Origin of the sequence: Bradyrhizobium sp. Mp19 (genome assembly GCF_029952935.1) — a bacterium.
In the GTDB taxonomy this organism is placed as follows: Bacteria; Pseudomonadota; Alphaproteobacteria; order Rhizobiales; family Xanthobacteraceae; genus Bradyrhizobium; species Bradyrhizobium elkanii.
In genome coordinates this window covers 56,365-113,436 of sequence record NZ_JASAUT010000010.1, presented here as the reverse complement: position 1 = coordinate 113,436, position 57,072 = coordinate 56,365, and the positions used below count along the sequence as shown (strand labels likewise).

General features: G+C 65.3%; 51 protein-coding genes and 1 pseudogene (1 of these 52 only partly in view). 27 read left to right on the top strand and 25 right to left on the bottom strand.

Features of this window, described 5'->3' with window-relative positions:
- Positions 1–64: 64 nt before the first annotated feature.
- The gene (locus QJT82_RS15100) at positions 65–358 is read right to left on the bottom strand and encodes a DUF1330 domain-containing protein (RefSeq protein ID WP_028340846.1); all 294 of its coding nucleotides are present in this window, start codon (positions 356–358) and stop codon (positions 65–67) included.
- Positions 359–515: 157 nt separating this feature from the next.
- On the opposite strand from QJT82_RS15100, the gene QJT82_RS15095 reads away from it, so the two are divergent.
- On the top strand, positions 516–1,073 hold the full coding sequence (locus QJT82_RS15095) for a hypothetical protein (protein ID WP_035631601.1): 558 nt from the start codon (positions 516–518) through the stop codon (positions 1,071–1,073).
- A 125-nt stretch (positions 1,074–1,198) separates the two neighbouring features.
- Here QJT82_RS15095 and QJT82_RS15090 read toward each other — a convergent pair whose 3' ends face one another.
- From QJT82_RS15090 to QJT82_RS15065, 6 genes are all read right to left on the bottom strand, one after another.
- Positions 1,199–1,408, bottom strand: a complete 210-nt coding sequence (locus QJT82_RS15090) for a hypothetical protein (RefSeq protein ID WP_016847629.1) — start codon at positions 1,406–1,408, stop codon at positions 1,199–1,201.
- 110 nt (positions 1,409–1,518) lie between these two features.
- The gene (leuC, locus tag QJT82_RS15085; RefSeq protein WP_028340844.1) at positions 1,519–2,925 is read right to left on the bottom strand and encodes a 3-isopropylmalate dehydratase large subunit; all 1,407 of its coding nucleotides are present in this window, start codon (positions 2,923–2,925) and stop codon (positions 1,519–1,521) included.
- Between the two features lie 418 nt (positions 2,926–3,343).
- Positions 3,344–3,724 carry a 50S ribosomal protein L19 gene (gene rplS / locus QJT82_RS15080; RefSeq protein WP_021078824.1) on the bottom strand — a complete coding sequence of 127 codons (381 nt, stop codon included), beginning with the start codon at positions 3,722–3,724 and terminating at the stop codon, positions 3,344–3,346.
- A 109-nt stretch (positions 3,725–3,833) separates the two neighbouring features.
- Positions 3,834–4,595, bottom strand: a complete 762-nt coding sequence (gene trmD, locus QJT82_RS15075; RefSeq protein WP_051447869.1) for a tRNA (guanosine(37)-N1)-methyltransferase TrmD — start codon at positions 4,593–4,595, stop codon at positions 3,834–3,836.
- A gap of 9 nt (positions 4,596–4,604) precedes the next feature.
- A complete protein-coding gene (locus tag QJT82_RS15070) occupies positions 4,605–5,687 on the bottom strand; it encodes a zinc-binding alcohol dehydrogenase family protein (protein WP_028340842.1) in 1,083 nt (360 codons plus the stop codon).
- A gap of 311 nt (positions 5,688–5,998) precedes the next feature.
- Positions 5,999–7,198 carry an MFS transporter gene (locus QJT82_RS15065; RefSeq protein ID WP_028340841.1) on the bottom strand — a complete coding sequence of 400 codons (1,200 nt, stop codon included), beginning with the start codon at positions 7,196–7,198 and terminating at the stop codon, positions 5,999–6,001.
- A gap of 172 nt (positions 7,199–7,370) precedes the next feature.
- Between QJT82_RS15065 and gcvA the strand changes: the two genes are divergently transcribed.
- A complete protein-coding gene (gene gcvA / locus QJT82_RS15060) occupies positions 7,371–8,282 on the top strand; it encodes a transcriptional regulator GcvA (RefSeq protein ID WP_028340840.1) in 912 nt (303 codons plus the stop codon).
- A 13-nt stretch (positions 8,283–8,295) separates the two neighbouring features.
- Here the strand turns inward: gcvA and rimM are convergent, their stop codons facing one another.
- The 3 genes from rimM to ffh form a co-directional block, all read right to left on the bottom strand.
- Positions 8,296–8,817, bottom strand: a complete 522-nt coding sequence (gene rimM / locus QJT82_RS15055) for a ribosome maturation factor RimM (RefSeq protein WP_028340839.1) — start codon at positions 8,815–8,817, stop codon at positions 8,296–8,298.
- 131 nt (positions 8,818–8,948) lie between these two features.
- The gene (rpsP, locus tag QJT82_RS15050; protein WP_028340838.1) at positions 8,949–9,281 is read right to left on the bottom strand and encodes a 30S ribosomal protein S16; all 333 of its coding nucleotides are present in this window, start codon (positions 9,279–9,281) and stop codon (positions 8,949–8,951) included.
- Positions 9,282–9,422: 141 nt separating this feature from the next.
- Positions 9,423–10,970: a signal recognition particle protein gene (ffh, locus tag QJT82_RS15045; RefSeq protein ID WP_028340837.1), complete on the bottom strand. Its 1,548-nt coding sequence runs from the start codon at positions 10,968–10,970 to the stop codon at positions 9,423–9,425.
- Between the two features lie 450 nt (positions 10,971–11,420).
- Between ffh and QJT82_RS15040 the strand changes: the two genes are divergently transcribed.
- Complete coding sequence (locus QJT82_RS15040; protein ID WP_028340836.1) at positions 11,421–12,485, top strand: MBL fold metallo-hydrolase; 1,065 nt, start codon at positions 11,421–11,423, stop codon at positions 12,483–12,485.
- A 145-nt stretch (positions 12,486–12,630) separates the two neighbouring features.
- Here QJT82_RS15040 and QJT82_RS15035 read toward each other — a convergent pair whose 3' ends face one another.
- Positions 12,631–13,386: an SIMPL domain-containing protein gene (locus QJT82_RS15035; protein ID WP_028340835.1), complete on the bottom strand. Its 756-nt coding sequence runs from the start codon at positions 13,384–13,386 to the stop codon at positions 12,631–12,633.
- A gap of 5 nt (positions 13,387–13,391) precedes the next feature.
- On the bottom strand, positions 13,392–14,102 hold the full coding sequence (locus tag QJT82_RS15030; RefSeq protein WP_028340834.1) for a GyrI-like domain-containing protein: 711 nt from the start codon (positions 14,100–14,102) through the stop codon (positions 13,392–13,394).
- Between the two features lie 183 nt (positions 14,103–14,285).
- On the opposite strand from QJT82_RS15030, the gene dapF reads away from it, so the two are divergent.
- Together dapF and mtaB are read left to right on the top strand one after the other, a co-directional pair.
- Positions 14,286–15,185: a diaminopimelate epimerase gene (gene dapF / locus QJT82_RS15025; RefSeq protein WP_028340833.1), complete on the top strand. Its 900-nt coding sequence runs from the start codon at positions 14,286–14,288 to the stop codon at positions 15,183–15,185.
- Between the two features lie 18 nt (positions 15,186–15,203).
- Positions 15,204–16,478 (top strand): tRNA (N(6)-L-threonylcarbamoyladenosine(37)-C(2))-methylthiotransferase MtaB, encoded by a 1,275-nt coding sequence (gene mtaB / locus QJT82_RS15020; RefSeq protein WP_028340832.1) that lies wholly within the window; start codon positions 15,204–15,206, stop codon positions 16,476–16,478.
- A 316-nt stretch (positions 16,479–16,794) separates the two neighbouring features.
- Here the strand turns inward: mtaB and QJT82_RS15015 are convergent, their stop codons facing one another.
- Positions 16,795–17,934: a DUF2336 domain-containing protein gene (locus QJT82_RS15015; protein ID WP_028340831.1), complete on the bottom strand. Its 1,140-nt coding sequence runs from the start codon at positions 17,932–17,934 to the stop codon at positions 16,795–16,797.
- A gap of 105 nt (positions 17,935–18,039) precedes the next feature.
- Complete coding sequence (locus QJT82_RS15010) at positions 18,040–18,741, bottom strand: RNA pseudouridine synthase (protein WP_026192094.1); 702 nt, start codon at positions 18,739–18,741, stop codon at positions 18,040–18,042.
- A gap of 49 nt (positions 18,742–18,790) precedes the next feature.
- On the opposite strand from QJT82_RS15010, the gene ftsY reads away from it, so the two are divergent.
- Both ftsY and QJT82_RS15000 read left to right on the top strand, forming a co-directional pair.
- Complete coding sequence (ftsY, locus tag QJT82_RS15005; RefSeq protein ID WP_028340830.1) at positions 18,791–19,738, top strand: signal recognition particle-docking protein FtsY; 948 nt, start codon at positions 18,791–18,793, stop codon at positions 19,736–19,738.
- A 61-nt stretch (positions 19,739–19,799) separates the two neighbouring features.
- On the top strand, positions 19,800–20,402 hold the full coding sequence (locus tag QJT82_RS15000; RefSeq protein WP_028340829.1) for a septation protein A: 603 nt from the start codon (positions 19,800–19,802) through the stop codon (positions 20,400–20,402).
- A 187-nt stretch (positions 20,403–20,589) separates the two neighbouring features.
- Here the strand turns inward: QJT82_RS15000 and QJT82_RS14995 are convergent, their stop codons facing one another.
- From QJT82_RS14995 to ccmA, 5 genes are all read right to left on the bottom strand, one after another.
- On the bottom strand, positions 20,590–21,183 hold the full coding sequence (locus tag QJT82_RS14995) for a DsbE family thiol:disulfide interchange protein (protein WP_028340828.1): 594 nt from the start codon (positions 21,181–21,183) through the stop codon (positions 20,590–20,592).
- Positions 21,180–21,359: a heme exporter protein CcmD gene (gene ccmD, locus QJT82_RS14990; protein ID WP_028340827.1), complete on the bottom strand. Its 180-nt coding sequence runs from the start codon at positions 21,357–21,359 to the stop codon at positions 21,180–21,182. The genes QJT82_RS14995 and ccmD overlap by 4 nt, the downstream gene beginning before the upstream one ends.
- Positions 21,360–21,363: 4 nt before the next feature.
- Positions 21,364–22,155: a heme ABC transporter permease gene (locus QJT82_RS14985; RefSeq protein WP_028340826.1), complete on the bottom strand. Its 792-nt coding sequence runs from the start codon at positions 22,153–22,155 to the stop codon at positions 21,364–21,366.
- A 75-nt stretch (positions 22,156–22,230) separates the two neighbouring features.
- Positions 22,231–22,899, bottom strand: a complete 669-nt coding sequence (gene ccmB, locus QJT82_RS14980; protein WP_018269392.1) for a heme exporter protein CcmB — start codon at positions 22,897–22,899, stop codon at positions 22,231–22,233.
- Positions 22,896–23,498, bottom strand: a complete 603-nt coding sequence (gene ccmA, locus QJT82_RS14975; RefSeq protein ID WP_028340825.1) for a heme ABC exporter ATP-binding protein CcmA — start codon at positions 23,496–23,498, stop codon at positions 22,896–22,898. Before ccmA ends, ccmB begins: the two co-directional genes overlap by 4 nt.
- A gap of 240 nt (positions 23,499–23,738) precedes the next feature.
- Here ccmA and acnA point away from each other — a divergent pair, with 240 nt between their 5' ends.
- From acnA to QJT82_RS14960, 3 genes are all read left to right on the top strand, one after another.
- The gene (gene acnA / locus QJT82_RS14970) at positions 23,739–26,459 is read left to right on the top strand and encodes an aconitate hydratase AcnA (RefSeq protein ID WP_028340824.1); all 2,721 of its coding nucleotides are present in this window, start codon (positions 23,739–23,741) and stop codon (positions 26,457–26,459) included.
- 161 nt (positions 26,460–26,620) lie between these two features.
- Positions 26,621–27,382, top strand: coding sequence for a DUF1223 domain-containing protein (locus QJT82_RS14965; RefSeq protein ID WP_028340823.1), 762 nt, complete (start codon positions 26,621–26,623; stop codon positions 27,380–27,382).
- Between the two features lie 543 nt (positions 27,383–27,925).
- Entirely contained in the window at positions 27,926–28,297 is a 372-nt protein-coding gene (locus QJT82_RS14960; protein ID WP_028340822.1) for a DUF2794 domain-containing protein, read from the top strand.
- 392 nt (positions 28,298–28,689) lie between these two features.
- Here QJT82_RS14960 and QJT82_RS14955 read toward each other — a convergent pair whose 3' ends face one another.
- The 3 genes from QJT82_RS14955 to QJT82_RS14945 all read right to left on the bottom strand — a co-directional run bounded on the left by QJT82_RS14955 (position 28,690) and on the right by QJT82_RS14945 (position 33,019).
- Positions 28,690–29,481 carry a Bax inhibitor-1/YccA family protein gene (locus QJT82_RS14955; RefSeq protein WP_021078796.1) on the bottom strand — a complete coding sequence of 264 codons (792 nt, stop codon included), beginning with the start codon at positions 29,479–29,481 and terminating at the stop codon, positions 28,690–28,692.
- 234 nt (positions 29,482–29,715) lie between these two features.
- Positions 29,716–32,286, bottom strand: coding sequence for an ABC transporter permease (locus QJT82_RS14950; RefSeq protein WP_028340821.1), 2,571 nt, complete (start codon positions 32,284–32,286; stop codon positions 29,716–29,718).
- A gap of 13 nt (positions 32,287–32,299) precedes the next feature.
- A complete protein-coding gene (locus tag QJT82_RS14945) occupies positions 32,300–33,019 on the bottom strand; it encodes an ABC transporter ATP-binding protein (protein ID WP_028340820.1) in 720 nt (239 codons plus the stop codon).
- Between the two features lie 85 nt (positions 33,020–33,104).
- Between QJT82_RS14945 and QJT82_RS14940 the strand changes: the two genes are divergently transcribed.
- The 12 genes and pseudogenes from QJT82_RS14940 to QJT82_RS14885 all read left to right on the top strand — a co-directional run bounded on the left by QJT82_RS14940 (position 33,105) and on the right by QJT82_RS14885 (position 47,306).
- Positions 33,105–33,734 (top strand): arylesterase, encoded by a 630-nt coding sequence (locus tag QJT82_RS14940; RefSeq protein ID WP_245288721.1) that lies wholly within the window; start codon positions 33,105–33,107, stop codon positions 33,732–33,734.
- Between the two features lie 166 nt (positions 33,735–33,900).
- Positions 33,901–34,437 carry an RNA 2',3'-cyclic phosphodiesterase gene (gene thpR / locus QJT82_RS14935; protein ID WP_028340818.1) on the top strand — a complete coding sequence of 179 codons (537 nt, stop codon included), beginning with the start codon at positions 33,901–33,903 and terminating at the stop codon, positions 34,435–34,437.
- A 221-nt stretch (positions 34,438–34,658) separates the two neighbouring features.
- Positions 34,659–35,846, top strand: a complete 1,188-nt coding sequence (zapE, locus tag QJT82_RS14930) for a cell division protein ZapE (protein WP_028340817.1) — start codon at positions 34,659–34,661, stop codon at positions 35,844–35,846.
- A gap of 223 nt (positions 35,847–36,069) precedes the next feature.
- Positions 36,070–37,038 carry a malate dehydrogenase gene (gene mdh / locus QJT82_RS14925; protein ID WP_028336306.1) on the top strand — a complete coding sequence of 323 codons (969 nt, stop codon included), beginning with the start codon at positions 36,070–36,072 and terminating at the stop codon, positions 37,036–37,038.
- Between the two features lie 161 nt (positions 37,039–37,199).
- Positions 37,200–38,397, top strand: a pseudogene (gene sucC, locus QJT82_RS14920) (ADP-forming succinate--CoA ligase subunit beta).
- A gap of 2 nt (positions 38,398–38,399) precedes the next feature.
- Positions 38,400–38,876, top strand: a complete 477-nt coding sequence (locus QJT82_RS14915; protein WP_028340815.1) for a DUF1579 family protein — start codon at positions 38,400–38,402, stop codon at positions 38,874–38,876.
- 38 nt (positions 38,877–38,914) lie between these two features.
- The gene (gene sucD / locus QJT82_RS14910; RefSeq protein ID WP_028340814.1) at positions 38,915–39,796 is read left to right on the top strand and encodes a succinate--CoA ligase subunit alpha; all 882 of its coding nucleotides are present in this window, start codon (positions 38,915–38,917) and stop codon (positions 39,794–39,796) included.
- A 254-nt stretch (positions 39,797–40,050) separates the two neighbouring features.
- Positions 40,051–43,011 carry a 2-oxoglutarate dehydrogenase E1 component gene (locus QJT82_RS14905; RefSeq protein ID WP_028340813.1) on the top strand — a complete coding sequence of 987 codons (2,961 nt, stop codon included), beginning with the start codon at positions 40,051–40,053 and terminating at the stop codon, positions 43,009–43,011.
- Positions 43,012–43,176: 165 nt separating this feature from the next.
- Positions 43,177–44,424, top strand: a complete 1,248-nt coding sequence (gene odhB / locus QJT82_RS14900; RefSeq protein ID WP_028340812.1) for a 2-oxoglutarate dehydrogenase complex dihydrolipoyllysine-residue succinyltransferase — start codon at positions 43,177–43,179, stop codon at positions 44,422–44,424.
- A gap of 67 nt (positions 44,425–44,491) precedes the next feature.
- Positions 44,492–45,241 (top strand): SDR family oxidoreductase, encoded by a 750-nt coding sequence (locus QJT82_RS14895; protein WP_028340811.1) that lies wholly within the window; start codon positions 44,492–44,494, stop codon positions 45,239–45,241.
- An 84-nt stretch (positions 45,242–45,325) separates the two neighbouring features.
- The gene (lpdA, locus tag QJT82_RS14890) at positions 45,326–46,726 is read left to right on the top strand and encodes a dihydrolipoyl dehydrogenase (RefSeq protein ID WP_028340810.1); all 1,401 of its coding nucleotides are present in this window, start codon (positions 45,326–45,328) and stop codon (positions 46,724–46,726) included.
- A gap of 40 nt (positions 46,727–46,766) precedes the next feature.
- Positions 46,767–47,306: a hypothetical protein gene (locus QJT82_RS14885; RefSeq protein WP_028340809.1), complete on the top strand. Its 540-nt coding sequence runs from the start codon at positions 46,767–46,769 to the stop codon at positions 47,304–47,306.
- Positions 47,307–47,451: 145 nt separating this feature from the next.
- Here the strand turns inward: QJT82_RS14885 and QJT82_RS14880 are convergent, their stop codons facing one another.
- Both QJT82_RS14880 and QJT82_RS14875 read right to left on the bottom strand, forming a co-directional pair.
- Positions 47,452–48,042, bottom strand: coding sequence for a DUF4337 domain-containing protein (locus QJT82_RS14880; protein WP_026192099.1), 591 nt, complete (start codon positions 48,040–48,042; stop codon positions 47,452–47,454).
- A gap of 147 nt (positions 48,043–48,189) precedes the next feature.
- A complete protein-coding gene (locus QJT82_RS14875; RefSeq protein WP_028340808.1) occupies positions 48,190–49,161 on the bottom strand; it encodes a tyrosine recombinase XerC in 972 nt (323 codons plus the stop codon).
- Between the two features lie 123 nt (positions 49,162–49,284).
- Between QJT82_RS14875 and QJT82_RS14870 the strand changes: the two genes are divergently transcribed.
- Entirely contained in the window at positions 49,285–51,495 is a 2,211-nt protein-coding gene (locus QJT82_RS14870) for a primosomal protein N' (protein WP_028340807.1), read from the top strand.
- Between the two features lie 216 nt (positions 51,496–51,711).
- Here QJT82_RS14870 and QJT82_RS14865 read toward each other — a convergent pair whose 3' ends face one another.
- Entirely contained in the window at positions 51,712–52,203 is a 492-nt protein-coding gene (locus tag QJT82_RS14865) for a septal ring lytic transglycosylase RlpA family protein (protein WP_028340806.1), read from the bottom strand.
- 630 nt (positions 52,204–52,833) lie between these two features.
- On the opposite strand from QJT82_RS14865, the gene QJT82_RS14860 reads away from it, so the two are divergent.
- The 4 genes from QJT82_RS14860 to atpD form a co-directional block, all read left to right on the top strand.
- Positions 52,834–53,394: a F0F1 ATP synthase subunit delta gene (locus QJT82_RS14860; protein ID WP_028340805.1), complete on the top strand. Its 561-nt coding sequence runs from the start codon at positions 52,834–52,836 to the stop codon at positions 53,392–53,394.
- Positions 53,394–54,923: a F0F1 ATP synthase subunit alpha gene (atpA, locus tag QJT82_RS14855; protein ID WP_028340804.1), complete on the top strand. Its 1,530-nt coding sequence runs from the start codon at positions 53,394–53,396 to the stop codon at positions 54,921–54,923. Before QJT82_RS14860 ends, atpA begins: the two co-directional genes overlap by 1 nt.
- Positions 54,924–55,014: 91 nt before the next feature.
- Entirely contained in the window at positions 55,015–55,893 is an 879-nt protein-coding gene (locus QJT82_RS14850) for a F0F1 ATP synthase subunit gamma (RefSeq protein ID WP_028340803.1), read from the top strand.
- A 25-nt stretch (positions 55,894–55,918) separates the two neighbouring features.
- Positions 55,919–57,072: the 5' portion of a F0F1 ATP synthase subunit beta gene (gene atpD, locus QJT82_RS14845; protein ID WP_016843821.1), read on the top strand. Its footprint extends 289 nt past the window's final position; the window shows 1,154 of its 1,443 coding nt (coding positions 1–1,154); the start codon lies at positions 55,919–55,921; the stop codon falls past the right edge of the window.

Below are 57,072 nucleotides of genomic sequence, written 5' to 3'. Positions count from 1 at the left end.
TCGCGCTGGGCGCGATCAGCGCTGCAACGAGAGAGCAGCTCCGATCGGAGCTGCTCCGCCCGCCTCAGGGCGCGAAGCCCCTCGCCAGCAGCACAATGCCCTGCGCACCCGCCTTGCGATCCTTCGAGATCTCGACATATTCGGGCGACTCCGACCAGGCGCGGAATGCGGCTTCGTCAGGGAACGACATCAGCACCAGCTTGTCGCGATCCCAGCTGCCCTCGAGCACCGCGGGCTGTTCGTCGGCCGACAGCAGGCGTCCGTTGAACTTCCTGAACACGTCGAAGAAGCGCGCCTGATACCGATCATAGGCGGCGCGATCGGTCATCTTGAGTTGCACGATCACATAGACAGTCACTGACGTTCTCCCGGACGTTTCGTCGCAGCGTTTTGCGCGTTCATGGCGCATTCAGTCAGCGGTTTCTAGCGTCATGCCGGGAGCGACTGCAATGAACGCAATGAAGCCGGCTGCCATGCAGCGTGGTGCTCGTTGCCGTTGTCAGGGAGGTTCAGAGATGAGGGAGAGCTATTTGCGGCGCGGATTGGTGCGTCGTCTCGGCGTTGCGGCGGCCGCGGTCCTCGCATTGTCGGTAGCCTCGCAGCAGCGCGCCGAAGCGCTATCGCTGGTGAGCCCGGGCGCCGCGCCCGCAGCAAAGTCTGTGGCCGATGCCATGACGACCCAGGTCCGGCACGGCGGTGGCCACGGCGGCGGAGGTTTTCATGGTGGTGGCTTCCGCGGCGGCGGGTTTCACGGCGGTGGGTTCCGCGGCTTCCATGGTGGCGGCTTCCGCGCCGCACCGGCGTTCCATGGCGGCTATCGCCATGCCGGCTTCCATCGCCATTATGGCGGTTATCACCGCTTCTATGGCGGCGGTTACCGCTACGGCTATCGGCCCTATTATCGCCGGCACTTCCATCACCGGCGCTTCTTCTACGGATCGTCCTACTATTACCCGGCCTACTATCATCACCGCCGTTGCCGGGTGGTCTGGACCTATTACGGGCCGCGCCGGATCTGCCGGCCGTATTGGCACCACCGCCACCACTGGCGGCCGTACCGGGTCTATTGGTAAAGCCTGAAACGACAGCGGGCGCCTCACGGCGCCCGTCTTGTCGGGTCACTCTCTTTGCGCGCCAGAGCGTGTTCGAGCGAAGTGGACGCCGGTTGGCGTGAAGAAACCGCGTCAAGCAAGAAGCGCTAATCCCAGTTCTTCAGCTTCCAGGACTTTATCTTCCACGGCGTCAGGTTTTCCATCCGCCATTGCGTCCAGCGCTCCGGCGGCCAGTGGCTGAGGCGCGAGGTTTCCTTCACCTCGGGAAGCGGATCGATGATGCGCGCTACTGCACGACGGCGCTTCTGGCGCGTCGCGTCGCTGATCATGTCGACGAATTCGGGTTTATCGGCCACGGCACGCGCTCCTTGCGAAGGCTCGTTTTCGCAAGGAGGCAGTGTGCGTGCGCCCCGTTAACGAGCCGTTTCCGAAACGACTCGAGCTTGAGACGAAACCCGCGCGTACCTTACCGCCAGTCGCGGACGTCGACGAAGTGTCCGGCGATCGCGGCGGCCGCGGCCATCGCGGGCGAGACCAGATGGGTGCGGCCCTTGAAGCCCTGGCGGCCCTCGAAGTTGCGGTTCGAGGTCGAGGCGCAGCGCTCTTCCGGCTTCAGCTTGTCCGGGTTCATCGCAAGGCACATCGAGCAGCCCGGCTCGCGCCAGTCGAAGCCGGCCGCAATGAAGATCTTGTCGAGGCCTTCGGCTTCCGCCTGCTCCTTCACGATGCCCGAGCCCGGCACGATCATCGCGTTGACGTTGGCGTTGACGGTCTTGCCCTCGGCGATCTTCGCAGCGGCGCGCAGGTCCTCGATGCGGCCGTTGGTGCAGGAGCCGATGAAGACGCGGTCGAGCTTGATGTCGGTGATCTTCGTGCCGGCGGACAGGCCCATATATTTCAGCGCGCGATGCTTGGAGATGCGCTTGGCCTCATCGGCGATCTTGTCGGGATCGGGCACGAAGCCGGTCACTGAGATGACGTCCTCAGGGCTCGTACCCCAGGTGACGATCGGCGGCAGCTTGGCCGCATCGAGCCGGATCTCGTGGTCGAAATGCGCGCCCTCGTCGGAGCGCAGCGTCTCCCAGTAGCGCATCGCGGCGTCCCAGGCGGCGCCCTTCGGGGCCTTCGGGCGGCCGCGCAGGAAGTCGAACGCCTTCTGGTCGGGCGCAACCAGGCCGGCGCGCGCGCCGCCTTCGATCGACATGTTGCAGACCGTCATGCGGCCTTCCATCGAGAGCGCACGGATCGCCTCGCCGGCATATTCCAGCACGTAGCCGGTGCCGCCGGCGGTGCCGATCTCGCCGATGATCGCCAGGATGATGTCCTTGCCGGTCACGCCGTCGGGCAACTTGCCGTCGACGATCGCGCGCATGTTCTTGGCCTTCTTCTGGATCAGCGTCTGCGTCGCCAGCACATGCTCGACCTCGGAGGTGCCGATGCCGTGCGCGAGCGCGCCGAACGCGCCATGCGTCGAGGTGTGGCTGTCACCGCAGACGATGGTGGTGCCGGGCAGCGTAAAACCCTGCTCCGGGCCGATGACGTGGACGATGCCCTGACGCTTGTCGAACTCGTTGTAATACTCGATGCCGAATTCCTTGGCGTTCTCCGCCATCACCCGCATCTGCTCGATGCTTTCCGGATCGGGGTTCGGCTTCGAGCGATCGGTGGTCGGGATGTTGTGGTCGACGACGGCGAGCGTCTTCTCCGGCGCGTGCACCTTGCGTCCGGCGGCGCGCAGGCCTTCGAACGCCTGCGGCGAGGTCACCTCGTGCACCAGATGGCGATCGATATAGAGCAGGCAGGTGCCGTCCTCGGCCTCGTGGACCAGATGGTCGTTCCAGATCTTGTCGTACAGCGTGGTCGGTTTGGACATGAGCTTCAGCTCCAGAAGAAATTCAGTGGTGGAATGGCATGAGCGCGTCTTAAGCGCGCGGACAGGCGAAAGCGTCCAGGCAGCGTTACGCTGCGGGTCTAAGCTCTGACGTTGCCGACGTCGCAAAGCGCCCGAAGAAGCGGCCGGGCAGCCGCGAGCGATCATCGATCACGACGCGGTTGCAGGTCTGACTTGGACAGCGCTGGCTTGCTTGATCCGGAACCATTCTAAATTTCTAACACAGGGCTCGCGCCCGCGACAATCGATCCATGCGCGGGCCTGCACGCCAGATAGGTATGCAGCAACAAAAAAGCGCGGGGCAGGCCCCGCGCTTTTGGTCACATCAGGTTGTCGTTTGACGCGTTTTCTTGACGCGAACCGGTCCCCACTTCGCTCGAAAACGCTATGAAGGGAAACGTTACTCGCCGACGGCGGTCTGACGGTCCTGCTTCTCGACGATGCGGGCCGACTTGCCGCGCAGGTTGCGCAGGTAATAGAGCTTGGCGCGACGAACCTTGCCGCGACGCACGACCTTGATCGAGTCGATCATCGGCGACATCACCGGGAAGACGCGCTCGACGCCTTCGCCGTAGGAGATCTTGCGCACGGTGAAGCTCTCGTTGAGGCCCTGGCCGGAACGACCGATGCAAACGCCCTCATAGGCCTGCACGCGGGTGCGCTCGCCTTCGACCACCTTCACGTTGACGATGACGGTGTCGCCGGGTCCGAATTCCGGGATAGTCTTGGTGGCGGCGAGCTTGTCGAACTGCTCTTTTTCGAGCTGCTGAATCAGGTTCATTGAAATCTCCATCGGCGGCGCGCCCAGCCTTTCGCGGGCTGCGCAAACGTCCATCTATCCTGCGCGGGTGCGGATTTGGCCGCCCGTATAAGGCAAAGCGCAGGGTTTGTCACCCGTCTGTCTTGTTTTTTGTCCCTCGCCGAGTGGCTTTTTGGCCCGCCTTGCGGGCCCAGAGATCGGGCCGCCGGGCCGCCGTCAGGGCCTCGGACTGGGCCAGCCGCCAGGCCGCGACCTTGGCGTGATCGCCGGAAATCAGGATTTCCGGGATTGGCTTGCCCTCGAACTCCTGCGGGCGGGTGTATTGGGGGTATTCCAGTAATCCCTCGGAAAAACTTTCCTCGGTTCCCGAGGCCTGCTTGCCCATCACCCCCGGCAACAGGCGGACGCAGGCGTCGATCAGGGCCATCGCGGCGATTTCGCCGCCGGACAGCACATAATCGCCGATCGAGACCTCCTCGAGGCCCCGCGCCTCGATCACCCGCTGGTCGATGCCCTCGAAGCGGCCGCAGACGATCAGGGGGCCGGGGCCGGCCGCAAGCTCCGCGACCTGGGCCTGGCCCAATGGCCGACCCCGCGGGCTCATCAGAAGGCGCGGGCGGTCAGGCGCGATATCGGCGGCGTCGATCGCCGCCGCCAGCACATCGGCCCGCAGCACCATGCCCGGACCGCCGCCGGCCGGCGTGTCGTCGACGCTGCGGTGCTTGTCGGTGGCCGAGGCCCGGATGTCGCGCGCTTCCAGCGCCCAGAGTCCGCCAGCCAGCGCCTTGCCGGCGAGGCTCACGCCGAGCGGCCCCGGAAACATGTCCGGGAACAGGGTCAGCACGGTGGCGCGCCATGGTGTCGCCTGGGCTGGGGTCTCTTGCGATGTCATGGCCTCTGGTTACGGCACCACGGCCGTGAGGTCGAGGCTCTGCATCATCGCGGCCGCATCCACCGCGCGGCGGAAGTCGGCGAGCGCGAAGGTCGCGACGTTGATCTTGCGCAGGTCCAGCAGGCCTTCGGCGGCGAGGCCGGCGAGCTGGCCTGGTGCCGTGCGGTCGTACATGAATTGCCCGACCACCTCCCAGTCATTCGCCAGCATCTCGCGAAACGAGAGCTCGAGCGGCACCTCGGCGCTGCCCATCAGCACCATCCGGCCGCCACGCCTGAGCGCGCGCAGAGAGGACAGTGTGGTCGACGTGCTCTTGGCGGCGCCGAGCAAATCGAGCGCGACATCGGCGCTGCCGCCGGCGGCGCGGCGGATGACCGCAAGGTCGGCTGCGGCATCGCCGCTGACGACGGCGGGAATGACGCGCGGGCCGAACGCATCGCGCAATTGCTCGAGCGCGGCCGCTTTGCGTCCGACCGCAACGACGCGGCCCGCGCCCATCGCGACCGCGAGCATCACACCGCCCGAACCGAAATAGCCGGTCGCGCCGTTGATGATGATGGTCTGGCCGCCGCGCAGGCCGGAGCGCTGCAATCCGCCGAACGGCACAATCAGTTTTGCGAGCCCGATCAATTCGGTGGCCGGCTTGTCGTCGAGATTGGCAAGCGGCGTGACGCAGGCGGCCGGCCAGTGCGCGATCTCCGCGAACACACCGTCGCGCCAGCGCGTCTGCAAGGCGAGCGCTTCCGGCGTCGTCACCGTCGCGGTAAGGCCGATCAGGATCTGCGGCGGATCGCGATCCGGCACGTCGCCGCGCAGATGCGGGCTGAGGAACACGCGGTCGCCGTTCCGCACATGGGTGACGTTGTCGCCCGCGGCGACGACGCGTGCGATCGCATTGGTGCCCGGCACGAACGGCATCGGCGGCAGGCTGTAGGGCAGCGCGCCCGACAAAAGCTTGTTGGTATAGGACAGCACCATGCCGGCCTCGATCCGCACCACGACGCCATCGGGCGCGGGCTTCGGCGTCGCGACATCCTCGAAGCGCAGATCATTGTGGGCGTGCAGCCGCCAGGCCTTGTGCGTGCTTGTCATTATCATCCTCCGTGGCACCATTGCTTAGGTAGCCCGGATGGAGCGAAGCGCAATCCGCTCCAACCTCCCCTTGAAAAGGGGAGGTCGCTTTGCTCGCAAGAGCAAAGCGGGTGGGGATCAGCTCTGTCCGCTTGCATCGCCCGCGGCTGGACCCCCATCCCGACCTTCCCCCTTTCAGGGGGAAGGAGAAGTGAGGACATGTAGCCCGGATGGAGCGCAGCGAAATCCGGGAGCGGGCTATCCGCGGTGAGAGCGGTCCCGGATTTCGCTGCGCTTCATCCGGGCTACGGAATTCGGCAAATAACTATGCGTCACGCCGCCTTCGGATTCTCGGCGAGATGCCGCGCGAGCGCCACTGCCAGCGGACAGATCGCCAGCGCTGTGAGCGCGGTCGCCGCCGTCGCGAGCGTCGGACCGAGCGCGTCGCCAAGCAGGCCGTAGAGCACCGGCGCGATCGCGCCCGATCCGATCGTGCCGGTATAGAACAGCGCGAAGGCGCGCTCGGTCTGGTGCGCGGGGGTGAGCTCGGGCACGGTGCCGTAAAGCACCGATGACGTGCCGTTGAGCATCACGCCGAGCAGCGGCAGCAGCACGATCGCCGGTGCGAGCGGCAGCGCCAGCACCGCGACGATCAGCGCCGCCGTGCCACCTTCGGTGATCAGCACGGTGCGCAGCGTGCCGACCCGCTCGCCGAGCCAGCCGCAGGTGAATTTTCCCGCGGCGCCGCCGATGAAGACCAGCGCCAGCGCAAGGCCGTTGGTCGGCAGCGAGGCGCCCTTGTCGCGCAACAGGAACGGCAGGAAGGTGAGAAAGCCCATTCTGACCGCGGTGTCGAGAATTCCGATCGCGAGCAGCCAGTGAAAGCCGCGGCCTGTGCTGGCGCCGCGCGATGCTGATGTCGCCTTGTGCTCGGCGCCCTTGCCGACCGACGGCATCCAGAGCGCGATGCAGACCGCGACGAGTAAGCCTGCGAAAGCGAGCACGAGCAGCGTGTGCCGCCACGACATGATCACCAGCAGGATCGAGGTCAGGGCCGGGATCGCCGCCTTGCCGAGATCGCCGGAGAAATTGTAGATGCCGAGCGGCGCGCGCGCCGCCGTGCCATAGGCACGCGACACCGCTGATGAAGCGATCGGATGCTGCGTGCTCGACCCCGCGCCGGAGAGCGCGAGCGCGAGGCCGAGACCAATGACACCGCCGGAGAATCCGGCAAACGCGTAGCCGAGCGCCGACAGCGCCGTGCCCGCGATCAGGATGGCCTTGCCGTCGATCCGCTCCGCGATGCGTCCGACCGGGATCTGCAGTCCGGCCATGGCGCCGGCATAGAGCCCGCGCAGCAGCGCCAGCAGGCCGTAGCTCAGCGCGAATTCGGCCTGCCAGACCGGCAGCAGCACGTAGATGACGTCGGTGTAGCCGTCGTGGAGGGCGTGGTTGAGCCCGGTCACGGTCAGGGTGCGGGTTGACCGGGCACGGTCGGGCCGCGTCGCGCCGGTTTCAGCCGATACACTCATTGCCGCCCTCCAGTGCAAGAAAATCTAAAGTTGGGACGGGCGAGCATCAGGAGTGGACCTCAAAAAAAGAAAGCTATGTAAGTGGCTTGCGTGGCAGTATGCGCCGCCAAGGCTGTTGTCACAAATCAGTAATAATCGGATCATACGTTAGAAAATCTTGTCTTGAGGGATCATGTTCATCCCACGTCGCAGCCTGCCACCGCTCAATGCGGTCCGCGCCTTCGAGGCCGCCGCGCGGCTCGGCAGCTTCAAGGAGGCCGCCGCCGAGCTCAGTGTGACCCATGGCGCGGTCAGTCAGCAGATCCGCCTGCTCGAGGAATGGCTGGGCGCACCGTCGTTGTTTCGGCGATCGGTGCGGCGCGTGGTGCTGACGCCGGCAGGCGCGGCATTGCTAGCGGAGTTCGCGCCCGCGCTTGACCGGATTTCGGCCGCCGTGCAGCAGCATCGCGAGCGGCGCGGCGATGCAGCGGTCGCGGTGCTGCGCGTCAATGCGCTCGCGACCTTCAGCCTGCGCTGGCTGCTGCCGCGGATGAGCCGGTTTCGCGCCGAGCATCCCGATATCGAGGTGCGCCTGAGCACGTCGAACGATCCGGTGGACGCGCTGCCTGAATCATTCGACGTCGTGATCCGCGGTGGCCCCGACACCTTCCACGGCTTCTCGTCGCGCTTCCTGGTGTCGGAGCGGAGATTGCCGGTGTGCAGTCCGTCGCTATCAGCGCAGCTGCCGCTCAATGAGATCGCGGATCTCTCCAGGCACACGCTGCTGCATGTCACGTCGATGCCGCGGCTGTGGCGCGACTGGCTCACCGAGGCCGGGCAATCCGCGCTGGAGCCGGCGGCCGCGCTGACCTTCGATCATTTCTATCTGACGATCCAGGCCGCGCTCGATGGGCTTGGCGTTGCGATGGGACCGACCGCGCTGATCGCGGACGATCTCGCGGCCGGGCGCCTGGTGACGCCGTTTCCGGACGTCAGCCTGCCGGCGCGGAGCTACTTCGCGTATTTTCCGGCGGGCCGCAGCAACGATCCGCACAGCGCGGTGTTCTGCGACTGGCTCGAGCAGCAGGGCCGGATGACAGGCTGAAAGTTATTCTTGATCAGGTGGCCGACGGATCGTCACCGTCGATCTCCTTGGGCAGGTCGATCACCACGCGGCCGCCGTCGAGATCGACGGTCGGCACCACGGCATTGGTGAACGGCAGCAGCATCGTCGCTCCCTGCGGCGGGGCGATCTCGATGATGTCGCCGGCGCCGAAATTATGGATCGCGATCACCTTGCCGAGCGGCTGCTCCGTCGTCGTCACCGCGGCGAGCCCGATCAAATCGGTGTGGTAGTATTCGCCGTCGTCGGTGTCCGGCAGCCGGTCGCGCGGAACGTAGAGCTCGAGGCCGTTGAGCCGTTCGGCATCATCGCGGCTGGCGACGCCCTTCAGCGTCACCACCAGATGGTCCTTGGCCTCGCGCGCATGCGTGACCTCGAACTGACGCGTGCCGTCCTTGGTCATCAGCGGGCCGTAGTCCTTCACGGCCAGCGGATCTTCGGTGAAGGTCCAAAGCCTGATGGCGCCGCGCACGCCATGCGCAGCGCCGATACGGGCGACACAGACGAGGGACGGCATCAGCGGGCCTTATCCTTCGAGACGCGGCGAAGACGCCGCTCCTCAGGATGAGGTGAGAGACCCTCATGCTGAGGAGCACGGCGAATGCCGTGCGTCTCGAAGCACGAGGCCGAGGTCATCGTCTTGGTACCTTAAGCCTTGGCGGCGGCTTCGGCCTGCGCCTTGCGCTCCTTGCGCGGCACAGCCTTCTCGGGGTTGTTGCGCGCGGTGCGCTTGACGACGCCGGCGGCGTCGAGGAAGCGGGTCACGCGATCCGACGGCTGCGCGCCCTTGGCGAGCCAGGCCTTCACCTTGTCCATGTCGAGCTTCAGGCGCGACTCGTTGTCCTTCGGCAGCAGCGGGTTGAAGTGGCCGAGACGCTCGATGAAGCGGCCATCGCGCGGGAAGCGCGAGTCGGCGACGACGACGTGATAGACCGGACGCTTCTTGGTGCCTGCGCGAGCGAGGCGGATAACAACGGACATTCAGTTCTCCTTCAGTGTTGGTTCAAAGTCTGTGTTGGTCAGTTACGCCGTCATTGCGAGGAGCGAAGCGACGAAGCAATCCATGTCTCCGCGCGCGGTGAGATGGATTGCTTCGCTGCGCCTCGCAATGACGAAAGAGGGTCATTTCTTCTTGCCCGGGAAGCCGCCGAGGCCCGGCAGCGTCGGCTTGCCGGAAAGGCCAGTCAGGCCCGGCACGTTCGGCAGGCCGCCGCGCAGGCCGGCCGGCAAATCCTTCGGCAGATTGGGCAGACCGCCGCCGGCGCCGCCTTGCATCTTTTCAGCGAGCGCCTTCATCTCCTCGGCCGAGGGCGGCTTCATGCCGCCGCCGAAGCCCATCGCCTGCGCGATGCCGGCGAGCGGGCCGCGCTTGCCGCTTCCCATGGCCTTCATCATGTCGGCCATGTTCCGATGCATCTTCAAGAGCTTGTTGACGTGCTCGACGCTCTGGCCGGCACCCGCCGCGATGCGCTTCTTGCGGCTCGCCTTCAGGATGTCCGGGTTCTTGCGCTCCTGCCGCGTCATCGAATCGATGATCGCGACCTGGCGCTTCAGGATCTTGTCGTCGATGCCGGCCGCCGCGATCTGGTTCTTCATCTTGGAGATGCCGGGCATCATGCCCATCAGGCCGCCGATGCCGCCCATATTGGCCATCTGCTGCAGCTGTTCGCGCATGTCGTTGAGGTCGAACTGACCCTTGCGCATCCGCTCCGCGGTGCGCGCGGCCTTCTCGGCGTCGATATTGGCGGCGGCCTTCTCGACCAGCGAGACCACGTCGCCCATGCCGAGGATGCGGCCGGCGATGCGGCTCGGATGGAAGTCTTCCAGCGCGTCGGTCTTTTCGCCGGTGCCGATCAGCTTGATCGGCTTGCCGGTGACGGCGCGCATCGACAGCGCCGCGCCGCCGCGGCCGTCACCGTCGACGCGCGTCAGCACGATGCCGGTGAGGCCGACGCGCTCATCGAACGAGCGCGCGAGGTTGACCGCGTCCTGGCCGGTGAGGCTATCCGCGACCAGCAACACTTCATGCGGGTTGGCGGCGGCTTTGATGTCGGCCGCCTCCTTCATCATGTCTTCGTCGAGCGTGGTGCGGCCGGCGGTGTCGAGCAGCACGACGTCGTAGCCGCCGAGCTTGCCTGCTTCGAGCGCGCGCTTCGCGATCTGCGGCGGCATCTGGCCGGCGACGATCGGCAGCGTCGGAATGTCGAGGTCGCGGCCGAGCACCGCGAGCTGCTCCATCGCCGCCGGGCGGTAGACGTCGAGCGAGGCCATCAGCACCTTGCGCTTGTCGCGCTGGACCATGCGGCGCGCGAGCTTCGCGGTGGTGGTGGTCTTACCGGAGCCTTGCAGGCCGACCATCATGATCGGCACCGGCGGCACGGAGTTGATGTCGATGGTCTGGCCGTCGGAGCCGAGCGTGGCGACGAGTTCGTCATGGACGATCTTCACCACCATCTGGCCCGGCGTCACCGACTTGACGACGGTGGCGCCGATCGCCTGCTCGCGGACCCGGTCGATGAAACTGCGGACCACCTCGAGCGCGACGTCGGCCTCGAGCAGCGCGCGGCGCACCTCGCGCATCGCGGCATCGACGTCCTTTTCGGTCAGCGCACCGCGCCCCGTCAGACGATCGAGAATGCCACCAAGCCGTTCCGACAGATTGTCGAACAATGCCGTTGTCCTTCGTTGCGCCCGTAAGCGCGGTCACCCGTTTCTCGTCATACCCCGCGAAAGCGGGGTATCCAGTACGCCGCGGCCTCCCGGTTCAATCCGAGGTGCCTCTGGGATACTGGATCACCCGCTTTCGCGGGTGATGACCAGATAGTTTGCCTCGGCACCGTGCCAAGACGATGGTCCAAACACTTTCGCGCCCGAGGGCGCATCGCGCTGTCGGGCGTTGACCTCTGGCCTCTAGGACCAGTCGGCGGGTCGAAAAGACGGAGCTTTCCGAGAAAGTGGCCGCGTTAAACGCCGCCGGGGCGGCAAAGTCAAGGAAAGTTTCGCTGAAATCCGCTCAGCCTGGACAGTAAGGTCCTGAAATCACGTCGATTTGCCGCCTTGGTTCCGAATTCACCGCTGCCACCCATATAACCGGAGCCTGCCTCCTATTCCGGAACCCGCGTGCTGATCACCCGCCGCCGCCTTCTTGCAACCTTGACCGGAGCCGCCGCGGCGATCGGCGTGCCCTCGATCTGGATGACCTACATGAAAACCTACGACGGCCCCGTCTCCGATCATTTCGACGGCCTGCACTTCTTCGATCCGGACGGCTCGCCGCCGAAATCGCTTGGTGAGGTGCTGCGCTGGCAGTTCGGGGGCGGCCGGCAGCGCGCGATCTGGCCGGAATGGGCGCCAAGCCCCCATGCCGATACGCCGCCGCCCCGCGTCGAGGGCGACAAGGTGCGGCTCTGTTTCGTCGGTCATGCCAGCTGGCTGATCCAGGCCGCGGGCCTCAACATCCTGTTCGATCCGGTCTGGTCGATGCGTGCCTCACCGTTCAGCTTCGCCGGGCCGAAGCGGCACAACGATCCCGGCATCGCATTCGAGAAACTCCCCAGGATTGATGTCGTGCTGGTGTCGCACGGTCATTACGACCATCTCGACGTCGCGACGCTGTCGAAACTTGCTGGTGCATTTGGTCCGCGGGTGATCACGCCGCTCGGCAACGACGTCACGATGCGCGAATCCGATGCCGCGATCAAAGCCGAGGCGTTCGACTGGCATCAGCGCGTCGAGCTCGCCAATGGCCTTGCCGCGACACTGGTTCCGACGCGGCACTGGTCCGCGCGCGGGCTGTTCGATCGCAACAAGGCGCTGTGGGCGAGTTTTGTTTTGGAGACGCCGGCCGGCAAGCTCTACATCGTCGGCGATTCCGGCTACGGCGACGGGGGGCATTTCCGCCGGGTGGCCGAGGCGCATGGCCCGCTCAGGCTCGCGATCCTGCCGATCGGCGCCTATGAGCCGCGCTGGTTCATGCGCGACCAGCACATGAACCCGGAGGATGCGGTGAAGGCGCTGGCCGATTGCGGCGCGGCGCAAGCGCTGGCGCATCACCACGGCACATTCCAGTTGACCGACGAGGCAATCGACGCGCCCGCGATCGCGCTTGGCGAAGCGCTCGACGCAGCCAAGGTCCCGCGCGAAAAGTTTCTGACGTTGAAGCCCGGGCAGGTGTTCGAGATTTAGAAGGTGTCGTCCCGGGCAAGCGAAGCGCGACCCGGGACCCATAACCACAAATGCAAAATGTTGCGCGATGCTGTGGCCCCAGCTTGCCTCTACAATTCGAAACGGTGGTTATGGGTCCCTGCTTTCGCAGGGACGACAGCGGGATTTATTGTTTCTCCTTGATCGCCCAGGAGACGCTCACATTGACCGTCAGCGTTTCCTCGCCCTGCGCCACCGGCGTCGGCGCGGCGAAGCCGGCCGTGGCCATCTTGGGACGGAACACCGGTACCGGCGCCGAGCCGACCTCCGCGATATTCACGGGCGCGCCGAGCGTGACGCCGGCGGCCTTGGCGTAGATCTCGGCCTTGCGGCGGGCGTCGGCGATCGCCTTCTCGCGGGCGTCGTCGAGCAGCTTCGAGGCCTGCGACACCGAGAAATTGAGCCCGCCGATATCGTTGGCGCCGGCGCCGACCAGCACGTCGATGACGCTGGCGACCTTGCTCACATCGTGCAGCCTGATCGTGACGCGATTGCTCGCGTGGTAACCGACGATGCTGGGCGGGGCGTTCGGCGACGACGGTGTGCGGCTCGCGAATTGCGGCTGCAGCGACAGCCGCGAGGTCTGAAAGTCTTTCTCTGCGATCCCGGCGCCCTTCAGCGCGGCCAGCACCTTGCCCATCGTCACATTGTTGGCTTCGGCGGCTTCGCGTGCGGTCTTGGCGTCGGTGGTGACGCCGGCGTCGAGCTGCGCCTGGTCGGGCGGCGCCGACACGGTCGCCTCGCCGGTGACCGAAATCGCCGGCGGAAAGTCGTCATTGGCCAGTACGGGCGCAGCCAGCAGCGTGGTCGCGATCAGGGTAGCGGCGAGGGGGAGGCCGAAGGGGAGGCCAAGGGGGAGGCCAAAGGGGAGGCGATGGGTCATCTGGCTCACTTCAGGGGTACGTAGACGTTGATCACAAGCTTGTCCTCCGCGGTCTTCAGCGGATCGGTGATGTATTCCTCGATAAAGGTGTCCTTGGCTTCGAGCTTCTTGTCGTCGAGGTGATTGGTGATCGCCTCATAGGTGTTGTCCATGTTGTCGTAGGAACCGCGGTGGACGAACTTCAGCGCCTTGCCATCAGGCGAATTGCCCATGCTCATGTTCTTGCCGAGGTTCTTGACGTCCTGATCGACCGGGATCTCGGCGATGAAGGTGAAGCCGGTGTCGTCGGTCGAGGTGTAGACGATCATCGGATTGCCCGCTGCCTTGACGCCGTCCTTGTCGAGCAGCGCGGTGAGCTGCTTGAACGCCTCGATCAGGGCGTCGAAGGCGGAATCCCAATTGGCCGTGCCTTTCAGCATCACGACCTTCTTCGGCTCCAGCGTGAACGGCTCGCCGAAGGGATCGGCGGTCTGCACCGGGGCGGCCGGCGCCGGCGCTGGGGTCTGCGCTGCGGCCGGGCTGTCGGCCGGCGACTTGGTCTCGGCCGGCGGGGGCACCGGCGTCGCCGATGGTGCAGGCGCCGGGGTTGGGCTCGGGCTCGCCGCGGGAGCGGGTGAGGCTGACGGCGACTGGGCGGGGGCCGGGCTTGCCAGTGCGATCGCGGCCAAGGGCAGCAGCGCGACCAGGGCCGCGCGGAGCGTGTTGATACGGTTCATTGGTTATTCTCCATCCCCTGCCTCAAACGGCCGCTCGATTTGTCCCGGCGCGCGGTCCGCGAGGTGCGATATTCCTAACACGCAAGTTCTGCATTCGTCCCATGACAGATGTGTCATGGGGCTATTCAGGCTGGCTAACGGGCCATCACTCGCCATATAACCGGGCAGAATTTGGGAAAATCGATGAGCGCGCTCGCCAATCACGCATTCGCCAAGATGAACGGCATCGGCAACGAGATCGTCGTCGTCGACCTGCGCGATTCAGAGGCACAAGGTCTGGCACAAGGTCGGGCACAGGTCTCGGCGGCGGAGGCGCGCGCCGTGGCTTCGCCGGCGGGCGGCGTGCCCTACGACCAGCTGATGGTGCTGCAGCCGCCGCGGCTCGACGGCACCGAAGCGTTCATCTCGATCTACAACAATGACGGCTCGGAGGCAGGGGCCTGCGGCAACGGCATGCGCTGCGTGGTGCGGCGGGTCTTCGAGAAGACCGGCCAGACATCAGCGACGTTCCAGACCCGCGCCGGCCTGCTCAATTGCTGGCGGGGGCCGGCGCCCGATCTCTACACCGTCGACATGGGCGCGCCGAAGTTCGGCTGGCAGGACATTCCGCTGGCTGAGGAATTTCGCGACACCCGCTACATCGAGCTGCAGGTCGGGCCGATCGACAATCCGGTGTTGCATTCGCCCTCGGTGGTCTCGATGGGCAATCCGCATGGGATCTTCTGGGTCGATGACGTCAATGCCTACGACCTCGAGCGTTTCGGGCCGCTGCTGGAAAACCATCCGATCTTTCCGGAGCGCGCCAACATCACGCTCGCCCATATCGTCGATCGCGACCACATCACGATCCGCACCTGGGAGCGCGGCGCCGGCCTCACCAAAGCATGCGGCTCGGCGGCCTGCGCGACGGCGGTTGCGGCGGCGCGGCTGAAGCGTGCCAATCGCAGCGTCGAGATCACGCTGCCCGGCGGCAAGCTCGGCATCGAGTGGCGCGAGCGCGACGATCACGTGCTGATGACCGGCACCGCCGATTTCGAATATGAGGGCCGCTTCGATCCGGCGCTGTTCGCCAGCGTCGCTTGATCGGGCGTGAGATCGGTTATGGGCGTCGATGTCGTCACCTTTGGCTGCCGCCTCAATTCATTTGAATCCGAGGTGATCCGCCGCGAGGCGGAGCAGGCGGGTCTTACTGATGCGATCGTCATCAACAGTTGCGCCGTCACCAACGAGGCGGTGGCGCAGGCGCGGCAGTCGATCCGCAAGTTGAAACGCGAACGCCCGCATGCGCGCATCGTCGTCACCGGCTGTGCGGCGCAGACGCAAAGCCAGATGTTCGCCGAGATGGCCGAGGTCGACCGCGTCATCGGCAATGACGAGAAGATGCGCGGCGACGCGTGGCGCGCGACACGCGACGCGTTCGAGGCGCCGTTCGGCATCGACGCGAGCGAAAAGGTCGCGGTCGCCGACATCATGTCGGTGACCGAGATGGCGCCGCATCTGCTCGACGGCTTCGAGCGCGGCCTGCCGCGGGTGTTCGTTCAGGTGCAGAACGGCTGCGATCATCGCTGCACCTTCTGCATCATCCCCTACGGCCGCGGCAATTCGCGCTCGGTGCCGATGGGTGCGGTGGTCGATCAGGTCCGCGCGCTGGTCGAGCGCGGCCATGCCGAGATCGTGCTGACCGGCGTCGATCTCACGAGCTATGGCGCCGACCTGCCCGGCGCGCCGAAACTCGGCCAGTTGACCCGGCAGATCCTGCGCCATGTGCACGAGCTGAAGCGGCTGCGCATCTCGTCGATCGATTCGATCGAGGCGGATCGCGACCTGCTCGATGTCATTGCCGACGATGCGCGGCTGATGCCGCATCTGCATCTGTCGTTGCAGTCCGGTGATGACATGATCCTGAAGCGGATGAAGCGCCGGCATTTACGCCAGGACGCGATCGATTTCTGCGCGCAGGTCCGCCGGCTGCGGCCGGACATCGCTCTCGGCGCCGACATCATCGCGGGCTTCCCGACCGAGACCGAGGAGATGTTCGCGCGCTCGCTCGACCTGGTCGAGGAATGCGATCTCACCTTCCTGCACGTGTTTCCCTATTCGCGGCGTCCGGGCACGCCGGCCGCGCGGATGCCGCAGGTCGAGGGCGGCGCGATCAAGGAGCGCGCCAGGCGGCTGCGCACGGCAGGCGAAGGCGCGCTGCTGCGCCGGCTTGATGCAGAAGTCGGCGCGACGCGCGAGGTGCTGATCGAAAGCGGCACGCAGGGCCGCACCGAGCACTTCCTGCCGGTCGCAATCAACGATGATGTGCCCGGCGCGGTGCGGCGGCTGACAGTGACCGGTCGCGATGGCACGCGCCTCGTTGCACAGGACCGCTGAGACGCTCATCCCGCTCCATCTCCGTCAGCCTTGCAAGTCAGGACGCGCTGGATCGGACAGATCATGTCGCGAGAGCGCGCAGTTATGACTCGGTAGGTATTGACTCAGTAGGTATGACTCACCGGCCGCGCTATATATTCACTGTCGTCCCGGCCCCCCGTGCGCAATTGCGCACTAGGCCGGGACGACGGTGGAGTGTGCGGAGAAAGTCGCGCGACGAATCGGTGTCGCTGGAATGCTGGATCACCCGCATGCGCGGGTGGTGGCACCGAATACATTGCTTGACCGGTCAAATCGGAATCGTCGCGCGAGATCATCAACGACTGCGATGGCCGGGCTTTGCCGGCTGTGACGCGCGGACCTGCCAGAACCGCAGCAGGCGGTCGGCGTTGGCGTGCGTCAATCGCGTGAACTGGCTCCTGGCGTTGGCGAGCTCGACCGGCCCCATCGATCCGGTCGAATAGCGGCATTCCATCACCGCGGCCGTTGTCTCCCAGCTGAGCCCCGCGACCCGGCAGGGCACCAGCAGACCTTCGCTGCGGAGGCTTTGCATCAGGGGACGGATCACCTCGATGCTTGCATGCGCAAGGTCGGCCAGCGCAACGATCGTTTCTTCATACATCCGCTGTCTGGCGAGGCCGAGCAGGGCGGCCTCGTTGAGATCGCCGGCGTCCTTCAGCTTTGCGATGTGACGCCTGGCCGCGGCGAAGTCGCGAACCCGGGCCATGTCGCGCTCGACGCCGGCGGCGACCGCGGCGATCGCATTGCGGATTTCCTCGAACAGATGTGCCGGCGCGCGTTCCAGCAAACGGGCGCGAACCTCTCCCGTTGCGTCGTGCAGCAGCTGAAGACGGAGCTCCGAGGGCAGATCGGCGCGGATCCCGGTCTGCACCGCAAGCACCGGATCGTGCTCGGCCTGTGCGAGGATGACGGCAAACCCGCCCGGCGATACTTTGGCGCCGGGATTGCTGACCAGGCGGTGGCTCACGCTCGCGAAGCGACGCGCCAGAAGCGCGTCCGTGACGACCTCCTTCAGCCACCAGCGGCCGGCGACGGCGAGCAGATGCTGCTCGCTCTTGGTCCGTGCGATCTCGACCAGGTCGTCCGCGCTGAGCCGCGACGATTCCTGCAGGATCGGCCGCGCGATCCTGATCTCGTCATTGCTGGCGAGACGACGAATGATCGCGGGCGGTGCCTGGGCGACCGGTGCAAGCTGCTCGCTGATGTCGGTGAGCGCCATCCGGGCGCTGATGTCGGCGAGCGCGCGCAGCTCGATGGTCTTCACCAGACGCTCGAGCACGTTGTCGAACAGCTCGATCTGTTCGCTGTTGAACTTGCCGGCGGATGCGAGGAAAAGGCTGGTGACGCGCCTTGCCGTGGCCAGGCATTTATCGGCGGAGCCGGCGCGTATCGCAGCCTCGACCTCGTCGACAATTGCCTGCCCATCATTCAGCATTGCTCGTCCTGAGCCGTCGCGGCGCGCTTTTTCTAAGCCGCCTGCAGGACTATCCGATCGACCTGAATGTTCCGTAAAGGATAATTCTCCGTAAAATCACGGAGGCTACTGCCCGTTCCAGCCGCAGGCCTTGAGTCGCTCCCGCATGTGTTCGGGCGCCGGCGCGACCACATGCACCGGGTCCTTGTTCCTGGAGATCGGGATGCCGATCTCGCGGGAATGCAGATGCAAGGTCGGTTCGCCGAAGCGCGGACCGTTGCCATAGATATTGTCGCCGACGATCGGCCAGCCCATCGCCGCCGAATGCACCCGCAGCTGATGGGTGCGGCCGGTGACCGGCTCCATCGCGAGCCAGGTGAGGCCGTCGCCACGCCCCAGCACCTTCCAGTTGGTGATCGCCTTCTGGCCATCCGGGTCCGGCTTCTGCCACCAGCCGCGCTCGGCGTTGAGCCGGCCGAGCGGCATGTCGATGGTGCCTTCGTCCTCGGCGGGGCCGCCCTCGACCACGGTCCAATAGGTCTTCGAGATCTTGCTGTGCTTGAACAACAGCCCGAGCGAGGCGGTTGCCTTGCGGTGGCGTCCCAGGACGAGGCAGCCGGACGTGTCCTTGTCAAGCCGATGCGCCAGCACCGGCGGCCGCGGCAGGCCGAACCGCAACGCGTCGAACGAGGCCTCCAGATTGGGCCCGCCCTTCGGGCCGCGATGCACCGGCAGGCCGGCCGGCTTGTCGATCACCAGCATCAGCCCGTCGCGGTGGAGCACGCGGCCCAGGATTTCTTCCGCGGTTAATTGGGGAACATCGATCAATTCGTCGAGACTTTCGTTTGGAGTGCGAAACGGCTAACACAGCCGCGCCATGAACGATACCACTGCGGGAACTCCAAAACAGAGCTGGTGGCAGCGGCTGAAAGGCGGCCTGAAGCGGACCTCGAGTTCGATCGGGACCGCGGTCGCCGACCTCGTCACCAAGCGCAAGCTCGATTCGGCCATGCTCGATGACATCGAGGATGTGCTGCTGCGCGCCGATCTCGGTACCGATGTCGCGGTCCGCATTGCCGAGGCTGTCGGCAAGGGGCGCTACGACAAGGCGATCTCGGCCGACGAGGTCAAGGACGTGGTCGCGACCGAGGTCGAGAAGGTGCTGTCGCCGGTGGCAAAGCCGCTCGAGATCGATGCCGCGAAAAAGCCGTTCGTCATCCTGGTGGTCGGCGTCAACGGCTCCGGCAAGACCACGACGATCGGCAAGCTGGCGGCGAAATTTTCCGCAGAGGGCCGCAAGGTCATGCTGGCCGCCGGCGATACCTTCCGCGCCGCGGCGATCGAGCAGCTCAAGGTCTGGGGCGAGCGCACCAAGTCGCCGGTGATATCAGGCGCCCAGGGCTCGGATTCGGCGAGCCTTGCCTTCAGCGCGCTGACCGCGGCCAAGGAGCAGGCGCGCGACGTGCTGCTGATCGACACCGCCGGCCGCCTGCAGAACAAATCCGAGCTGATGAACGAGCTGGAAAAGGTCGTGCGCGTCATCAGGAAGGTCGATGCGTCGGCGCCGCACGCGGTGCTGCTCGTGCTCGACGCCACGGTGGGACAAAATGCGTTGTCGCAAGTCGAGGCGTTTCATCGTACGGCAGGCGTCACCGGGCTCGTGATGACCAAGCTTGACGGCACGGCGCGCGGCGGCATCCTTGTCGCGCTGTCGGAGAAGCACAAGCTGCCGGTGCATTTCATCGGCGTCGGCGAAGGCGTCGAGGACCTCGCGCCCTTCACGGCGAAGGATTTTGCCAAGGCAATTGCTGGAATCGAGGCATGACCCCGAAAAGTGGACACCGGTTTTCGGATCGGGTCATGCCTCAAATCAAAGTAGAGAGTTGATGGACAAGACCCAGCCGCATCCGCTGTTCAAGCTGGCGACCGAACTCGGGCCGCTGCTCGTGTTCTTTATCGCCAACGCGAAGTACCATCTGTTCGTCGCGACCGGCGCGTTCATGGTGGCGATCGTGGCCGCAATGATCGCGTCCTATGTGGTGACCAAGCACGTGCCGATCATGGCGCTGGTGACCGGCGCGATCGTCCTTGTGTTCGGCACGCTGACGCTGGTGCTGCACGACGAGACCTTCATCAAGCTCAAGCCGACCATCATCTATGGCCTGTTCGCGGCCGTGCTCGGCGGCGGGCTCTTCTTCGGCCGCTCCTTCATCGCCATCATGTTCGACCAGGTGTTCAACCTGACGCCGCAGGGCTGGCGCATCCTCACCATGCGCTGGGCGCTGTTCTTCGCCGGCATGGCGGTTCTCAACGAGCTCGTCTGGCGCACGCAGACCACGGATTTCTGGGTGAACTTCAAGGTGTTCGGCGTGACGCCGCTGACCATGATCTTCGCCATCGCCCAGATGCCACTGACCAAGCGCTATCACCTCGAGCCGGTCTCGCTGGAGGCGAGCGAGGCCGACGCGGGCGACGTGCGGAAGGGGTGATCAGCACTCTGCTCCCTCGGCCCGCTCTTGCGGGGAGAGGGTTGGGGTGAGGGGTCTCTCCACGGATAGGCTCGGAGTTTGTGACAAACACCGTCCAAAGCCCCTCACCCGAAATTCCCGCTTCGCGCGAATTTCGACCTCTCCCCGTAAAGAACGGGGAGAGGTGAGGGCCAAGAAGCCGCTCCGGCTAGCTGCCCGCCGCGAGCGCCTTCTCGATCTCGGCCTTGAGCACGCTGTTGACGTTGTCCGGCGTCACCGGGCCGACCAGCTTGTAAACGATGGTGCCCTCGCGCCCGACCAGGAAAGTTTCGGGCACTCCATAAACGCCCCATTCGATCGAGGCCCGGCCGTTGCCGTCGACGCCGACGATGCCGAACGGATTGCCATAGCGGCCGAGGAAGCGCCGGGCGTTCTCGGGCGAGTCCTTGTAGTTGATGCCGATGATCTGGAAGCGCTTGTCCTTGCCGAGCTCGGTCAGCAGCGGCGCTTCATCGTGACACGGCACGCACCACGACGCCCAGACATTGACGACCGAGACCTTGCCCTTGAAGGCGGCGGGATCGAGACCGGGGACAGGCGCGCCGTCCCGCACCAGGCCGTCGAGCGCGGGCAGGGCGGTCTGCGGCGCCGGCCGGCCGATCAGCGCCGACGGGATTTTCGAGGGATCGCCGCCATAGAGTCGCAGCAGGAACAGCCCGGCGAGGCCGAGGAAGATCACCAGCGGCAGCACCACCAGCAGGCGGCGGGCTTGCGGCGGGCTGTTGGTCGCCTGATCGCTCATCTGATATCCGCCGCGCTGCGGCCGGAGCGGCGCGACACGCCGCTGGCCTCAATCTCCCTGAGACGCGCCTGTTGCCGGCGATAGTCGGCGATGATCCAGACGATCAACAGCAGCACGACCGCCGCGACCAGCGCGTAGGACGTCACGATGAAGGAGGCGTAGGGACCAAGCGCCATCGTGTCACGCCGCTCCAATTTCGTTTGACGCGCTTTGATCGCGCGAACCAGTCGTGAACGAGACGCGGCTGGCCTGCATCATCTGCAGGCTGCGCACGCGCCGGCGCAGGATCTCGTTGCGCATCGCCGCAAGATGCAAGGTGATGAAGAGCAGCGAAAACGCGATCGCCATCACCAGCAGCGGCCACAGGAACGCCTTGTCGAGCGTCGGCCCGCCGGCGCGAAACACCGAAGCCGGCTGATGCAGCGTGTTCCACCAGTCGACCGAGAACTTGATGATCGGGATGTTGATCGCGCCCACCAGAGTGAGCACCGCCGCCGCACGCGCCGCCCGCGACGGGTCCTCCACCGCGCGCCACAGCGCCATCAGGCCGAGATACATCAGGAACAGGATCAAGACCGAGGTCAGGCGCGCATCCCATTCCCAATAGGTGCCCCACATCGGCCGGCCCCACAGCGAGCCGGTGACGAGTGCAAGGAAGGTGAAGGCGGCGCCGATCGGCGCGGCGGCCTTTGCGGCGACGTCGGCGAGCGGATGCCGCCACACCAGCGTGCCGAGCGCGGCCACGCTCATGACGCCCCAGACGAACATCGACAGCCACGCATTCGGAACGTGGATGAACATGATCTTCACCGTGGCGCCCTGCTGGTAGTCGTCGGGCGCCATCGCCGACTGGTAGAGCCCGATCGCGAGCAGGATCGCGGTCACGCCGGCGAGCCACGGCAGGATGCGCGCGGTCAGCGCCAGAAACTTGGTCGGATTGGCGAGGTCGGTCAGCGTCGCGGTCAGCTTCATGGCACCCTGATAGTCGTCCGATGTGTCGCAGGCAATTGGCCGAATTCCCCTCGGCGAGATTTGATCGGGCTCATCTCAGTCCAGCCCGTGCCGCAGGCTCGCGGCGGCGGCAAAGGGGCCGATCACGAGGCTGGCAAGCGACAGCGCGCAGAGGATCGAGAACGGTGTTCCAAAGGGCAAAGGCCCCGATATGGCGGCCTGCGAGGCCGCCACGCCGAAGATCAGCACCGGGATCGACAGCGGCAGCACCAGCACCGCGAGCAATAGCCCGCCGCGATGCAGCGTCACCGCCAGGGCCGCGCCGATCATGCCGGTGAAGGTCAGCGCCGGTGTTCCCGCCAGCAGCGTCGCGGCGACCGCAAGCGTCGCGGTGCCGTCGAGATTGAGCAGGAGGCCGAGCACCGGGGTTGCGACGATCAGCGGCAGGCCCGCCGCGATCCAGTGCGCCAGCGCCTTGGCCGCGCAGGCGAGTTCCAGCGGCGTCCGGCTCATCACGATGAGGTCGAGCGAGCCGTCCTCGTGGTCGGCCGTGAACAGCCGGTCGAGCGTGAGCAGGCTCGCCAGCAACGCGCCGAGCCAGAGGATGGCGGGGCCGAGCCGCGACAGCAGCGCCAGATCCGGCCCGACCGCGAACGGCATCAGCACGGTGACGGTGAGGAAGAACAGCACGCCGATCAGCGCGCCGCCGCCGACGCGCAGCGCGATGCGGATGTCGCGCCGGATCAAGGCGCCAAGCGCGCTCATGGCACGCCTCCCATCCGCAGATCGCGCGCATCGATGCCGAGCGGAAGGTGCGTCGCCGCGACGATCAGGCCGCCCTGTGCGAGATGGTCGCGCATCAGCCCGACGAACAGCGCCTGTCCGGCCGCATCGAGCGCCGATGTCGGCTCGTCCAGCAGCCACACCGGCCGCCGCACCGAGAGCAGGCGCGCGATCGACAGGCGGCGGCGCTGGCCGGCGGAGAGGTAGGCCGCCGGCAGATGCGCGGCGTGGTCGAGCGCCACCGCGGCAAGGCAGCCGCCGGCGTCCTGTGTCTCGCCGCCGAGGAATTCCCGCCAGAAGGACAGATTCTCCGCAACGCTCAGCGCAGGCTTCAGGGCGTCGCGATGGCCGAGATAGTGGGCCTGCTCAGGCAGGCTGAGCTCGGCGTCGCCGCCTTCGAGCGCGACCACACCCTCGGCGGGAACCAATAGCCCGGCGAGGACGCGCAGCAGCGAGGTCTTGCCGGCGCCGTTGGGGCCCGTGATGGCGAGCGCCTCGCCGGCCGTGGCCGACAGATCGAGGCCGGAAAACACCTCGCGTCCGCCGCGCACGCATTTCAGATTTCGTCCCGAGAGCCGCATGGTTCGTCTTGTCACAGCCCTCTGAAATCTTTCGCTACCGCGTGAGAATTTTTGGGTCGCGCAACGCTGTCGCACGCTTGTCGGTGTGGCGGTGCTTCTAGAAAGGTTCTATAAGCCCGGAACTTGATGCAGCACACACAATCGGCGGCCGCAACCCACCCCAGGCCATCCCTTGGCCAGTGCCGATCGCCGGTGTTTAGTTACCCTTGCCGGGTATAACTGAGAATTGGGATTCCTCGCATGACCTCGCTCGACAGCTTCAAATGCCGCAAGACCCTGAAGGTCGGCGGCAAGTCCTACGTCTATTACAGCCTGCCCCAGGCAGAGAAGAACGGACTGAAGGGGATTTCGAAGCTGCCGTATTCGATGAAGGTTCTGCTGGAGAACCTGCTGCGCAATGAGGACGGCCGCACCGTCAAGAAGGAAGACATCGTTGCGGTGTCGAAGTGGCTGAAGAAGCGCCAGCTCGAGCACGAAATCGCGTTCCGCCCGGCGCGCGTCTTGATGCAGGATTTCACCGGCGTCCCGGCCGTGGTCGATCTCGCCGCGATGCGCAACGCGATGCAGAACCTCGGCGGCGATGCCGAGAAGATCAACCCGCTGGTGCCGGTCGATCTCGTCATCGACCACTCGGTGATCGTCAACTTCTTCGGCGACAACAAGGCGTTCGCGAAGAACGTCACCGAGGAATACAAGCAGAACCAGGAGCGCTACGAGTTCCTGAAGTGGGGCCAGAAGGCGTTTTCGAACTTCTCGGTGGTGCCGCCCGGCACCGGCATCTGCCACCAGGTCAATCTCGAATATCTCGCGCAGACGGTGTGGACCAAGAAGGAGAAGATGACGGTCGGCCGGAAGACCGGCACCTTCGAGGTCGCCTATCCCGACTCGCTGGTCGGCACCGACTCGCACACCACGATGGTCAACGGCCTCGCCGTGCTCGGCTGGGGCGTCGGCGGCATCGAGGCGGAGGCCTGCATGCTCGGCCAGCCGCTGTCGATGCTGCTGCCTGAGGTGGTCGGCTTCAAGCTCAAGGGCCAGCTCAAGGAAGGCGTCACCGCGACCGACCTCGTGCTGACCGTCACCCAGATGCTGCGCAAGCTCGGCGTGGTCGGCAAGTTCGTCGAGTTCTTCGGCCCGGGCCTCGACTATCTCTCGGTCGCGGACAAGGCGACCATCGGCAACATGGCGCCCGAATACGGCGCGACCTGCGGCTTCTTCCCGGTCGATGCCGCAACCATCGATTACCTGAAGACCTCGGGCCGCAAGGCCGATCGCGTCAAGCTGGTGCAGGCCTACGCCAAGGCGCAGAGCCTGTTCCGCACCGCCAAGTCGGCCGATCCGGTGTTCACCACCACGCTGACGCTCGACCTCGGCGATGTCGTGCCGTCGATGGCCGGACCGAAGCGCCCCGAAGGCCGCATCGCGCTGCCGGCGGTGTCGACCGGTTTCGCGACCGCGCTGGTCGGCGAATACAAGAAGCCCGAGGGCGAGCAGAAGCGTTTTGCGGTCGAGGGCCGTGACTTCGATCTCGGCCATGGCGACGTCGTGATCGCGGCGATCACCTCCTGCACCAACACCTCCAATCCGAGCGTGCTGATCGGCGCCGGCCTCTTGGCGCGCAAGGCCGCCGCCAAGGGCCTGAAGGCCAAGCCGTGGGTGAAGACCTCGCTCGCGCCGGGCAGCCAGGTGGTGGCGGAGTATCTCGCCAATTCCGGCCTGCAGGCCGATCTCGACAAGGTCGGCTTCAACCTCGTCGGCTTCGGCTGCACCACCTGCATCGGCAATTCCGGCCCGCTGCCGGAAGATATCTCGAAGTCGATCAACGAAAACGGCATCGTCGCCGCCGCTGTGCTGTCGGGCAACCGCAACTTCGAAGGCCGCGTCTCGCCGGACGTGCAGGCGAACTACCTCGCCTCGCCGCCGCTCGTCGTCGCGCATGCGCTCGCCGGCACCGTGACCAAGGATCTCGCGGTCGAGCCGCTCGGCATCGGCAAGGACGGCAAGCCGGTGTTCCTCAAGGACATCTGGCCGACCGCCAAGGAGATCAACGCCTTCATGAAGAAGTACGTCACCGCGACGATCTTCAAGAAGAAGTACGCCGACGTGTTCAAGGGCGATACCAACTGGCGCAAGATCAAGACCACGGAAAGCGAGACCTATCGCTGGAACATGAGCTCGACCTATGTGCAGAACCCGCCCTATTTCGAGGGCATGAAGAAGCAGCCGGAGCCGATCGTCGACGTGGTCGATGCACGGATCCTCGCGATGTTCGGCGACAAGATCACCACCGACCACATCTCGCCGGCCGGTTCGATCAAGCTGACCTCGCCCGCCGGCAAGTTCCTCAGCGAGCACCAGGTGCGCCCCGCCGACTTCAACCAGTACGGCACACGGCGCGGCAACCATGAAGTGATGATGCGTGGTACCTTCGCCAACATCCGCATCAAGAACTTCATGCTGAAGGGCGCCGACGGCAATATTCCGGAAGGCGGTTTGACCAAGCACTGGCCCGACGGCGAGCAGATGTCGATCTACGACGCCGCGATGAAGTACCAGGCGGAAGGCGTGCCGCTGGTGGTGTTCGCCGGCGCCGAATACGGCAACGGCTCGTCGCGCGACTGGGCCGCGAAGGGCACCCGTCTGCTCGGCGTGCGCGCGGTGATCTGCCAGAGCTTCGAGCGCATCCATCGCTCCAACCTGGTCGGCATGGGTGTGCTTCCGCTCACCTTCCAGGACGGCACGTCGTGGTCCTCGCTCGGCCTCAAGGGCGACGAAAAGGTCACGATCCGCGGGCTGCAGGGCGATTTGAAGCCCCGCCAGACGCTGACGGCCGAAATCGTCTCCGCCGACGGCGGCAAGAAGGATGTGCCGCTGCTCTGCCGCATCGATACGCTGGACGAGCTCGACTACTATCGCAACGGCGGCATCCTGCATTATGTGCTGCGCAAACTCGCGGCCTAACGCGGATTTGTGATCGGTGCCTCACCGCTTAGTGAGTAGCGACTAAAAAGAAGGCGGCCTATGAAAAGGCCGCTTTCTCGCGTTTTGGGGCACGCAAGTTCAGGGACAGACTTCATGCTCCGTACAATTACGGATGGAAATCATCACGACTGGTTCGCAGTATGACAGCGATGATGGCCTATAATTCTATCTCGCGATGGTCCAGCGCCCTTGGTATCTGCGCAATCGTCGCGATCATCCGCCCCGCCCACGCCGATCCGCGTGCCGTCGTCGAACTCTTCACCTCGCAGGGATGCTCGTCCTGTCCGCCCGCGGACAAGATCATCGGTGACCTCGCGAAGGACCCCAACGTCATCGCGCTGAGCATGCCGATCGACTATTGGGACTATCTCGGCTGGAAGGACACCCTGGCCGATTCCCGTTTCAGCGCGCGCCAGAAGGCCTATTCGCATGTGCGCGGCGATCGCGACGTCTACACGCCACAGGCCGTGATCAACGGCTCCGCGCATGTGATCGGCAGCGACCGCGCCAGCATCGAGAGCGCGATCAAGGACACCGAGAAGAGCGGCAGCGTGATGTCGGTGCCGGTGACGATGACGCTGACCGGCAAGCAGATCAACGTGTCGGTCGCCGCGTCGAAGTCGCCCGCAGTGTCGCGCGGCGAGGTCTGGATCTGCTCGATCTCGAAGTCGGTGCCGATCTCGATCGCGCGCGGCGAGAACCGCGGCCGCGAGATCACCTACCACAACGTGGTGCGCAATCTCCTCAAGGTCGGTGACTGGAACGGTTCGTCCGGGAGCTGGACCGTGCCGCTGGAGAACATCACGCGTGACGGTGTCGATGCTGCGGCGGTGTACGTCCAGGACGGCAACCGCGACAAGCCGGGCCCGATGCTCGGCGCTGCCTTCACCTCGCTTCACTAGAGCCTTGCTGCGGTAAGGCGCGATGCGCCGGCTTCCGCCCGTGGCGCGCCGTTGGACCGCACGCATGTTGTCGTGCAGCCGCGCATGGCGACGAACCTGCATTCAGTGATTTGCCGAAAGGAAAGCGCCGGGGTTTTGCGCGCGTCCAGCTTGCGCAGGTCCCAAAAACAAAAAGGACCAACTTTCGTTGGCCCAGTGTTGGGATTTAACTCCCCTGCGAACAGGCCCGATCCCGACGGCCCCGGGGGGCTGGGGGCTGAGGAATCCGGAACCGAAAGGACCGGGCCAACGCAGGATTTCCTTTTCGCAGGGCAGCGGGGCGGGCGATGGGCGGAAGTGGGGCAGCAATATGATTCCGCTAACGTTCCCGTGACTCTGCGGTTTTCCGGACAATCCGCCGCGCGCGGCCGTGGTTAAGGCCCGGTTGCATTGCGATTGGCCCCTTGCGGGCCCGCTCGCTTAGCGCGATCATGTCACTCTCGTGACGATCCCGAAGAGGGGCCTTTGGAACCCGATCGCCACCGAGGTGACAGGAGGCGCTCGATGAGTTTGATCTCGGAGGACACTGATCCGAGCGGGAGTCGTGCCGCGGCGCGCACCGCCGCCGCGACCCCTCAGCCCAACCGCGTGACTTTCAATCGACTTGAACTCAACCGCATTCTCAATCTCTACGGCCGCATGGTCGCCGACGGCGAGTGGCGCGATTATGCGATCGACTTCCTGAAGGACCGTGCCGTGTTCTCGGTGTTCCGGCGCGCGTCGGAAGTGCCGATCTACCGGATCGAGAAGGACCCCCGGCTTGCGCGCAAGCAGGGCATGTACAGCGTGATTTCCGCGACCGGCCTGATCCTGCGCCGCGGCCATGAACTCGAACGCGTGCTGTTCGTGATCGACCGCAAGCTGTCGCTGGTGTAGGGATTTCTCGTAGCCCGGATGAGCGAAGCGACATCCGGGAGGATCTCACCACCCGGGTACAGCTTCCCCGGATATCGCTTCGCTCATCCGGGCTACAAATCCGCTAATCCGCCGGCGCAGTTGTGCGGCCCTCGCGCGGCCTCGCCACTATTTTTGCCTCGCGCAAACGAAAAGCTTGTAGCCCGGATGGAGCCAACGGGTCGCGCGAACGCGCGCCCGATGACAGGCTTCGCGAAATCCGGGACTGTCGCAGCCATGGATGAACTTGCCCCGGATTGCGCTGCGCTTCATCCGGGCTACGCCACATCCTGCCCCGCCCAAAAGAAAAAGCCCCGGCCGGATGGCCGGAGCTTGGATTGCAAGGCTGGATCGATCGGTTCCGCTCGAGGCGCTTAGTCGCGCTGGCCGAGCAGCTGCAGGAGCAGCGTGAACAGGTTGATGAAGTTCAGGTAGAGCGACAGCGCACCAGTGATTGCCGCCCGCTCTGCCATCACGCCACCCTGCGAGGCGTAGCCGTAGATGTAGTCGTTCTTCAGCCGCTGGGTGTCCCAGGCGGTGAGGCCCGCGAACACCAGCACGCCGACCACCGAGACGATGAACTGCAGCGCCGAGCTTGCCAGGAACAGGTTGACCAGGCTCGCGATGATGATGCCGATCAGACCCATGAACAGGAACGAGCCCATGCCGCTCATGTCACGCTTGGTGGTGTAGCCGTAGAGGCTCAGCGCGCCGAACGTCGCCGCGGTGATGAAGAACACGCGCACGATCGAGGTGTGCGTGTACACCAGGAAGATCGACGACAGCGACAGACCCATCAGCGCCGAGAACACCCAGAACAGGAGTTGGGCGGTCGCGGGCTGCAGGCGGTTGATGCCGGCCGAGATGACGAACACCATCGCCAGAGGGGCGAGGATGAACAGCCACTTCAGCGGGCTCACGAACATCGCGTAGCCGAACTGCGTCAGATAGGCGTTGCCGAACTTGGCGACGGCGGCCGACTGGTCGGTGGTCACCGCACCCATGTAGACGCCGAGCGCGGCGAGGCCGGTGATGGCCAGGCCGATGCTCATGTAGTTGTAGATGCGCAGCATGTAGGCGCGCAGACCGGCGTCGACGGCCGCAGCGTCAATGCGCCCGGCGGCCCGGCCGAAAGGAGAAGCGTAGTTGCGGTCTAGGTCCGACATGGTCGAATTCCCGTGGTTGGTCCCGGTGGAGCGCAAGGGATTTGCGGCGCCGGTCGTAAATCTATCTCAGATGGCTCGGTTTGCGGAACATTAATTCCGTGTCATTCAAACCGACTATCCGACCCGATTGGTATGTGGGAAATTAACACATCCGACGCAAGCTTCCACGCGCGGCCGAATGTCGCTCTACCCTAGCGTTACAGGCAAAAACGGCGCTCGCGCCGCTACATTTTGTCACAAATTCCGCAACACTGAGGCCGGCTTCTGGTTTAGCGCGAGCAGCGTCCCGGCGAGCCCCAGTCCGACCGTGACGACCAGCGCGGCGACCACGACCAGCGCGGCGCTGCCGGCCTGCCAGATAAAACTCAGCGTCATCAGCCGCGTCACGATCAGCCAGGCCGCGATCGAGCCGGCGATCACCCCGAACACAGCGGTTGCAAAACCGATCATCAGATACTCCAGCGCGTAGGCGCCGAGCAATCGCACCCGCGTGGCGCCGAGCGTCTTGAGAATCACGGCGTCATAGACGCGGTGGCGGTGTCCGGCCGCGAGCGCGCCGCCGAGCACCAGGATCGCCGAGATCAGGGTCACGGCGCTGGCGCCGCGGATCGCCAGCACCAGATTGCTGACGACGCTGCCGACCGTCTCCAGCGCCTCGCGGACCCGCACGCTGGTCACCATCGGGAACGCGTCGGCGACCTGCTTGATGATGCGCGCGTCGTCGGCGGAATCGGCGTGTGGTTCCGTCAGGGTCGCGACATGGCTGTGCGGCGCGCCCTTGAAGGCATTCGGCGAGAACACCAGCACGAAATTGATGCCGAGGCCCTGCCAGTCGATGTTGCGCAGGTTGGCGATCTTCGCCGGCACGTCGCGGCCGAGCACGTTGACCACGATCTCGTCGCCGATCTTCAGGGAAAGGCCGTCGGCGATCTTCTTCTCCATCGAGACCAGCGGAGGCCCGCTGTAGTCCGGCCCCCACCATTCGCCCTCGACGATCTTCGAGCCCTTGGGAATTTCGCCGGTATAGGTCAGGCCGCGGTCGCTCTGCAGCACCCATTCCGAATCGACGGACGGCTTGAGTTGGTCGGCCTTGACGCCGCGCGCGGCCACGATGCGCCCGCGCAGCATCGGCACGTCCTCGACGGTCGAGCCGGCGGCGATCTTGGCCAGGAAGGCATTGAAGCGGTCGGCTTCGGTGGAGGGGATGTCGATGAAGAAGAACGACGGCGCCCGCTCGGGCAGGGCGGCGAGGAATTGTCGGCGCAGATTGCCGTCGATCTGGGTGATGGTGACGAGCACCGCGAGCCCCAGCCCCAGCGACAGCACCACCGACGGCGTCAGCGCGCCCGGCCGGTGGATGTTGGCGATCGCGAGCCGCAGCATGGTCATGCGGCTGCGCGGCAGCCGCCGCGCCACCGCCATCAGGAGCTCGGCGATTCCGCGCAACAGCAGGAACACCGCGATCGACGAGGCGACGAACACGGCGGCGACCCGCTTGTCATAGGCAAGCCCGATCGCGACGCCGATCAGGAGCGCGATCACCACGGCCATCAGCGCCAGATAGCTCCAGCGCGGGCGATGCCACTCGCTGGTGACGGTCTCGCGGAACAGCGCGGCGACCGGCACGTCATGCACGCGGCCGAGCGGCCACAGCCCGAACGCCAGCGCGGTGAGCTGGCCGTAGATGAAGGACAGCGCCAGCTCGTCGGGATGCAGCGCGGGCACCACCGGCAGCGGCAGCAGCTTGCCGAACAGGCCGACGATGACGAAGGGCAGCGCGGCGCCGAGCACGAGCCCGATCACCGAGCCGATCCCGGCCAGCACCACCACCTGCGTGCAGTAGATCGTGAAGACGTCGCGGCCGGTGGCGCCGAGCGCCTTGAACGAAGCGATGACGTCGCGGCGCCGGTCGATATGGCTCTTCACCGCGTTGGCGACGCCGACACCGCCGACCAGCAGCGCCGCGAGGCCGACCAGGGTCAGGAACTGGGTGAAGCGGCTGATGGTGCGCTCGAGCTGCGGTGAGGCATTGCTGCGGCTGCGGACCTCCCAGCCGGCCTCCGGCGCGGCACTGCGCGCGCCGTCGATCAGCGCGGTGGTGGCGCGATCGTCGTTGGCGCCGTCGGGCAGTTTCACCCGGTAGATCCAGCGCACCAGGCTGCCCGGTTGCAGCAGGTCGGTGGCGTGCAGGCTGGCTTCGCTGATCAGGAAGCGCGGACCGAGGCCGACGCCGCCGGCGAGCTTGTCGGGCTCGGCCACCACCACGCTGCGGATCTGGTAGGTCGCACTGCCGATGGTGACGTGGTCGCCGAGCTTCAGGTCGAGCCGCGCCAGCAACGTCGAATCGGCGGCCGCGCCATAGGCGCCGTCGCGTTCGGCGAGCAGATCGGCGACCGGCATGTTCGGCTCGAGCGTCAGCTCGCCGAGCATCGGATATTTGCCGTCGACCGCCTTGAGCTCGACCAGCGCCAGCTTGCCGTCATTGCTGCGCGCCATCGCACGCAGCGTGGCCGCGATCGAAACCTCGCCGCGCGTGCGCAGATAGGCGACCTCGCCGGGCTTGGCCTCGCGCGAGATCAGCGAGAACGCGGCGTCGCCGCCGAGCAGCGTGCGTCCCTCGCGCGACAGGCCGTCGCCGAGGCTGGCGGCGACCGAGCCGACGCCGGCAATCGCCATCACGCCGAGCGCGATGCAGGCGATGAACACGTAGAAGCCGCGCAGGCCGCCGCGCAATTCGCGCAGCGCGTAACGGAAGGCAAGCGACGACGCGCGGCCCTGCAGCGCGACTTCTGACGCAATGCTCATGTGGTGGCAAAGCTCATGTAGTTGATTGTCCGTCGATGCGGCCGGAGCGCAGCCGCACGACGCGGTCGCAGCGCTGCGCGAGCGCGAGATCGTGCGTCACCAGCACCAGCGTCATGCCGCGCTCGTCGTGCTTGGTGAACAGCAGGTCGACGATCTGCTTGCCCGTCGTCTCGTCGAGATTCCCGGTCGGCTCGTCGGCAACGAGGATCGCGGGATCGGGCGCGAGCGCGCGCGCGATCGCGACGCGCTGCTGCTCGCCGCCGGAGAGTTGCGTCGGATAGTGATGCAGGCGCTCGCCGAGCCCGACCGATTGCAGCTCCTGCGCAGCGCGCGCGGCCGCATCGGGATTGCCGGCGAGTTCGAGCGGCACCGCGACATTCTCCAGCGCCGTCATGGTCGGGATCAGATGGAACGACTGGAAGACGATGCCGACCTGGCGGCCGCGGAAGCGCGCCAGCGCATCTTCATCGAGGGCATTGAACGAGGTGCCGTTGACGACCACTTCTCCACTGTCAGGACGTTCGAGCCCCGCCATCACCATCAGCAAGGTCGACTTGCCCGAGCCCGACGGGCCGATCAGGCCGATGGCCTCACCCGCCGCCACACGAAGGCTGATATCTTTGAGGATATGGACCCGTGCCGCGCCGGTGCCGAGCGAGAGATTGACGTTCCTGACGGCAATGGTGTCCGGCTCGACGTCGGTCAGTGAAGAGGGTTCGATGAGACTGTCCATGGTTCGGTCATATGGCACTTCCGCGGCTGCGGTCGAGGGCCGGTTGAGAATCTTCGTGCACATACTCGTGTTGCTTATGGGCTTGATGACGGCGGCCAGCGCGCAGACGCCAAGACTGGAGAACGGGCCGGAGAAAGGCCCGGCGAAGCCGATCAAGATGGTGGTTCTGGGCGATTCCCTGAGCGCCGGGTACGGCCTCCCGGGCCCGGCGGCGTTCCCGATCCGGCTGCAAAAGGCGTTGGAAGCCAAGGGGATAAAGGTCGAGATGAGCAACGCCGGGGTGTCCGGCGACACCGCCTCGGGCGGCCGCGAGCGGCTCGACTGGTCGGTGCCCGATGGAACCGATGCCGTGATCGTCGAGCTCGGCGCCAACGATGCGTTGCGCGGCATCGATCCCGCCGTCACGCGTGCCGCGCTCTCCGACATCATCACAAAGTTGCAGGCGCGCAAGATCGCCGTGCTCTTGTGCGGCATGCTCGCGCCACCGAACTATGGCAGTGAGTATGCAGCGAAGTTCAACGCAATCTATCCGGATCTCTCGAAGTCCCTTGGCGTGCGGCTCTATCCGTTCTTCCTCGATGGCGTTGCTGCCGATGCCAAGCTCAACCAGGCTGACGGCATGCATCCGAAGGCGGAAGGTGTGGACATCATCGTGAAGAATATCCTGCCCACGGTGGAGGCATTTCTCGGCGCAATATCAGGGCAACGCAGCTGAAACGCAGGCAGCGAGCCGGGTTGTGTCCGTAGGTTTACGAGCTGTTAACGGGTCATGCTTCGCAGAGTCACATATCTCGGGTACAAATAGGCATCGGTGATTCGTCACCGGGCCGTTACAGGGTGCGGGCTCCCAAAACCCGCGCCAAGCATCGAGGATTAATGCGATGCCGCGTCTGTTCACTGGACTGGAAATTCCGGCCGAGATCGGCCAGACACTTTCCAATTTGCGTGGCGGCCTTCCCGGCGCACGCTGGATCGATCCCGAAAATTATCACGTCACTCTGCGCTTCATCGGCGACATCGATGGCCTCTGGGCCAACGAGATCGCGACGATGCTGTTTCGGGTGAACCGAAAACCGTTCGAGGTCAAACTGCAAGGCCTGTCGAGCTTCGGCGGACGCAAGCCGCGCGCGGTGGTTGCCGCCGTCGAGCCCAGTCGGCCGCTGATCGAACTGCAGGCCGAGCTCGAGCGGATGATGCAGCGGATGGGGCTCAATCCCGAGGGCAGAAAATTCACGCCACATATCACGCTCGCGCGTTTGCATGACGCTTCGAGCCAGGACGTCGCGGATTATCTGTCGGTGCGCGGCTACTTCCCGAGCCGCAGCTTCATGGCGGACCGCTTCGTGCTGTTCTCGTCGCGCGCGTCGACAGGCGGCGGCCCCTATGTGGTCGAGGATTCCTACGCGCTCTGCGCGTGAGCCTCTTCACCTCGCCCCGCTTGCGGGGAGAGGTCGGATCGCATCGAAGATGCGATCCGGGTGAGGGGGTACAGGTCCGTCGATAGAGCGCGTCGGGTGGTGAGAGCCCCTCACCCCAGCCCTCTCCCCGCAAGAGCGGGGCGAGGGAGAGGAAAGTGCATACCCACCGGCACAATTCACGACTTGCAATTTGCCGCGCACTAGGGCCGTAAGGTGGGCTCATGTTGTCCACCTCGCCCAGTTCCTTTCTCGAACTCTACAGATCCCTGGTCGCCTCCGGCGCGATCGAGGCCGATCCCGCGCAGGCCCGCGCCGCCGAGGCGTTCGGCGCGCTGGATGAGCGGCTCGCGAGCTACAAGCCGCAGCGCAAGCAAGGCCTGTTCGGGCGGCTGTTCGGCGGCGACAAGGACGACAAGCCGCCGCGCGGGCTCTACGTCCACGGCGAGGTCGGTCGCGGCAAGACCATGCTGATGGATCTGTTCTTCCAGCAGAGCCCGGTCGAGCACAAGCGCCGCGCGCACTTCCACGAATTCATGGCCGAGGCGCATGAGCGCATCTACGGCTACCGTCAGCAGATCGCGCGCGGCGAGATCGTGGACGGCGACGTGATCGCACTCACCGCGCAGGCAATCTTCGACGAAGCCTGGCTGCTCTGCTTCGACGAATTTCACGTCACCGACATCGCCGATGCGATGATCCTCGGCCGGCTGTTCGCAAAGCTGTTCGATCTCGGCACCGTGGTGGTCGCGACCTCGAACGTTGCGCCTGACGATCTCTACAAGGGCGGTCTCAATCGCGCGCTGTTCCTGCCGTTCATCGCGCAGATCTCCGACCACATGGACGTGCTGCGGCTCGATGCGCGCACCGACTTCCGGCTGGAGAAACTCGTCGGCGTCAAGATGTGGCTGGTGCCCGCGGATGACGCGGCCGATGCCGCGCTCAACGCGGCCTGGCGCAAGATGACCGGCAATGCCCCGTGCAAGGCGCGCCTCATTCCGATCAAGGGACGTATCCTGAACGTGCCCTGCTCGGCGCACGGCGTCGCGCGCTTCAGCTTCATGGACATCTGCGAGAAGCCGCTGGCCGCGTCCGACTATCTCAGGCTCGCGCACGACTACCATACGATCCTGATCGACCACATTCCGGTGATGGACTACGCCGAGCGCAATGCCGCCAAGCGCTTCATCTCGCTGATCGACACGCTCTATGACAATGCCGTGAAGCTGATGGCCTCGGCCGAGGCCGATCCGGTGTCGCTTTACCTTGCGACCGAAGGCGTCGAGGCGATGGAGTTCAAGCGCACGTCCTCGCGCCTGATCGAGATGAGCTCGGAATCCTACCTGGCGCTGCCGCACGGCCGGAAGGACTCCTCGGCGAGCGGCGCGTCGACCGGCCTGGTCGAGACCTGAAATTCAGCCTCGAAATTTCGTCTTGAAATTCCGTCTTGCGCGCGGTCCGGTTCGGAGCAACTTTTCGTGTCTCCGGGGCGGATGTTGCTGGCATGCCTGATCGAATTCCAGGCAGGGCCCGCAATCGGGCAGGCCGCGACTTGAATGGATCAATCGAAAGGGATAACCACCCTTGCAACCGACTTCCCTCCCTCCCGTACACAGTTCAAAGGACTGATTTCCCATGGCACGCGACAAGATTGCTCTGATTGGCTCCGGACAGATCGGCGGAACGCTGGCGCACCTCGTCGGCCTCAAGGAACTCGGAGACGTCGTGCTGTTCGATATTGCCGAGGGCGTGCCGCAGGGCAAAGCACTCGACATCGCGCAGTCGTCGCCGGTCGACGGTTTCGATTCCAATCTGGTCGGCGCCAATTCCTATGAAGCTCTCGACGGCGCCAAGGTCTGCATCGTCACCGCGGGCGTGCCGCGCAAGCCCGGCATGAGCCGCGACGATCTCCTCTCCATCAACCTCAAGGTCATGGAGCAGGTCGGCGCCGGCATCAAGAAGTACGCGCCCGACGCTTTCGTCATCTGCATCACCAACCCGCTCGACGCCATGGTGTGGGCGCTGCAGAAGGCCTCGGGCCTGCCGCACAAGAAGGTGGTCGGCATGGCCGGCGTGCTCGACTCCGCGCGTTTCCGCTATTTCCTGGCCGACGAATTCCACGTCTCGGTCGAGGACGTCACCGCCTTCGTGCTCGGCGGCCACGGCGACACCATGGTGCCGCTGACCCGCTACTCGACCGTCGCCGGCATTCCGCTGCCCGACCTCGTCAAGATGGGCTGGACCTCGCAGGCGCGCATCGATGAGATCGTCGATCGCACCCGCAACGGCGGCGCCGAGATCGTCAACCTGCTCAAGACCGGCTCGGCCTTCTACGCGCCGGCCGCGTCCGCGATCGCGATGGCCGAGAGCTATCTGAAGGACAAGAAGCGCGTGCTGCCCTGCGCCGCCTATCTCAACGGCGAGTACGGCGTGAAGGACATGTATGTCGGCGTGCCGGTTGTGGTCGGCGCCAAGGGTGTCGAGCGCATCGTCGAGATCGAACTGGCGGGCAAGGACCGCGAGGCTTTCGACAAGTCGGTCGGTGCGGTGCAGGGCCTGGTCGACGCCTGCAAGAAGATCGCGCCCGATCTGCTCGGCAAGTAATCTCGAATGGCAATGACCCGATAGGCGGTTTCAATCGTCTATCGGGTGCAAGGCGATGAAATTCCGGCGGATTTTTTAGTTGCGCGAGCTTTGGTATATGGTATGCCAGTCTCAAGGCTGACGTAAAAGGTCGCCGCACGAGGGTTTGGGAGCGTCTTTCCATGAATATCCACGAATACCAGGCCAAGGCTTTGCTGCATGAATTCGGCGTGCCGATCTCGCGCGGCGTGCCGGTGCTGAAGCCGGAAGAGGCCGACGCGGCGGCCAAGCAGCTGCCCGGCCCGATCTGGGTGGTGAAGAGCCAGATCCATGCCGGCGGCCGCGGCAAGGGCAAGTTCAAGGAAGCATCGGCCGGCGACAAGGGCGGCGTCCGCATCGCCAAGTCGGCCGCCGAGGTCGGCGAATTCGCCAAGCAGATGCTCGGCGCGACGCTGGTCACGGTGCAGACCGGTCCGCACGGCAAGCAGGTCAATCGCCTCTACATCGAGGAAGGCTCCGACATCGACAAGGAGTTCTACCTCTCGATCCTGGTCAATCGCGAGACCTCCGAAATCTCCTTCGTGGTGTCGACCGAAGGCGGCGTGAATATCGAAGAGGTCGCGCATTCGACCCCGGAAAAGATCGTCTCGTTCTCGGTCGATCCCGCGACCGGCATCATGCCGCATCACGGCCGCACGGTTGCCAAGGCGCTGAAGCTGACCGGCGATCTCGCCAAGCAGGCCGAGAAGCTGACCGGCCAGCTCTATGCCGCCTTCGCCGCCAAGGACATGGCGATGCTCGAGATCAATCCGCTCGTCGTCACCAAGCAGGGCCAGCTGCGCGTGCTCGACGCCAAGGTGTCGTTCGACAGCAACGCGCTCTATCGTCATCCGGACGTGGTCGCGCTGCGCGACGAGACCGAGGAAGACGCCAAGGAGATCGAGGCGTCGAAATACGACCTCAACTACGTCGCGCTCGACGGCACGATCGGCTGCATGGTCAACAAGTCGGATCGTAGCCATGTCGTTCTGTGAGCCAAGGAGTTGCCAGACATATTTGTCTTCCTAAGACCGCTTGGCCTCCGACTTCGCCAGCGTGGAGAAGGTCGCGGCCGCGTTCAAGATCATCACCGCCGATCCGAACGTGAAGGGCATCCTGGTCAACATCTTCGGCGGCATCATGAAGTGCGACGTGATCGCCGAGGGCGTGGTCGCCGCGGTGAAGCAGGTCGGTCTCAAGGTGCCGCTGGTGGTGCGCCTCGAAGGCACCAATGTCGAGCAGGGCAAGAAGATCATCCGCGAGAGCGGCCTCAACGTCCTGCCCGCCGACAACCTCGATGACGCTGCACAGAAGATCGTGAAAGCCGTCAAGGGAGGCTAACGATGGCCGATCATCTCGACGCTCCGACACCGCTGGACGAACACCGCAAGCTCGCGGCGTTTGCGGGCGAGTGGAGCGGCGAAGAGATGGTCTATCCGTCGCGCTGGACCGCGGGCGGTCCGGCCACCTCGCACGTCGTTGCGCGCATCGCGCTCAACGGCTTCTACCTGATCCAGGACAGCGTGCAGACTCGCGACGGCAAGGAGAGCTTCGCCACCCACGGCGTGTTCACCTACGACCGCGACGATCGGGCCTACAAATTGTTCTGGCACGACTCGCTCGGCTACTACCCGCCGTCACCGGCGTCCGGTGGCTGGGCGGGCAAGTCGCTGATCCTGGTGCGCGGCTCGCTGCGCGGCAATGCCCGTCACGTCTACGAGGTCGTCGACGACGACACCTACAACATGAAAATCCAGTTCTCGCCTGACGCGGAAGGGTGGGCCGACGTGCTCACCGGCGTGTACCGGCGTGTTCACTGAACCCCTTCACTGATCGTCTCGCGAAAGCATCTCGAACCATGTCCATTCTGATCGACAAGAACACCAAGGTCATCTGCCAGGGCTTCACCGGCAAGAACGGCACGTTCCATTCGGAAGCGGCGATCGCTTACGGCACCAAGATGGTCGGCGGCGTGGCGCCCGGCAAAGGCGGCTCGACCCATCTCAACCTGCCGGTGTTCGACACCGTCGCCGAAGCGCGCGAGAAGACCGGCGCCGACGCCAGCGTGGTCTATGTCCCGCCGCCGGGTGCGGCGGACGCGATCTGCGAGGCGATCGACGCGGAGATCCCGCTGATCGTCTGCATCACCGAGGGCATCCCGGTGCTCGACATGGTGCGCGTGAAGCGCTCGCTGTCGGGTTCGAAGTCGCGGCTGATCGGGCCGAACTGCCCCGGCGTGATGACCGCCGGCGAATGCAAGATCGGCATCATGCCGGCCAACATCTTCAAGCCCGGCTCGGTCGGCATCGTCTCCCGCTCCGGCACCCTGACCTATGAGGCGGTGTTCCAGACCACCCAGGAGGGCCTCGGCCAGACCACCGCGGTCGGCATCGGCGGCGACCCGGTCAAGGGCACCGAGTTCATCGACATGCTGGAGATGTTCCTGGCCGACGAGAAGACCAAGTCGATCGTGATGATCGGCGAAATCGGCGGCTCGGCCGAGGAAGACGCCGCCCAGTTCCTCAAGGACGAGGCCAAGCGCGGCCGCAAGAAACCGATGGTCGGCTTCATTGCCGGTGTCACCGCACCTCCCGGCCGCCGCATGGGCCATGCCGGCGCGATCATCTCGGGCGGCAAGGGCGACGCCGGTTCCAAGACGGCGGCGATGGAAGCCGCCGGCATCAGGGTGTCGCCGTCGCCGGCGCGCCTCGGGCACACGCTCGCGGAGATGCTGAAGTAACCGCCGTCCGGCGAAGTTCCCTTCCAGATTTGGCGTGTTTCGGGCGGGTTTCCCTTGGGGAACCCGCTTTTTCATTGCGTTTTATCGCCAGAATACCGATCACTAAAAAATGAAAATAAGTTCATTTCTTAGTTCTTTTAGGCAGGAATATCTGTCCTAGATAGGGTAAAGGGTATCAATCCAGCCGGCGCACTTCCAGACCGGCATCAGCGCCGTCTCCTACGCGCGAACCGAAAAAATCACCAGGACTGCCCATGTCTCGCCAAGACGCGAACGCCGCTTTTGCACTCTCATCATTCCTGCAGGGCACCAACGCCGCCTACATCGACGACCTCTACGCCCGCTACGAGCAGGACCCGTCGTCGGTCGACGCCGAATGGCAGGATTTCTTCAAAAGCCTGAAGGACGCCCCGGCCGACGTCCAGAAGAACGCCGAGGGCGCCTCGTGGGGCCGCGACAACTGGCCGGTGACGCCGCGCGACGAACTGACCTCCGCGCTCGACGGCAACTGGGCCCAGGTCGAGAAGGCGGTCGGCACCAAGCTCGCGGCCAGGGCGCAGGCCAAGGGCGCCGAGCTGTCCGATGCCGACGTCCATCAGGCCACCCGCGATTCGGTTCGCGCGCTGATGCTGATCCGCGCCTACCGCATGCGCGGCCATTTCCACGCCAAGCTCGATCCGCTCGGCATCGAGGCGCCGCGCGACCGCGAGGAGCTCGATCCGCGCTCCTACGGCTTCACCGAGGCGGACTTCGATCGCAAGATCTTCCTCGACCACGTGCTCGGCCTCGAATACGGCACGCTGCGCGAGATCGTGCAGATTTGCGAGCGCACCTACTGCCAGACGCTCGGCGTCGAGTTCATGCATATCTCCAACGCCGCCCAGAAGGCGTGGATCCAGGAGCGCATCGAGGGGCCGGACAAGGAGATCTCGTTCACGCCCGAGGGACGCCGCGCGATCCTCAACAAGCTGATCGAGGCGGACGGCTTCGAGAAGTTCTGCGACACCAAGTTCACCGGCACCAAGCGCTTCGGCCTCGACGGCGGTGAATCGCTGATCCCGGCGCTCGAGCAGATCATCAAGCGCGGCGGCAATCTCGGCGTGAAGGAGATCGTGGTCGGCATGCCGCATCGCGGCCGCCTCAACGTGCTGACCCAGGTGATGGGCAAGCCGCACCGTGCGCTGTTCCATGAATTCAAGGGCGGTTCGGCCAATCCGGATTCGGTCGAAGGCTCCGGCGACGTCAAGTATCACCTCGGCGCCTCCTCGGACCGCGAGTTCGACGGCAACAACATCCATTTGTCGCTGACCGCAAATCCGTCGCATCTGGAAATCGTCGATCCGGTCGTGATGGGCAAGGTGCGCGCCAAGCAGGACCAGCACGGCGATCCGCCGGATATGCGCATCTCCGTCCTGCCGCTGCTGATGCACGGCGACGCGGCCTTCGCGGGCCAGGGCGTGGTGGCGGAATGCTTCAGCCTGTCGGATCTGAAGGGCTACCGCACCGGCGGCTCGCTGCACTTCATCGTCAACAACCAGATCGGCTTCACCACCTATCCGCGCTACTCGCGCTCATCGCCCTATCCGTCCGACGTGGCGAAGATGATCGATGCGCCGATCTTCCACGTGAATGGCGACGATCCGGAGGCCGTGGTGTTCGCGGCCAAGGTCGCGATCGAATTCCGGCAGAAATTCCACAAGCCGGTCGTCATCGACATGTTCTGCTACCGGCGCCACGGCCACAACGAGGGCGACGAGCCGGCGTTCACCCAGCCGGTGATGTACAAGAAGATCGCTTCTCACCCGTCAACGCTGGAGATCTACGCCAAGCGGCTGGTCGCTGACGGCGTGTTGACCGAGGGCGAGGTCGAGAAGGCTAAGGCCGACTGGCGCGCGCGGCTCGACGCCGAGCTCGAAGCCGGCGCCGGCTACAAGCCGAACAAGGCCGACTGGCTCGACGGCAAGTGGGCGGGCTTCAAGATCGCCGACCAGGAAGAAGACGCCCGCCGCGGCGTCACCGGCGTCGACCTTACGGTGCTCAAGGACATCGGCCGCAAGATCACCAGGGTGCCGGACGGCTTCCGCGTCCACCGCACCATCCAGCGCTTCCTCGACAATCGCGCCAAGGCGATCGACAGCGGTGTCGGGATCGACTGGGCCACCGGTGAGGCCTTGGCGTTCTGCACGCTGCTGCAGGAAGGCCATCATGTGCGCCTGTCCGGGCAGGATTCCGAGCGCGGCACCTTCTCGCAGCGCCATTCGGTGCTGATCGACCAGGAGGACGAGAGCCGCTACACGCCGTTCAACCATCTCGGCGGCGAAGACACCGGCCACTACGAGGTCATCAACTCGCTGCTGTCGGAAGAGGCGGTGCTCGGCTTCGAATACGGTTACTCGCTGGCCGAGCCGAACGCGCTGGCGCTCTGGGAAGCGCAGTTCGGCGACTTTGCCAACGGCGCGCAGGTGGTGTTCGACCAGTTCATCTCGTCGGGCGAACGCAAGTGGCTGCGCATGTCGGGCCTCGTCTGCCTGCTGCCGCACGGCTACGAAGGGCAGGGACCGGAGCACTCCTCCGCGCGCCTCGAGCGTTACCTGCAGATGTGCGCCGAAGACAACATGCAGGTGGTCAATCCGACCACGCCGGCGAACTACTTCCACGTGCTGCGGCGCCAGCTGCATCGCGAAATCCGCAAGCCGCTGATCTTGATGACGCCGAAGTCGCTGCTGCGCCACAAGCGCGCCGTGTCGCAGCTCGAGGAGCTCGGCAAGAACGCCACGTTCCACCGCATCCTGTACGATGACGCGCAGATGCTGCCGGACGAGAAGATCAAGCTGGTGCCGGACGACAAGATCCGCCGCGTCGTGCTGTGCTCCGGCAAGGTCTATTACGATCTCTATGAGGAGCGTGAGAAGCGCGACATCGACGACATCTATCTGATGCGCGTCGAGCAGCTCTATCCGGTGCCGCTGAAGGCGCTGGTGCAGGAGCTCGGCCGCTTCAAGAACGCCGAAGTGGTCTGGTGCCAGGAGGAGCCGCGCAATATGGGCTCCTGGCACTTCATCGAGCCCTATCTGGAATGGGTGCTCAACCAGATCCACGCACCCAACAGGCGTCCGCGCTATGCCGGCCGTCCGGCATCGGCGGCAACCGCGACTGGCCTAATGTCGAAACATCTGGCGCAGCTCAAGGCGCTGCTCGACGACGCACTGAACTAACGACCTTCATTGACCATGCCCCGCGAAAGCGGGGCATCCGGTATCCCGCGTCATCCAGCAGAAGTGCTGTCGTCACGGAGTACCGGATCGCTCGCTTTGGCGGGCAGTGGTGGACAGTTTCACGACCGCAAATTTTGCGACCGCAGGGTTATCGAGGAAAAGACCATGACTGAAATTCGCGTTCCAACGCTCGGCGAATCTGTGACCGAGGCCACGATCGGCCGCTGGTTCAAGAAGGCCGGTGAAGCCGTCGCGGTGGACGAGCCGTTGGTGGAGCTGGAGACCGACAAGGTCACGATCGAGGTGCCCGCGCCGGTCGCCGGCACGCTCGGCGAGATCATCGCCAATGACGGCGAGACCGTCGCCGTCGGCGCGCTGCTCGGCCAGATCAATGACGGCGCGGCTGCGGCCAAGCCCGCTGCCGCCGCTGCTGCTGCTCCCGCCAAGGCCGCCGCGCCGGCGCCCGCTGCTGCGCCGGCTGCTGCCGCCGCGCCGAAGGCGCCGCCGGCGGATGCGCCGCTGGCACCCTCGGTCCGCAAGCTGTCGGCCGAAAGCGGCATCGACGCGTCCACCGTTCCGGGTTCGGGCAAGGACGGCCGCGTGACCAAGGGCGACATGCTGGCCGCGATCGAGAAGGCCGCCTCGGCGCCGACCCCGGTCAACCAGCCGGCCGCCGCCGTGCAGGTTCGTGCGCCCTCGCCGGCCGACGATGCCGCGCGCGAGGAGCGCGTGAAGATGACGCGGCTGCGCCAGACCATCGCGCGCCGCCTCAAGGACGTGCAGAACACCGCCGCGATGCTGACCACCTTCAACGAGGTCGACATGACCGAGGTGATGAAGCTGCGGGCCCTCTACAAGGACACGTTCGAGAAGAAGCACGGCTCGAAGCTCGGCTTCATGGGCTTCTTCACCAAGGCGGTGGTGCAGGGGCTGAAGGACATTCCGGCGGTCAACGCCGAAATCGACGGCAGCGACCTGATCTACAAGAACTACTATCACATCGGCGTTGCGGTCGGCACCGACCGCGGCCTCGTGGTGCCTGTGGTGCGCGACTGCGACCACAAGTCGATCGCCGAGATCGAGAAGTCGATCGCCGACTACGGCCGCCGCGCCCGTGACGGCCAGCTCAAGATCGACGAGATGCAGGGCGGCACCTTCACCATCACCAATGGCGGCATCTACGGTTCGCTGATGTCGACGCCGATCCTGAATGCGCCGCAGTCCGGCATCCTCGGCATGCACAAGATCCAGGAGCGGCCGATGGTGGTCGGCGGCAAGATCGAGGTGCGGCCGATGATGTATCTGGCGCTGTCCTACGACCACCGCGTCATCGACGGCAAGGAAGCGGTGACCTTCCTGGTGCGCGTCAAGGAGAGCCTGGAGGATCCGGCCCGCCTGGTGCTGGACCTCTAAGGTCGTATCGCGCGCGGCGTCCGATTGGGCGCCGCGATCTGTTGGGTGCTCACATTTGGGGATCAAAGTGACGGATAAGGTCGTTGTCATCACCGGCGGCAGCCGCGGCATCGGCCGCGCCACCGCGCTCGCTGCCGCCGCGCGCGGCTATCGCATCGTGGTCGGCTATGCATCCAACAAGACCGCGGCGGACGAGGTCGTCGCCGCGATCGAGGCCAAAAACGGCAAGGCGATCGCGGTGAAATGCGATGTCGGCAGCGAGCAGGACATCCTGGCGCTGTTCAAGGCGGCCGACGGCTTCGGCACGCTCGGCGCGCTCGTCAACAATGCCGGCATCGTCGGCAAGAGCGGCGTGCGCGTCGACGAGATGTCGGCCGAGCGCATCCAGCAGATGATGGCGGTGAATGTCACCGGCAGCATCCTGTGTGCGCGCGAGGCGGTGAAGCGCATGTCGACCAGGCATGGCGGCAAGGGCGGCGTCATCGTCAACCTGTCCTCGGTCGCGGCAAAGCTCGGCGCGCCCAACACCTATGTCGACTATGCCGCCTCCAAGGGCGCGATCGATTCCTTCACGATCGGCCTCGGCTACGAAGTCGCGAATGAGGGCATCCGCGTCGCCGGCATCCGGCCCGGACTGATCGACACCGACATCCACGCCGCGGGCGGCGAGCCCGATCGCGCGCATCGGCTTGCCCATATGGTGCCGATGAAGCGTGTCGGCACGGCCGATGAAATCGCCAACGCCATCGTCTGGCTGATCTCGGACGAGGCTTCCTATGTCACCAGCGCGATCCTCGACGTGTCGGGCGGTCGCTAGCACACGATCAAGAGCGGGCGGCGGTCTGCCGTCACGATCGCGCCCGCGTAATTGTCACAGAGCTTAGCTACAGGACCTTCTATCATGGCTTCTTACGATCTCGTCGTCATCGGCACCGGCCCGGGCGGATATGTCTGCGCGATCCGCGCGGCGCAACTCGGCATGAAGGTCGCCGTCGTCGAGAAGGACGCGACGCTGGGCGGCACCTGCCTCAACGTCGGCTGCATGCCGTCGAAAGCGCTGCTGCACGCCTCCGAGATGTTCGAGGAAGCCGGGCACTCCTTTGCCAAGATGGGCGTCAGTGTCCCGGCGCCGAAGCTCGATCTGCCCGCGATGATGAACTTCAAGCAGCAGGGCATCGACGGCAACGTCAAGGGCGTCGAGTTCTTGATGAAGAAGAACAAGATCGACGTGCTCAAGGGGACCGGCAAGATCCTCGGTGCCGGCAAGGTCGAGGTCTCCGGCGACGGCAAGTCCGAGACCGTCGAGACCAAGAACATCGTGATCGCCACCGGCTCCGATATCGCCCGCCTGAAGGGCATCGACATCGACGAGAAGCGCATCGTGTCGTCGACCGGCGCGCTGTCGCTGGAGAAGGTGCCGGAGAAATTGTTGATCATCGGCGCGGGGGTTATCGGCCTCGAGCTTGGCTCGGTCTGGCGGCGTCTCGGAGCGGACGTCATGGTCGTGGAATTCCTCGACCGCATCCTGCCCGGCATGGACGGCGAGGTGGCAAAGCAATTTCAGCGCATGCTCGAGAAGCAGGGCTTCGTCTTCAAGCTCGGCGCCAAGGTCACCGCGGTCGATACCTCCGGCAAGACGCTGCGGGTCAAGGTCGAGCCGGCCGCCGGCGGCGCCGCGGAGACCATCGAAGCCGACGTCGTGCTCGTCTGCATCGGCCGGGTGCCCTACACCGAGGGCCTCGGGCTGAAGGAAGCCGGCGTCGCGCTCGACAATCGCGGCCGCGTCGAGATCGACGCGCACTTCTCGACCAACGTGAAGGGCATCTATGCGATCGGCGACGTCGTGGCCGGGCCGATGCTCGCGCACAAGGCGGAAGACGAAGGCGTTGCTTGCGCGGAGATCATCGCGGGCCAGGCCGGCCACGTGAACTACGACGTCATTCCAGGTGTTGTGTATACCACGCCGGAAGTGTCGTCGGTCGGCAAGACCGAGGAAGATCTCAAGCAGGCCGGCGTCTCGTACACCGTCGGCAAATTCCCGTTCACGGCGAACGGCCGGTCCAAGGTCAATCAGACCACCGACGGCTTCGTGAAAATTCTCGCAGATGCGAAGACGGATCGGGTGCTTGGCGTCCACATCGTCGGCCGCGAAGCCGGCGAAATGATCCATGAAGCCTGCGTTCTGATGGAATTCGGCGGATCGGCCGAAGATCTGGCACGCACCTGCCACGCGCACCCGACCCGTTCGGAGGCGATCAAGGAAGCCGCGCTTGCGGTGGGCAAGCGCGCCATCCATATGTGATGATCGAACGTCCGGCATCAGCCGGGTTGAGATCATAGCGATGCTGCGCCGCCTGCTTCAGCCGTTCTGGGTCCTGCTTGCGATCGTCTTCCTGATCGAGGCTTGGCTATGGGACCACCTCGAGCCGATCGTGGCGCGGGTGGTCGCGTGGATTCCGCTCCGCGCGCTCAAGCAATGGCTTGCCGACCGGGTCGATTCGCTGTCGCCGGCGATGACGCTGATCGTCTTCGTCGTGCCGGTCATCCCGCTGTTTCCGCTCAAGCTGATCGGGCTCTGGCTGCTCGCGAACCAATACTGGTTCAGTGCGGTCTCGCTGATTCTGTTCGCCAAGTTCGTCGGTGTCGGCGTGACGGCCTTCCTGTTCGACGTGACGCGGCCGAAACTGCTGGAGATGCCCTGGTTCGAGGCGCTCTATAATTTCGTGATGGCGCTGCGGGCCAAGGCCACCGCGCTGGTCGAGCCGATCAAGCGGCGCATTCGCGAGATGATCAGCGGCGACGGCGAGGGCTGGGCGGCACGCACGCTGCGCGTGATCGCGCGCTTCCGCAAAAGCGTGCACCAGACCAGTAAGCCTCTTTGATCAAAACTTTCTATTCCGTCATCCTGAGGAGCGCGGAACGCGCGTCTCGAAGGATGCACGGCCCGGCCGGTGGCCGTCGATCCTTCGAGACGCGCGCAAGGGCGCGCTCCTCAGGATGACGGTCACAAAGCGGAGTCTTGCCTCCTCAATGCAGATGCAGCAAGTGCGGCTGGAACAGGCCGAGCGCCGTCATCACGATGCCGGCGAGCGTCACCAGGCCGGACACCCAGGCCAGCGCGAGGATGCCCGTGATGATGGTCGCCGATGCCAGCACGATGGCGATCTGGAAGGCGGCGGAGGCAAGCTCGAAATGATGATATTTCGCGGTGGCCTCGTCGCGCTCATGCTCGGCGTGCTTGGCGCGTTCGGAGAGCTGCTCTGAACCCTCGCCGGTTTCCGGCTCCGAGCGATAGCGCGCCGCGGTCTTCTGCCAGTCGTCGATCTGCTTCTGCAGCGCGGCCCTGGCCGCCTCGTCGGTGGTGGTCGCGAGGTTCAGCTTGCCCTGTTCGGCCGCGGTCTGCACCGCGGTCCGGCGGATGCTCTTGGCCTGGAAGAAGGCCCACAGGTTGGAGGCCTCGACATTCTTGCTGATCGATTCGGTCTGGGCGCCCTTGCCGAGCGTTTCCGACAGCGCCAGGCACAGGGCGATCACGGCGATCAGGAGCGCGATCTTCTTGTTCTCGCCCGAAGCATGCTCGGCATGCTCCGCGTGCTCCATACTTTCATGTGCGCTCATGATTCCCCTCCGGATGCGACCGCGCCACGATTGCCGAATGCGGTGCACAAGGCAAGGGGCGGGCGGCTTGGAGTAGCCGTCTGAAGATGAACGGCGCATGACGGCGGGCCAAAGCTCGCGCTTTATTTTGAATCCAGACCTGGGTGCTCAGCCGCGCGGATGCGCGGAGCGATAGACTTCGAGCAGGCGCTCGCTGTCGATGCCGGTGTAGATCTGCGTGGTCGACAGCGATGCGTGGCCGAGCAATTCCTGGATCGCGCGCAGATCGCCGCCACGGCTGAGCAGATGCGTGGCGAAGGAGTGCCGCAGCGCATGCGGCGTTGCGCTGTCGGGCAGGCCAAGCGCGCCGCGCAGCCGCTCCATGGTGAGCTGGATGATGCGCGGGCTCAAGGGGCCGCCGCGCGCGCCGACGAACATCGGCCCCGCGGGGCTGAGCTGATGCGGGCAGATCGCGGCATAGTCCGCGATCAATTGCAGCACGTTCTGCAGCACCGGCACCATGCGGGTCTTGTTGCCCTTGCCGGTCACCACGAGCACGTCGCCTTCGCCGGGGTTTGGCACATCGCGGCGCTTCAGCCCCAGTGCCTCGGAGATGCGCAGGCCCGAACCATAGAGCAGCGCCATGACGGCGGCGTCACGCACCAGGATCCAGGTCTCGCGGGTTTCGTCCGCGCGCTCGTCGGCATCGGCAAAGCGTTTCGCTGCTTCCATGTGAATCGGCTTCGGCAGGCTCTTCGCCACCTTGGGCGCGCGGATCGCCGAGAGCGCGCCGACCTTGCCCTTGCCTTCGCGTTCCAGGAAACGGCCGAACGAGCGCAGGCCCGCCAACGCCCGCATCAGCGATCGCCCGCCGATTTCATCCGCGCGGCGCATCGCCATGAAGGCGCGCGCATCGCTCGCCTCGAGCGCGGAAAAAGCCTTCAGCGTCACCCGCGCGCCCCAGTGCCCGGCCAGAAAGGCGAGGCATTGGCGCACGTCGCGGGCATAGGCCTCGAGCGTCTTCGGCGACAGCCGCCGTTCCGCACGCAGATGCGACAGCCAGCGCGTCATCTCCTGCGTGACCGATGCGTCGGCGCAGTCGAGCTCGAGCGGTGGGATGGGCTGATCGGTCCGGGCCATCTGTTAAGGGCTATTGGCGCTGCGATTCTCCTGATTATATCGCACTGCCTTCGTTTACCGATCGCTAAGACCGCAAGGCGGTGCTAGCCCGGTGCAACGTTCGGACTCCAAGGCTCTGATTTAATGGACCACACCACGCGCTCCGGCCCATCCTCTGCATCGACGACTCGTGTCGTCGACGTGCTGGTGCCTGTCGCGCTGAACCAGACCTATTCCTACCGCGTTCCGCGCGGCATGGAGCTTGTGCCGGGCGACGTGATCGGCGTTCCGCTCGGGCCGCGCGAGGTCGTTGCGGTGGTGTGGGCGGAAAACGCCAATCCCGATCCGCGGCTGCACAACCGGCTCAAGGACGTCAGCGAGAAGCTCGATGTTCCGCCGCTGAAGCCGGAGCTGCGCCAGCTGGTCGACTGGGTCTCCAATTACACTTTGTCGGCACGCGGCATGGTGCTGCGGATGACGCTGCGGATGGGCGATAATCTCGGGCCGGAGCGGACGCGGCTCGGCGTGCGGCTGGTCGGCGAGCCGCCGCGGCGCCTGACGCCGGCGCGCCGGCGGGCGATCGAGGTGCTGTCGGACCGGTTGCTGCACGGCAAGTCGGAGGCAGCGCGGGAGGCCGGCGTCAGTTCCGGCGTGATCGACGGCCTGGTCGACGAAGGCACCCTGACGGTCGAGGCGATGCCGCCGCCGGCACCGCCGCCCGTTCCGGATCCCTCCTACGCGCAGCCGGATTTTTCGCGCGAGCAGCGCAGCGCCGTCGACGTGATGCGGGCGCTGGCTGCGAGCGGCAGCTTTCACGTCGCGCTACTCGACGGCGTCACCGGTTCCGGCAAGACCGAAGTCTATTTCGAGGCGATCGCCGAGAATATCCGTCGCGGCAAGCAGACGCTGATCCTGATGCCGGAGATCGCGCTGACCGGCCAGTTCCTCGACCGTTTCGCGCAGCGCTTCGGGGTGCGGCCGCTGGAATGGCATTCGGAGCTGACGCCGCGCACGCGCGCGCGCAACTGGGCCGCGATCGCCGAGGGCAAGGCGCCGGTCGTGGTCGGCGCCCGCTCCGCGCTGTTCCTGCCCTATGCCGATCTCGGCCTCATCATCGTCGATGAGGAGCACGACCAAGCCTACAAGCAGGACGACGGCGCGCATTATCACGCCCGCGACATGGCGGTGGTCCGCGCCCATATCGCCAAGATCCCGATCGTGCTGGCCTCGGCCACGCCGTCGGTCGAGAGCGAGGTCAATGCGCGCAAGGGGCGCTACCAGCGCGTCGCGCTGCCGTCGCGGTTCGGCGGCCAGCATATGCCGCATATCGAGGCGATCGACATGCGCCGCGCGCCGCCGCCGCGCGGCCGCTTCATTTCGCCGGTGCTGGCTGAGCAAATTCGCCATGCGATCGAGCGCCGCGAGCAGGCGCTGCTGTTCCTCAACCGCCGCGGTTACGCGCCGCTGACGCTGTGCCGCGCCTGCGGCCACCGCTTCGCCTGCACGATCTGCGACGCCTGGCTGGTCGATCACCGGTTCCGGCAGCGGCTGGTCTGTCATCACTGCGGCTTCTCGATGCCGCGCCCGAATATCTGCCCGCATTGCGCGGCCGAGGAATCGCTGGTTGCGGTCGGTCCCGGCGTCGAGCGCCTGCAGGAGGAGGCCGCCCACATCTTCCCCGAGGCCCGGACGATGGTGCTGTCGAGCGATCTCATCACCTCGATCGAGACCATGCGAAGCGAGCTCAACGAGATCGCCGAGGGCCGCGTCGACATCATCATCGGCACCCAGCTGGTGGCGAAGGGCCACAACTTCCCGCGGCTCAATCTGGTCGGCGTCATCGACGCCGATCTCGGCCTGAGCAACGGCGATCCGCGCGCCGCCGAGCGGACGTTCCAGCTGCTGAACCAGGTGGTCGGCCGCGCCGGCCGCGAGCAGGGCCGCGGCGTCGGCTTTCTGCAGACCCACCAGCCCGAGCATCCGGTGATCAAGGCCCTGATCGCCAATGACCGCGAGGCGTTCTATGCCAGCGAGATCGAGATTCGTGAGCGCACTGGCTACCCGCCGTTCGGCCGGCTGGCGAGCCTGATCGTCTCCGCCGGCGACCGTCCGACAGCGGAAGGTTTTGCCCGCAAGCTCGCCGCGGTGGCGCCGCTCGATGAGCGGATCCAGGTGCTCGGGCCCGCGGAGGCGCCGCTCGCCGTCATCAAGGGCCGCTACCGCTTCCGCCTGCTGGTGAAGTCGCTGCGCAATGTCGACCTGTCGCAATATCTGCGCGAATGGCTGGCGGCGGGTCCGAAGACCAAGGGCAATCTGAAGCTCGAGGTCGACGTCGATCCGCAGAGCTTCCTCTAGTCCGTTCACTGTCCTCCGTCATTGCGAGGAGCGAAGCGACGAAGCAATCCATGTGTCCGCAAACGCGGTGAAATGGATTGCTTCGCTCCGCTCGCAATGACGGGTGGCTGGCAGCACGGCCGCAAAGAAGAGCCTGCCGTCATTTGCGACGGCAGGCCTTTTTGGCACGAAGCAGGCCTCGCGGCCGTTACGCAACGCAACGCTTACTGAACGCGCTTACGAGACGACCTCAGCGGTGACGCGGCCGACGCCGGCACCGGTCAGGCCGATGGCGCGGGCTGCGCCGGTGGAGAGGTCGAGCACGCGGCCGCGGATGAACGGGCCACGATCGTTGATGGTGACGACCACGCTGCGGCCGCCATGGGTGACGCGGAGCTTAGTGCCGAACGGCAGCGAGCGGTGGGCCGCGGTCATGGCGTTCTGGTTGAAGCGCTGGCCGGAAGCGGTGCGGCTGCCCGACTCATTGCCGTAGAAGGAGGCCATCCCCGAGAACGAGTGGCCGCCGGACGGCTGGATCGATGCATTGGCGTCGCGCCAGGACGAGCCTTCGGCGCGGGCGTGGTGATGATGGTGGTGGCGATGATGGTGGTGCCGGGACTTCGCGGACGCCTCGGTCACGCTGCCCCCGACCAGAATAGTTGCGGCTACAAAAGCAAGCGCCGTGCGCGAGCGGGTTACGTTGCCCGCCGCCTTCTTGATATCCAGCATTGATAAGACCCTCAGACAGTATTGCCGCTAACGCGGCAAGTGGAACCCCCGTCCCTTCGTTGACCAAGGCCGTTTGGTTTCCCAATGAGGCACGAATTGGGCAGTAAATCCGGATTATCTCGTGCTGAAATATCTTGTTACCGCCTTGGGGTAGTCGATCGAGGTTCCGTAATCTTGCTATTTAACCAATTTTTAACGGCTAATATACTTGCCAATACTGATTATCGAGGCGACGGTAAGTTTTCGGTAAGTAATCGCCAAATGAAACCGCAGCCCGCCCTGAGTTCCCTGCGCGCTCGGCCATAGGCCTATGCAAATTTCGATGGAACAAAATCGCGGCGGCGCGAATCGCACCGGGTGCGCCGAATTTCCGCGCGCCAAATTTTCCCGATTTGGCCGCCGGCTGCGGTCGGCAAAAAGCGCATGCGACAAGGCGGCACTCACGATGCCGTCATGTTGCACCTGCGCGATTGCTATGTTAGCAAAGCCGCGATTTTAACGGTCCCGGCACGTCCTGTGCCGGTCGAAAATCGAAGTCCCGCTTGAATTCCAAGGGCTTGGATCGCTAGGCGCTGCTTTGGTGGCGACGGTTTTTCCCTTGCGAATTTGACAGCAAAAAAGAGCGAGCTCGTGGCTGCTGAAGATCCGTCCGTTTCGGGAGTGTCCGGTCGTTACGCAACGGCCCTGTTCGAGTTGGCGCGCGACGAGCAATCCGTCGATCAAGTCCGGGCCGACCTCGACAAGTTCGAGGCCTTGCTCAACGAGAGCGCCGATCTCAAGCGCCTCGTCCGCAGCCCGGTGTTCGCCGCCGATGCCCAGCTGAAGGCGCTGACCGCGGTGCTCGACAAGGCCGGCATCGCCGGTACGTCGGCCAAATTCCTCAAGGTGCTCACCGCCAATCGCCGGCTGTTCGCCGTTGCCGATGTGATCCGCGCCTATCGCGCGCTGGTGGCGAAGTTCAAGGGCGAGGCGACTGCGGAAGTCACCGTCGCCGAGCAGCTCAGTGACAAGAATCTCGACGCGCTGAAGGCCGCACTGAAATCAGTGACGGGCAAGGACGTCGCGCTCAACGTGAAGGTCGATCCCTCCATTATTGGTGGCCTGGTGGTCAAGCTCGGCAGCCGCATGGTGGATAGTTCGCTTCGCACCAAACTCAATTCGATCAAGAACGCGATGAAAGAGGCAGGCTGATGGACATCCGCGCCGCAGAAATTTCTGCGATCCTCAAGGACCAGATCAAGAATTTCGGCCAGGAAGCCGAGGTCACCGAAGTTGGCCAGGTGCTGTCGGTCGGTGACGGTATCGCCCGCGTCTACGGTCTCGACAACGTTCAGGCCGGTGAAATGGTCGAGTTCGAGAACGGCACGCGCGGCATGGCGCTCAACCTCGAAACCGACAACGTCGGTATCGTGATTTTCGGCGCCGACCGCGAGATCAAGGAAGGCCAGACCGTCAAGCGCACCCGCGCGATCGTGGACGCGCCGGTCGGCAAGGGCCTGCTCGGCCGCGTCGTCGACGCACTCGGCAACCCGATCGACGGCAAGGGCCCGATCCAGGCCACCGAACGCAAGCGCGTCGACGTCAAGGCGCCCGGCATCATTCCGCGCAAGTCGGTGAACGAGCCGATGGCCACCGGCCTCAAGGCGATCGATGCGCTGATCCCGATCGGCCGCGGCCAGCGCGAGCTGATCATCGGCGACCGCCAGACCGGCAAGACCGCGATCGCGCTCGACACCATCCTGAACCAGAAGCCGCTCAACGCCCAGCCGGACGAAAACCTCAAGCTGTATTGCGTCTACGTCGCGATCGGCCAGAAGCGCTCCACCGTGGCGCAGTTCGTCAAGGTGCTCGAAGAGCAGGGCGCGCTGGAATACTCGATCATCGTCGCGGCCACCGCGTCCGATCCGGCGCCGATGCAGTACATCGCGCCGTTCACCGCCTGCACCATGGGCGAATACTTCCGCGATAACGGCATGCACGCCGTGATCATCTATGACGACTTGTCGAAGCAGGCCGTCGCCTATCGCCAGATGTCGCTGCTGCTGCGTCGTCCGCCGGGCCGCGAAGCCTATCCGGGCGACGTGTTCTACCTGCATTCCCGCCTGCTCGAGCGCGCCGCCAAGCTCAACAAGGAGCATGGCTTGGGCTCGCTGACGGCGCTGCCGGTCATCGAAACCCAGGCCAACGACGTGTCGGCCTACATTCCGACCAACGTGATTTCGATCACCGACGGCCAGATCTTCCTGGAAACCGACCTGTTCTTCCAGGGCATCCGTCCCGCGGTGAACGTCGGTCTGTCGGTGTCGCGCGTCGGTTCGTCGGCGCAGACCAAGGCGACCAAGAAGGTCGCCGGCAAGATCAAGGGCGAGCTCGCGCAGTACCGCGAAATGGCGGCGTTCGCGCAGTTCGGTTCGGACCTTGACGCCTCGACCCAGCGCCTGCTCAACCGCGGCTCGCGCCTGACCGAGCTCCTGAAGCAGCCGCAATTCTCGCCGCTGAAGATGGAAGAGCAGGTCTGCGTGATCTGGGCCGGCACCAACGGCTATCTCGATCCGCTGCCGCTCAACAAGGTGAAGGCGTTCGAGGACGGTCTGCTGTCGCTGCTGCGCGGCAAGAACGCCGACATCCTCGATGCGATCCGCACCAGCCGCGATCTGTCCGACGACACCGCCGCCAAGCTCAAGACGGCCGTCGAGGGCTTCGCCAAGACGTTTGCATAACGAATGGGGCGTCGCCCGGCTTGCCGCCGGGCGTGACGAACGGAGGCTTGCGATCTGACCATTGCGGTCGGATCGCCGGGGTGAACGAAGAATGGCGTCACTAAAAGACATGCGGGTCCGCATCGCCTCGACCAAGGCGACGCAGAAGATCACCAAGGCCATGCAGATGGTCGCAGCCTCGAAGCTGCGTCGCGCGCAGAACGCCGCCGAAGCGGCGCGGCCCTATGCCACCAAGATGGATGCGGTGATTTCCAACATCGCCGCGGCTGCCAACGGCACGCCCGGCGCGCCGGCGCTGCTTGCCGGCACCGGCAACGATCAGGTGCACCTGCTTCTGGTCTGCACCGGCGAGCGCGGCCTGTCCGGCGCGTTCAATTCCGCCATCGTGCGCCTGGCGCGCGAGCGGGCGAACGCGCTGCTCGCGCAGGGCAAGGAAGTCAAATTCTTCTGCGTCGGCCGCAAGGGCTACGAGCAGCTGCGGCGGACGTTCGAGAAGCGCATCGTCGAGCACCTCGACCTGCGTTCGGTGCGCCAGATCGGCTTCGCCAATGCCGAGGACATCGCCAACAAGGTGCTGGCGCGGTTCGAGGCCGGCGAGTTCGATGTCTGCACATTGTTCTACTCGCGCTTCCAGTCGGTGATCGCGCAGATTCCGACCGCGCAGCAGATCATCCCGCTGGAGGTGACTGCACCCGCGGCAAATGCGGCGCCCTCCACGTCCTACGAATACGAGCCTGAAGAGGACCAGATCCTCGGCAGCCTGTTGCCGCGCAACCTCGCGGTGCAGATCTTCCGCGCGCTGCTCGAGAACAACGCCTCGTTCTATGGCGCGCAGATGAGCGCGATGGACAGCGCGACCCGCAATGCCGGCGAGATGATTCGCAAGCAAACCCTGATTTACAACAGAACCCGTCAGGCCCAGATCACGAAGGAGCTGATCGAGATCATCTCCGGCGCTGAGGCGGTCTAACGCAGATTTCGAAGGAGAACAGTCCATGGCTACAGCAGCCAACCAGATCGGTCGCGTTACCCAGGTCACGGGCGCCGTGGTCGACGTGCAGTTCGAAGGCCACCTTCCGGCGATTCTGAACGCGCTCGAGACCAAGAACGGCGGCAACCGCCTGGTGCTCGAAGTCGCGCAGCATCTCGGCGAATCGACCGTCCGCACCATCGCGATGGACATCACCGAGGGCCTCGTGCGCGGCCAGGAAGTGACCGACACCGGCGAACCGATCCGGGTGCCGGTCGGCGAAGGCACGCTGGGCCGCATCATCAACGTCATCGGCGAGCCGATCGATGAAGCCGGCCCGATCAAGTCCGACGGCCTGCGCGCCATCCATCAGGAAGCGCCGACCTATACCGACCAGTCGACCGAAGCCGAAATTCTCGTCACCGGCATCAAGGTCGTCGATCTTCTTGCTCCGTACGCGAAGGGCGGCAAGATCGGTCTGTTCGGCGGCGCCGGCGTCGGCAAGACCGTGCTGATTCAGGAGCTGATCAACAACGTCGCGAAGGCGCACGGCGGTTACTCCGTGTTCGCCGGCGTCGGCGAGCGCACCCGCGAGGGCAACGACCTCTATCACGAGTTCATCGAATCGAAGGTCAACGCCGATCCGCACAATCCGGATCCGAGCGTGAAGTCGAAGTGCGCACTGGTGTTCGGCCAGATGAACGAACCGCCGGGCGCCCGCGCCCGCGTCGGTCTGACCGGTCTGACCGTCGCCGAGCACTTCCGCGACCAGGGCCAGGACGTGCTGTTCTTCGTCGACAACATCTTCCGCTTCACCCAGGCGGGCTCGGAAGTGTCGGCGCTGCTCGGTCGTATTCCTTCGGCGGTGGGTTATCAGCCGACGCTCGCGACCGACATGGGCGCGCTGCAGGAGCGCATCACCACCACCCAGAAGGGCTCGATCACCTCGGTGCAGGCGATCTACGTGCCGGCCGACGACTTGACCGACCCGGCGCCCGCCACCTCGTTCGCGCACTTGGACGCCACAACGGTGCTGTCGCGCGCGATCTCGGAAAAGGGCATCTATCCGGCGGTGGACCCGCTCGACTCGACCTCGCGCATGCTGTCAGCGCTCGTCGTCGGTGACGAGCACTACAACACCGCGCGTATGGTCCAGCAGATCCTGCAACGCTACAAGTC

Bases quoted from the DNA above. Each gene is read 5' to 3' on its own strand.
- QJT82_RS14965 (WP_028340823.1), top strand. From the start codon at position 26,621: ATGACAGCGATGATGGCCTATAATTCTATCTCGCGATGGTCCAGCGCC.
- leuC (WP_028340844.1), bottom strand. From the start codon at position 2,925: ATGTCCAAACCGACCACGCTGTACGACAAGATCTGGAACGACCATCTG.
- QJT82_RS14950 (WP_028340821.1), bottom strand. From the start codon at position 32,286: ATGAGCATTGCGTCAGAAGTCGCGCTGCAGGGCCGCGCGTCGTCGCTT.
- QJT82_RS14885 (WP_028340809.1), top strand. From the start codon at position 46,767: ATGCTGCGCCGCCTGCTTCAGCCGTTCTGGGTCCTGCTTGCGATCGTC.
- ccmB (WP_018269392.1), bottom strand. From the start codon at position 22,899: ATGAGCGCGCTTGGCGCCTTGATCCGGCGCGACATCCGCATCGCGCTG.
- QJT82_RS15070 (WP_028340842.1), bottom strand. From the start codon at position 5,687: ATGACAAGCACGCACAAGGCCTGGCGGCTGCACGCCCACAATGATCTG.
- ccmD (WP_028340827.1), bottom strand. From the start codon at position 21,359: ATGGCGCTTGGTCCCTACGCCTCCTTCATCGTGACGTCCTACGCGCTG.
- rimM (WP_028340839.1), bottom strand. From the start codon at position 8,817: ATGCCGTCCCTCGTCTGTGTCGCCCGTATCGGCGCTGCGCATGGCGTG.
- QJT82_RS14880 (WP_026192099.1), bottom strand. From the start codon at position 48,042: ATGAGCGCACATGAAAGTATGGAGCACGCGGAGCATGCCGAGCATGCT.
- lpdA (WP_028340810.1), top strand. From the start codon at position 45,326: ATGGCTTCTTACGATCTCGTCGTCATCGGCACCGGCCCGGGCGGATAT.
- QJT82_RS15035 (WP_028340835.1), bottom strand. From the start codon at position 13,386: ATGACCCATCGCCTCCCCTTTGGCCTCCCCCTTGGCCTCCCCTTCGGC.
- ftsY (WP_028340830.1), top strand. From the start codon at position 18,791: ATGAACGATACCACTGCGGGAACTCCAAAACAGAGCTGGTGGCAGCGG.
- QJT82_RS14850 (WP_028340803.1), top strand. From the start codon at position 55,015: ATGGCGTCACTAAAAGACATGCGGGTCCGCATCGCCTCGACCAAGGCG.
- atpA (WP_028340804.1), top strand. From the start codon at position 53,394: ATGGACATCCGCGCCGCAGAAATTTCTGCGATCCTCAAGGACCAGATC.
- dapF (WP_028340833.1), top strand. From the start codon at position 14,286: ATGAGCGCGCTCGCCAATCACGCATTCGCCAAGATGAACGGCATCGGC.
- ccmA (WP_028340825.1), bottom strand. From the start codon at position 23,498: ATGCGGCTCTCGGGACGAAATCTGAAATGCGTGCGCGGCGGACGCGAG.
- QJT82_RS15065 (WP_028340841.1), bottom strand. From the start codon at position 7,198: ATGAGTGTATCGGCTGAAACCGGCGCGACGCGGCCCGACCGTGCCCGG.
- QJT82_RS15000 (WP_028340829.1), top strand. From the start codon at position 19,800: ATGGACAAGACCCAGCCGCATCCGCTGTTCAAGCTGGCGACCGAACTC.
- odhB (WP_028340812.1), top strand. From the start codon at position 43,177: ATGACTGAAATTCGCGTTCCAACGCTCGGCGAATCTGTGACCGAGGCC.
- QJT82_RS15015 (WP_028340831.1), bottom strand. From the start codon at position 17,934: ATGCTGAATGATGGGCAGGCAATTGTCGACGAGGTCGAGGCTGCGATA.
- QJT82_RS14955 (WP_021078796.1), bottom strand. From the start codon at position 29,481: ATGTCGGACCTAGACCGCAACTACGCTTCTCCTTTCGGCCGGGCCGCC.
- QJT82_RS14960 (WP_028340822.1), top strand. From the start codon at position 27,926: ATGAGTTTGATCTCGGAGGACACTGATCCGAGCGGGAGTCGTGCCGCG.
- trmD (WP_051447869.1), bottom strand. From the start codon at position 4,595: ATGACATCGCAAGAGACCCCAGCCCAGGCGACACCATGGCGCGCCACC.
- acnA (WP_028340824.1), top strand. From the start codon at position 23,739: ATGACCTCGCTCGACAGCTTCAAATGCCGCAAGACCCTGAAGGTCGGC.
- sucD (WP_028340814.1), top strand. From the start codon at position 38,915: ATGTCCATTCTGATCGACAAGAACACCAAGGTCATCTGCCAGGGCTTC.
- QJT82_RS14945 (WP_028340820.1), bottom strand. From the start codon at position 33,019: ATGGACAGTCTCATCGAACCCTCTTCACTGACCGACGTCGAGCCGGAC.
- QJT82_RS14865 (WP_028340806.1), bottom strand. From the start codon at position 52,203: ATGCTGGATATCAAGAAGGCGGCGGGCAACGTAACCCGCTCGCGCACG.
- rpsP (WP_028340838.1), bottom strand. From the start codon at position 9,281: ATGTCCGTTGTTATCCGCCTCGCTCGCGCAGGCACCAAGAAGCGTCCG.
- QJT82_RS14995 (WP_028340828.1), bottom strand. From the start codon at position 21,183: ATGAGCGATCAGGCGACCAACAGCCCGCCGCAAGCCCGCCGCCTGCTG.
- QJT82_RS14875 (WP_028340808.1), bottom strand. From the start codon at position 49,161: ATGGCCCGGACCGATCAGCCCATCCCACCGCTCGAGCTCGACTGCGCC.
- QJT82_RS14940 (WP_245288721.1), top strand. From the start codon at position 33,105: ATGACGGCGGCCAGCGCGCAGACGCCAAGACTGGAGAACGGGCCGGAG.
- QJT82_RS14915 (WP_028340815.1), top strand. From the start codon at position 38,400: ATGGCCGATCATCTCGACGCTCCGACACCGCTGGACGAACACCGCAAG.
- gcvA (WP_028340840.1), top strand. From the start codon at position 7,371: ATGTTCATCCCACGTCGCAGCCTGCCACCGCTCAATGCGGTCCGCGCC.
- thpR (WP_028340818.1), top strand. From the start codon at position 33,901: ATGCCGCGTCTGTTCACTGGACTGGAAATTCCGGCCGAGATCGGCCAG.
- QJT82_RS15030 (WP_028340834.1), bottom strand. From the start codon at position 14,102: ATGAACCGTATCAACACGCTCCGCGCGGCCCTGGTCGCGCTGCTGCCC.
- QJT82_RS14870 (WP_028340807.1), top strand. From the start codon at position 49,285: ATGGACCACACCACGCGCTCCGGCCCATCCTCTGCATCGACGACTCGT.
- QJT82_RS14985 (WP_028340826.1), bottom strand. From the start codon at position 22,155: ATGAAGCTGACCGCGACGCTGACCGACCTCGCCAATCCGACCAAGTTT.
- QJT82_RS14905 (WP_028340813.1), top strand. From the start codon at position 40,051: ATGTCTCGCCAAGACGCGAACGCCGCTTTTGCACTCTCATCATTCCTG.
- mtaB (WP_028340832.1), top strand. From the start codon at position 15,204: ATGGGCGTCGATGTCGTCACCTTTGGCTGCCGCCTCAATTCATTTGAA.
- rplS (WP_021078824.1), bottom strand. From the start codon at position 3,724: ATGAACCTGATTCAGCAGCTCGAAAAAGAGCAGTTCGACAAGCTCGCC.
- mdh (WP_028336306.1), top strand. From the start codon at position 36,070: ATGGCACGCGACAAGATTGCTCTGATTGGCTCCGGACAGATCGGCGGA.
- QJT82_RS15095 (WP_035631601.1), top strand. From the start codon at position 516: ATGAGGGAGAGCTATTTGCGGCGCGGATTGGTGCGTCGTCTCGGCGTT.
- zapE (WP_028340817.1), top strand. From the start codon at position 34,659: ATGTTGTCCACCTCGCCCAGTTCCTTTCTCGAACTCTACAGATCCCTG.